Here is a 52,133-nt window from a genome sequence, read left to right on the forward strand (position 1 = left end):
TCCGCCAAGGCGCGCTCCAAACGCTCGTGCACGCAGGGACGGGGAAACGGATGATCCGCTTCGCTGGTTCCTGCCGCGGTTTCACTACTGACCCCCAGATTGATCCACTCCAGCCGGCGTTCCGGCAGATGCTTCAAGAAAAATGCCTCTAAATTACGGATGTACGTTCCGTTCTCCGTAATGCTGTCGCCAAAAAAGACGATCCGCTTACGGAGCGGCAACGCCAATAAGTCAGCGCTTTCAACTGTCACTGCAGCCAACCCCTTTCATAATAAGAGTTAAATGTGAAACCTAGCTCGAAACTTGCCAGGCGATTCCCCGGTCCAGCGCTTAAACTGCCGGCTGAAATGCGCGATATCCTTGTAACCGAGACGCATGGAGACGGCTTCCACCGAGAGTTCCGGCTCCATCAACAGGAGCTTGGCCTTCTTCAGCTTTAGCGCCGATAAGTACTGGCGCGGCGACATCCCGTAGACGCTGCGGAAAATCCGGTTGCAGGAGGACGCGCTATAGCCGAGTCCGGCGGTAACCGCCGCAACGGTTTCGCGTGTCCGATCCCCATCGACCCCGTCGCCATCGCCGTCGCCGCCGATACCCTCGCCCGTTATCGCGTTTACAGCCTCCGACTCGTCAACGCTGCGTTCCAAGCCGGCGGCAATCTCTGCCGCGATCCGGTTCATCCGGCTGCCCGGAGCGCCGACTTCCCGTTCTGCCAGCCCTTCACTCAGGCCGGCGAACAGCTCGAACACCGCGGACAAAGCCCGCATCTTGTCCGCCAGCTTAGCGCCCGCCCCGTGCGAGGTCAACGCGATCAGCTTATCCAGGCTTGGCCGGATGATCTCGGCCAGCGGGCTGTCCGCCGCATGCAAGAGCTCCTCGCCGCGGCACAGCAGCTCGCGAAGCACGGGTTCGTCGACATTAAAATGCAGACAATAATACGTCATCGACTCCGTCCCCAGCGTCCGGCTTTCGTGCACGTCCTCGGGGCGCAGCAGCAGGAAATCGCCGGGCTGCTGTACGTACCGTTTGCCGCCCACGATCATCTCCTGACTGCCCGCCAGCAGCAGGTTCACTTCGAACAGCGGATGGCTGTGCCGCGGGTACGACCACGCGCTCGTCACCGTCCGCAGATGCGCGGCAAAGAGCTTAAACGTCGAATCCATATCCGGCAGCATATATTCCGTAACCTGATGCTCTCTAACCACCCTCGTCCCTCCGTTTCGCTGCTTTTGGTCCCCTCCTCGCCGTCTTTGAACGTTTTGGATAAATCAATCGACGGTTTGGATATGGGCGTTCCCCCAAAGCCTTGATATAATCAAACTAGCACAACCGCAACCAATTGAACAGGAGGTAATCAACTTGGGTAAAAATATATTTTTTAACGCGAATCACTCCCCGATGGGAGCCTTCGCCAGCTTTACGTTAGGACATCCCGGCCAAAGCGGCGGATTCGACCTCGAACTGGGCAGCCCGCCTAAGCAGAACATTTACATCGGCTTGCAGGACGACGGGCAAGACCATTACCGGGCCCTGCCGTTCTTCGGCGAAGGTCTGGATGAGCGGGACCGTTATACGACGGAAGAGAGCGGCGACGAGTCCAGCGAGCAGCATTCCGTTCAGAAAAAAGAAAGCGGTCTCATCGAACCGTTCGGCCGCAGCGAGATTGTCCGCCGATTCGGTGCGGCGATCGACGAATGGCAAGCCGGCGATTTGACGTTCCGCCTGATCTCGCCGTTTGAAGGCGTGCCCGACCCTGAGACGGCGACCGAAGATCAGCTGCGCTTCGCGCTCATGCCGGCCGTGCTGGCCGAAATCACGGTCGACAACACGCGGGGAACCTCGGCCCGGAAAGCCTTCTTCGGTTTGCAGAACATCGATCCGTTCAGCGCAATCCGACGCTTGGAGGATGTGACCGACGGCCGGATCTGCGGCGTCGGCCAGGGCCGCCATACCGCGATTGCAGCGAACGACCCGCGGATTAGAAGCGCCGGATTCTTCAAGATGGAATCCATCCTGAAGCCAAAGGTTCCGGAGAACCTCCGTTTTGGTCTCGGGCCAGTGGGCGCGCTGCTCATGGATACCCCCGCCGGCGAGAAAGCTACCTACCGCTTTGCGCTCTGTTTCTATCGCGCCGGTTACGTCACCACCGGGATGGACGCGTCCTACTATTACACGCGGTATTTCGCCAATATCGAGGACGTAGCCGATTATGCGCTGGCTGAGTTCGACCGTAAGCTGGAGGTTGCGCAGAAAGCCGAGACGCTTGTCTACGACTCGAAGTTGACCGAGGACCAGAAGTTTATGCTCGCGCACGCGATCCGCAGCTATTACGGTTCCACCGAGCTGCTGGAGCAGGACGGCAAGCCGCTTTGGGTCGTGAACGAAGGCGAATACCGGATGATGAATACGTTCGATTTGCTGGTCGACCAGTTGTTTTTTGAGCTGAAAATGAACCCGTGGACGGTCAAAAACGAGCTGGATCTCTACACCAGCCGCTACAGTTATCGGGACACGGTACGTCTTCCCGGAGATGCGACCGAATATCCCGGCGGCATCAGCTTCACGCACGACATGGGCGTTGCCAACACGTTCTCCCGACCGGGCTATTCGGTTTACGAGCTGCATGCGATTGACGATTGTTTCTCCCATATGACCCATGAGCAGCTCGTCAACTGGGTATTGAGCGCCACGGTTTACGTCCAGCAAACGAATGACCGCGAATGGCTGGATCGCAACCTGCCGATCCTGGAGCAATGTCTGGAAAGTATGGTGAATCGCGATCATCCGGACCCAGCTAAACGGACCGGCGTCATGGGCCTTGACAGCTCCCGCACGATGGGCGGTGCCGAAATCACCACTTACGACAGCTTGGATGTCTCGCTGGGTCAAGCGCGGAACAACATCTATTTGGCTGGCAAGAGCTGGGCAGCTTACGTCGCGATGGAAAAGCTACTGCGAGCAAACGGTCGCGAGGCGGCGGCCGAACTGGCCGGACGGCAAGCCGATCGGTGTGCCGGGACGATCACCGCGCATCTGCTGCCAGGCGGCTACATTCCGGCGGTCATCCAGGAAAATAACGACTCCAAGATTATCCCGGCGATCGAGGGTCTGATCTTCCCGCTGTACACTGGATGCGAAGAAGCGCTGGATCCGAACGGCCGGTTCGGCGAATATATTCGGGCATTATCCACGCACCTGAACACGGTGTTGCAACCCGGTATCTGCCTGTTCGAAGACGGTGGGTGGAAGCTGTCCTCGACGAGCAACAATTCCTGGCTCAGCAAAATTTATCTGTGTCAATTCATCGCCCGCCAGATCCTAGGCCTGGCCTGGGATGAACGGGGCCAAGCGGCCGACGCCGCGCATGTCGCCTGGCTGACCTCCGAGAAGAACGCCTTCTGGAGCTGGAGCGATCAGATGATGGCCGGCGTAATCTGCGGCAGCCGGTATTATCCGCGCGGCGTGACGGCGATTTTATGGCTGGACGAGAACTAAACGATCACGGCCAAGCGAGCTGAATAAAGCGAAAAAAAGCGAGGTTTTCCGAACCCAGTTAAGGGCGGAAACCTCGCTTCTTTTTATAAGCGAAAGGTTATTGCTTGGCTCCCTGGCGGGAGATCAGGAACAACGTGCCCCAAATCAGAACGAATCCGCACACCTGGGCGGGCGTAATCATCTGCTGGAAGGCAATCCAGTTGATTAGAACCCCGACCATTGGGAAGCTGAGTTCGGCTAATGTGGCGACCGAAGCCTTCGTTGTCGTCAGCCCCTTGTAGTATACAAGCAGGCTGAGCAGTCCCGGCAGCAGCGCTTGTCCCAGCATGTTGAGCGAAAGCGCGGCAATTTGTGAGGTACCGGCAGGCAGGTTCCAGGCGGCCCCTTCGTTCCAGGTGATGGCCAGCAGCAGCGGCAGCGCCAATACAAACCGCAGCGACGTCACCGTCTCATACTTCATATGCCCAACCATCATCCGGCCCATCACGGTGGATCCGCCCCACAACGCGGCCGCGCCCAGCGACAGCAAGCTGCCCACCTGCACGAAGTCGCTCCAATGCCCGATCGGCATCGTAAATCCGAAGGTCAGTAAATACGTTCCGAGCAGCGCAATGACCAAGAAGCCGAAGAAGAACCGAGGCAGCTTCTCCTTGAGCAGCAATCCGGCCAACAGGATGGCAAACAGCGGTTGCATCTTCTGCAGCAGCAGCACAGCGTTCAGATCGCCGTTCGACAGCGCCATCGTAAACAGAATCGTGGCGATGGCGGAACCGCCCCAGGAAATGAAGAGCAGCGCGCCCCCTTGCTTCCAGCCCAGCCCTTTCAGCTCGGTGCGGTTGTTCCATAAGACAGGTATGGCAATGAGCGCGATAATAAGGTGCTCAATGAGTACAATTTGGGCCGACGTCAGCGACTCCAGCAGGATGACTCGAAATAACGGGTCAACGCCCCACAGCGCCGCCCCCAAAACAACGAGCCAAAATCCGCTTCGCGATTTGCGTGCCTCTGCCTTCGCAGACGATTGCTGAACCTGGCCGGATGTGCCCGTAAGCGCCCCCGCGCCCGCGCCAGCCTGAATCCCGAGTCCGCCGCTAACATTTGCTTTTTCCATGGTGTTTGTCCCCTTCTTGAATAGAGGGTCTAAGTAGAAAACCCCCGCATCGACCTTCGTAAAGGTTTGCGGGGGCTGACCAAATAAGCCTGTCAGGAACCGTACCGGTCCCTGGATCAAACTATAGCTTTATTGATCTTCTCCCATCCGGACTTTACCGTCGGCCTTGGAATTACACCAAGTCAGTCGCGTGCGGCCGAAGCCACAAGCGAGTCGCGGGCTGCAGTTTCTGCAATCAGAAACCTCACCGCCGGTTAGGAATTTCACCTTACCCCGAAGATCTCTATTCATTTAAATTTTGATTACTTAACTTGTTTATATCATAACGCAGGATTTTCGGGAACTCTGTTACAAAAATCACAAAGTCCTCTCACGTCCGAAAAATTAGGTTCTACCCTCTTTTGACCACATCGAAGTTGTTCTCGATCAGCAGCCAATTTTGCGGAAAACTCAAGCCCAGCTTCCAATAGCTCATCCCGCGCAGCCCCAGCTCCTTGATCAGATTAAACTTGGCTTGGATTGAGCGGGCATCCTCAAACCATACTTCATGTTCCCGTCCTTCCCCATCCCAATAATGATAAAACGGAGCCTGATCCCGGTCGCTGTATTGAATCGCGACGCCGTGGCGCGCCGCAATTTGGATCGCTTGCTGGGGACTAACCGCCCGCGCGACGCTTCCTTGCACGAAAGGCAGCGTCCAATCGTAGCCATACAGATTTTGCCCCATCATGATTTTGGAGCCGGGCATTTCGGTCAACGCGTATTCGATCACACGACGGACCGGACCGATCGGGGATACCGCCTGGGCTGGTCCCCCGCTGTAGCCCCACTCATAGGTCATGATCACAACGAAGTCGGCGATTTCCCCGTGCGCCCGATAATCATGCGCTTCATACCACAGCCCCTGTTGGCCGGCGCTTGTCTTGGGCGCCAGAGCAGTGGACATCAGCCAACCCTGTTGCGCAAAACGCGCTTTGGCTTTTCGCAGAAAAGCGTTGTAGGCTTCCCGGTCGGCCGGCCGCAAGAACTCGAAATCGAAATGGATATCCCGAAAACCGTAATTGCTTGCCGTCGTAACGATATTGTCCAGAAAACGGTCCTGGATCGGGATATCGTTCAGCAAAATCCGGCCTAACTCATCGCTAAATTGATCGTTCTCCTGATTCGTGATCACCATCATCAGCACGACCCGGTTCGCCCGGGCGATTTCCGGAAACTGATTGAGCGGCGGCTCCTTGAGCGAACCATCCCGCTGCGCCTGAAAGCTAAATGGAGCCAGGTACGTCAGGTGCTGCGCCACTTCGCGCGCGCTTCGCTCCAGCGCTGGAGCAACCGTCCCCCCGCGCGGCTCAACGTAGGCGTTAAACTCGGCGCTTCTACGCGGGCGCGGCGGGATATATAACCGAAATCCGATCGACAGGGGTTGATCCGCGGCAATGGCGTTGACACGAGCCAGCTCTTGATAACTTAACCCAAATCGCTGCGCGATCGACCATAGGCTGTCCCCGGACCGAACCCAGTAATAGCTGCCGACAATCGGGATAACCAAGGTTTGTCCAACCACAAGCTGTTCCGGGTTCGGCAGTTCGTTGGCTTCGACGATATCCTCATAAGGTACGCCATAAGCATCCGCGATGCTGTACGTCGTTTGGCCCGGCTGGACAGGATGAATCTGCATCTGCTCCCCTCCTTCATATGGATCATGTTATCACCATCCTATGAAGGAGCCAGTTTGACCTATTCCCCGTCAGAACGCCGGAAGGGCAATCTCGTTGTAATTGTCTTCAAGGAATTTTTTGACTTCCGGACTGGAAATCGCCTTCGCCAGCTTCTGGATCGGTTCCGAATCCTGATTGTCCTGGCGGGCGACCAAGGTGATCGCAAAAGCCGATTCCACGGTTTCTGTCAGCAAAGCGTCTTTCTTCGGCGTAAGACCCAGCGGGCTGGCATAAGCCGGAGTCATCAGCACCAAATCGGCGTCATCCAACATCCGCGCCAGCATCAGTAGATCAACTTCTTCGAATTTGTAATTGTGGCTATTTTCTACGATATCACCCACGGTAGCATGGATGCCCACGCCTTCCTTCAGTTTGATCACGCCGGCCTTATCCAGCATATCTAGCGATCGTCCCCCGTTCGTCGCGTCGTTTGCGATCACGATGGTCGCGCCGTCCGGCAATTCTTCCATCGATTTATAGCGTTTGGAGTAAGCTCCGTACACGGCATGATAAACCGGCTGAACCGGGACGAGGTTGGCGTTTTTATTCTTATTGTATTCTTCCATCCAAGGCACGTGCTGGAAGAAGTTCGCATCGACTTCTTTGTTCGCTAGCGCGTCGTTAGGCTGAATATTGTCGGACAACACGACGATCTCCAAGTTGATACCTTCCTCTTTGAGCTGCGGTTTAATGAGTTCAAGGATGTCGGTCATCGGCTGAATCAAAGACGCGACCTTTAACGTTGTCATTTCCGTCGTCTCGGACTCGGCCGCGGCCGGTGCGCCTACGCCTGTCTCCGCATTCCCGGTGTTTGAAGCGTTCGAAGCGTTGCCATTATTGCCGCATGCGCTTAATACCAATATCAGCAGGACCAGCGTCATCATCCATTTACCTGTCTTTATCATGATTTCTCCCTCCGTTATTAGCGTTTATCCAACCAACGGGACAACGCATTTCCTATAAATTGAATTCCTTGCACCAGAACAATCATCAGCAGGATCACCGCGGCCATCAGCTCGGTTTCGAACCGCTGATAACCGTAGCGGATGGCAAAATCACCTACGCCGCCGCCGCCAACCACGCCCATCACCGTGGAATAAGAAATAAAGCTGATCGTCGAGGAAGTCAGACCCAACACCAGGCCGGACCGGGCTTCCACATATAGAAACTTCGCCACAATCTGAAGCTTCGACGCCCCCATGGACCGCGCCGATTCGATTACGCCTCGCGGCACCTCGAGTAGCGATTGCTCGACAAACCGCGCATAAATCGCAATCGCAACGACCGCAAGCGGGATGGAGGCCGCCAGCGTCCCGATCGCCGTACCGACGATGAGACGGGTGAGCGGAATCATAAACACCACCAGCAGCAGGAACGGAAAGGAACGAATGACATTAACCGCTCCGTTCAACAGGCCATACCCCAGGCGGTGTTCATAAAGCTGGCCTTTGCCGGTTAGATACAAGGCGGTTCCCGTCGGCAAACCGAGGAGAACGGCAGCGAGCAGCGCGATCCCAACCATGGCGAACGTCTCGCCGACCGCTTCGCCAATTTGGCTGCGATACTGGATGAAGTTGTCCCACATCAAGGTCATATCAAACACCCTCACACCTCCGTCCCGCCAAGCAACAATTCCCTGTAAGAAGCGCTGTAGCCTGCGATACCGGAGGTTCCGGCCTCCGCTTCGTTTCGTTCGAGCGTAAACGCATCGATCAACCGGCCGTCCCCCATCACCGAAACCCCTTGACAGATGCTGCGGACCACGTCCATCTCATGCGTGACGATCACGATCGTCACTCCCAGCGTCCGATGGATATGCAGCAGCACTTCCAGAATCTCCGCAGTCGTCTTCGGGTCCAGCGAGGAGGTCGGCTCGTCGCAGAGCAGGATGTCCGGCCGACTGGCCAACGCCCTGGCGATGGCCACTCGCTGCTTCTGCCCACCGCTGAGGGAAGCCGGGTATTGGCCGGCCTTGTCCTCCAGACCGACAAAACGCAGGCATTCCCGTACACGGTTAAGGCGCTCCCTCCGGTGCAAACCGGCAAGTTCCAACGGCACGGAAACATTGCCGCTGACCGTGCGATTATTCAGCAGATGAAACTGCTGAAAGATCATGCCGATCGAACGCCGCACTTCACGCCGCGTGGTCTCGGGGAGCGCAGTAAGCTCCTGGCCCAGTACCGTCACGGTTCCCTGATCCGGCAGCTCCAAGGCGTTCATCATTCGCAGCAGCGTCGATTTACCGGCTCCGCTGGGACCGATGATACCGTGGATGGTGCCTTGCGGAACCCGCAGGGATACATCGCGCACCGCCTCGAATCGTCCGTTCTGCAAGCTGTAGGTTTTGCTGACATGCTCCAAAGTGATGATAAGCGCCCCCCCTTTCGGGTTGCTTCTGTATTACTTATTTTAAAGTCCTGTTTCATCGAGCTTTCACCAGTTGATTATAGACTATTAATTGCGCTGTGTCACTAATTCTTATTGATTATTATAAAACCAAGGGCAATCCTTCCACGCAATCTTCGTAAACGTGCTGGGGGGAGAAAACAAATCTATGGGCGGGAAAATCAATACCATTGTTTGCCGGGAGATGTCGAACGGAAATAGGAGAGGGCTTGTCCTAGCTTGGCTTAGAAGCTAGTAATTACAGTAAGCAGGAAAGTGTTTTCAGAGAGTTGGGGGCTTCCAATCCTTGGGGTTTAGGCAAAAACCGCTTTCTGCGCATAGAGGTCAATCGTCCAAACATTCTGCCGAATAGACAATACACTAAGGTTGAATCAACATTATTGGAGGTGTAACGACTTAGATGGGAATGAACGAAAGCAAGCATTGCAAACCACGCAAGCACCGTAAACTTCGGAAACTGCACAAAGGCCACAAAATCCACAAACGCCACTTCCACCATGTAAAAGGAAAAAAGATTAAGATCATCAAAATCAAGGTAAAGCCAAACATTAAAGTGCAAGCCCCGCAAGGGCCGATGGGAATTCAAGGCGTCTCGGGTCAACAAGGCATTCCGGGCCCGCAGGGAGTTCCCGGTCCTGCCGGACCCGTCGGACCTATCGGACCCGTAGGGCCCGTAGGGCCGGTCGGACCCCAGGGATTGCGAGGTCTAACCGGCGAAACCGGACCGGCAGGACCGCAGGGCTTACCTGGACCGCAAGGACCCGCAGGGCCGGCAGGACCCGCTGGAGGGCCTCCTGGACCTCCCGGACCGGCAGGACCCGCAGGGCCGGCAGGGCCAGCAGGAGCAGTAGGACCCGCAGGGCCAACAGGACCCGCGGGACCCGCGGGAGGCATCTCCGACTTTTTAAGTATTTATCGCGTTGACCCCGGTCCTGGAACCGATACGGTGCCTGGCAATACCGCCATTACGTTCAACGGGCTCTTGGCAAACTCCGGCGGAGCGTTTATCTTCACGCCCCCATCCTCTACAGTAACCATCACGGAAGCAGGAGCGTATTTGGTCAACTTTACGGTCCACAATCAGGGAGATGCAGCTTTCAACCTGACCATTAATGGTGCTCCGATCACGCCGGCCCCATTTACCGGAAATGGCGGCGGCCCTACCTCGGCAGAGGTCATCGTTAGCATCCCGACCGTACCGGCAACCCTTCAAATCGTAAATGCAAGTGCCACACCTGTTCAGTTGCATAATCAGTTAAACTCGACCTTAACGATTTTGAAATTGGCATAATTCCTTTCGTTCCATCGATTATATCGGCCTGCCCTGGATTTGGCAGGTCTTTTTTCTATTATCGTATTCGGACCTCTTGCTGAATGTGCAGGGATATCGGTCCTATCAGCTATTGAACTACGAGACAGAGTTTCCTTATTGAGATAGGTAGGGTGAGTTCCAGGCCTATGAAACGCTCGGGCCTTCTGAGAAATGGCCCCCCCAAACCTCCTGCAGTACAGATCGAAACAATTCATCCAGCCTGTCGTGCAGCTTATCCTTGCTCCGGTTTCGGGATTCCAGCCCCGGAGCAAGCCTCTCAAAATAAGCCACGCGCTCGGTCAAATATTCGTCCAACCGGGGAAGGCGGGGCTCCGGTTCCGGTTTGGCCCTGCTTTTCTTACGCGTCAGTAGCAATCCGATCTCCTCCCGGAGCCCGCCGCCGCTTACGTCCGGCAGTGCCGCCTCGACGAGCTTCTCGATGTCCATCGGCGGCGGCGTTCCGCGGCGCTCGATCCAAGCGCAGGCCAGCAACGGCCGGAGGACGTAAAAGTAGGCCTTGGGCGCGGCCTTCTCGCCTCTCAGCTCTGTCCGCAGGTTGCGCTTCGCCATATGCAAATAATGGTGGATGGCCGCCTTGGCGGAGAAGGCGTGCGGCGTCAGGGCCTGCAGCCGTTCCGGAAACCGAAAGGCTTCGGCGTAGACGATCGGCGAAGCCAGCCACTCGAATAAGGCCGGATTGCCTTTGCCGAGCAGCGACAACGCCTTGCGCAGATCCCAACCGGCCAGGTCAAGACCGCCGGCGTTCCCCGGCTGAGCCGGCACGGAACCCTCCTCTCCAGAGTGGGCAACCTCCGTGCCGATGCCGATTAGGCGCTCGATGACGTCTCTTTTGTCCTTGATCGACAAATACCACTCCACCGGCCGCACGTAAATGAACCTCACGTCGTAATCGCTGGCGGCTGACGCGTACGCCCAGGCTCGGCTGCCCGCTTCGCAAGCGTATAAAATCCGCACCCGTTCCGTTTTCTCCACCTGCCGCAATTGGCTCAAGATCAACGATGGATTGTCTTCCGTATGCTCCATCCGCGCTATCTCCTTTCTCGCCCGACCTAGCCGGATCCCTCGCCTAGATCGCCGGCATCACATTGCCGCCGCTGACCGGGAGGTAAGCCCCCGTGATAAATCCGGCCAACTCCGAAGCCAGGAACGCAACCGCATTGGCGATATCCTGGTCTTCGCCTCGGCGTTTCAAAGGAACCCCTGCGATATAGGCCGCATCATTTCGATCCGCAAGTTCGCGGTCACGGTCGCTGATCGTCCAGCCTGGAGCTACCTGATTGACGGTGATCCCGTGTTCTCCTACCTCCTTAGCCAGGACGCGGTATACGCCGTCCATGCCTCTTTTTCCCGCCGTATAGGCCGATTGGTTAGGAAAATTCTGCATGGCGCATTCGGTATTGATCCCGATGAACCGCCCCGATCCTTTGCCGATCATCGCCGGAATAAACGCCTTGGCTAGAAACACGCTCTGCAGCACGCAAGATTCGAACTGGCTCACGTAATCCTCCGCCGGTTGTTCCAGAACCGAGGTCCAGTTATATTGCACAACCGCATTGGCTACCACGATATCCGGATCGCCTAGCTCCGCCGCCACCTTCGCTTGCATGGCTCTAATCTCCGCTTCCTTCGTAATGTCGCCCCGCACGGTGATGGCCGTTCCGCCGGCCGCGGTAATCTCCCGCTGTAATTCCTGCGCTTTGGCCTCATTATGGACATAGTGAATGGCCACCTTCGCTCCGCAAGCCGACAACGTCCTTGTCATGACCCGGCCCAATTGGCCGGTCGCTCCGGTAATGAGCGCAATTTTCCCCGATAGATCGATATGAAGCATCATTACGTTACCTCCTTGAACTTGGTGTCCCCCGCTTGGACCTTCATCGGGCATTACTCCCATTCTACCTTCCGGCTACTGGAAAAGCGAACCGCAAAAAGGCCCGGCAAAGGAGAAACCTCTCCTTGGCCAGGCCCTTTGCGGTCGTGAATGTAGGGCAGCGACAGATTACTGTGATTTGGCCGCAATCGAGAACACGACGGTCTTGGCGTTGTTATCGACCAGCACGCTCACCGAGAAATCCCCGACCGTTGCCTGCTTGTCGGCCAGCGGTCTGCCGGCTTCTACTTCAGCGCAAATCGCGTCAAACCAGCGGCGAAACGCGATAGCGTCGTAGGAAAACAGTTGATTGGCAAACAACTCGATCGATTCCGTGTTACGAGCTAAGGTTCCTTCCCGAAGCCGAACGGTGATGCCATAGGTGTTGTACGTCGGATCGAGCCAAATCGCCGCTTCCTCCGCCGCCGTCCCGCTGGAGGAGCCGCCCCCTCCTGCCGCCGTCGCCTGCTGCACTGCCGCCTTCTCCTTCTCGTCCTTGAACAGGCGCAGCGTTGTATCAAACAAATCGTAGTTGGTACCGCGCAGCTGACCGGCCTTCCGTAAGGTATCATAGGCATCCCACATCCGTTTGTCGGGGAAAGCGACGATTCTTTGCCCCCCACTGGCGGTTGGGACGAGCCGTTGCAGCTTTCCTTCCTCCGGTTGAATCGGGATTCGCTTGGTTTTGTCGGTCAAACGGTTAAGCAAGACCAGCGCCTCGGCCCGCGATACAGTTCGTCCGACACCGAAATTTCCGTCCGGGTATCCCTGCATGATCCCCTTGATCAACGATTCGGCGATAAACTTCTGCTGGCGGTCGCTTGCGCTGGTCAAATCCCCATAGGACGTAGCCACCGTCCTGCCAAACTGTTCATCCTCCAAAAATTCGGTTTCCTGCAGCGTGTAATAGATCACTTCCGCCACATTTTCCCGGGTCATCCCGGTTTGGAAATCGTTGTAACGGCTCTTGTTCAAAAAATTCAAATCGCTCGCCACATCGATATACGGCTTGGCCCAATAGCCCGTCATCGCCGGTTTGAAGTCGTAGTAACGATAATCCTGCTTCAGGATCGTTCGATTCTCTTCGCTCAGGGATTCGAGGAAAGACGCCCGCCAAGTGCGTTCCAGGTTCGGATGCTGCTCGCTGTAGGACAAGATCAACATCTTGATGAACTGATCCACCTGCACCGGTTCGTTAGGTCGGAAGGTCCCGTCCGGGTAACCGTTCAGAATTCCCTGTGTAACCATTGACTCGATTTCCTTCTGCGCCCAATGTCCGCGAATATCTTTAAAACCAGCGGGATCTCCGAATACAGCAGCTGCCCCCGCTGTAGACGGACCTATGAGTACATCCGCCGGCCCGTATCCCCCGGCTAAGCCGAATAACAAGACAGTCAGCAAGCAAAACGCCGCCCCTTGACGCCGTCTCCGTTTGAAGATGCGCTTCCAAATCTTTCTGATCATTACTACAGCCTCCCAAGTCTTGACACATGATGCGTTATGTACAGCACACGCAAATACGCTGCCACTACTCAGAAAACCATAATTCAGGCCGGATGTGAATAGGCCGAACGACAGCCGGAATTTCGGCATGGCCGCGCGGCTTCGCCTGCGCCAAACGAACCGGCAATAAGGCCCGGAGCAGGGCTCCGGGCCCGGGTAAACCTTAGATCCTCATTACTCGGATATGGTGCTTTTATCCTTCTCGCCGGATTTCTCGTAAGCCTGGAGGATCGAATCAAGCAAACCCGGAAAGCGGTATTCCAAATCTTCCTCCCGCACCGACATAAACCGCTGCGTGCCTTGGATGCGGGTAAACACGACACCGGCTTCCCGCAGCGCCCGGACATGATGCGACAACGTCGATTTGGCGATCGGAACCTCGAAATAGTTGCACGGCCGTTCGCCGCTGCGGCGCATTTCAGCCACGACACTGAGCCGAATGGGATCACTCAAAGCGTACAGCACAGAAGACAACTGAATGTCGTCCCGGTCAGGATGATACAGAACTTTCATTAGGAAAACTCCTTTATAATAAAAATTCGTGGTGAATTTATATTTCCCTAATTGCATCATAAGCCAAGGCATGCTATATTTCAATTGTTCGATAATATTCGAACATTAAAACAAAGAAAGAGTGGGTGAAATCAATACCATGCGTACCGCCTCCACCGAAACCATCCATCCCGTGACGCCGGCGAATCCGCCTTCCGCGATTAGAGAGGGATTGATAACGGCGTTGCTCTCCATTGCCGTCGTGTTAGTTATCATGAATACGGCGATGTTTAACCTGGCGTTGCCGGACGTCACCGAAGACTTCCGCTTGTCGGCTGCCGTCACATCCCTGATCGTCACCGGCTACTCGATCATGTTCGCCATCTCTTCCATCACGTTCAGCCGGCTTTCCGATTTCCTGCCGATTCGGCGCTTGCTGGCGATTGGACTTACGACGCTGGGAATCGCCGCCATAGCCGGGTTGTTTAGCCCGAGCTTCTGGGTTCTTCTTGCGGTCCGTGTCGTTCAGGCCTCTGGAGCTGGAGCGGTTGTCTCTCTATCCTTGGTTACCTTATCCCGTTACGTGCCCATCGAGCGGCGCGGCAAAGCGATGGCTTTGATTATGTCGGCCGTATCGTTGGGTCTTGGCCTTGGCCCTGTCGCCGGCGGCGCGATTGTCGAATACTTCGGCTGGAGATACTTGTTTGTCGTCACGGCGTTAACCTTGTTGCTGGTGCCGCTCTTTCTACGGCACATTCCAAGAGAACAACCGGTTCGCGGCGCATTCGACACCCTCGGCGCGATATTCGTAGCCGTCGGCACGACCGGGTTGCTGCTATTTTTGACGGAGCATTCCTGGGTGGCGCTGGCGTTTGGCGTTGCTGCGCTGGCCCTGTTCGTCTGGCGGATTCGCACCACCTCCGATCCGTTCGTCTCGCCTGCGTTGTTTCGCAACGGGTCGTACCTGGCTTTGTCGATCGTCGGCATCGCTTCGTATTTGTGCAGCTTCGCCACATTGTTCCTACTGCCGCAAATCTTGGTGCACCGCTTCGGATTAACCGCTAGCCATGCCGGGCTAATCATCTTCCCGGGCTCGATCTTGGCGATGGTAGCTTCTCGCAAAGTCGGCTCCGTCATCGACCGTCACGGCAACGGCGCGATCTTGCGGTATGTTCCGCTGCTCGTGCTGAGCTCCATGGTCCTATTCGCCTTGTTCAGCGGGCAATCCTGGCTAGCCATCCTATTCATTTATATGCTGATTAGCTTAGGTTTTACAATGCTCTCGAGCAGCGTATCGAACGAAATTCCCCGTATTCTGCCGGCATCCCAGGTGGGTTCAGGGATGGGGCTCTTCCAGTTGCTGCAGTTTTTCAGCGGGGCGTTTAGCGTCGCTATGGCCTCCAGCGCTATGGAATGGCAGCACGGTCTATCGTTATCCGCCGCTTACTCCAACATTTTCTGGGGTCTGATGGTGATGGCGTTGCTCGCTCTCGGTTCGTCATTCGTCTATTTGCGTAGCGTTGCTGTACAAGGAAGCCCACGGCAAGGTCCCTCTGTTGAACTGTAACCCGGTTGAGCATAGCGAAACCCCTGGAGCACGTTCGGAACGTATGGCGTCCGACGCCACCCCAGGGGTCTTGCTGTTCCCGGCCATCCGGGGATTTATTCGGCTTCCCGTAATCTAGCCACAATCGTGGCATGCGACAACCTGCGGTAAGAAGCTAGTGTCACGATCAATGCCATCAAGATGAGCAGTGTAATCAGGCTTGCGATCGGTAAAGGACTCATCCGGAAATCCGTAAACGCCATACCGTCCGCAATCCCTTTGGCAACCAGGTACGTCAAGCCCATCCCTGCCGTGCCCACGATCAAGCTGGTAAGCAATACGCTGTAGAGGCCTTCCAATACAAGCATCGCTCTTAATTGACTCCGGGTCATGCCAATGCTCTCTAAAATAGCGAATTCGCCTCGTCTTGACCACATGCCTGTGATCACCGTATTGATGTAATTGAGGATTCCGATCAGGCCAATCACTAAGCTCAAGCTGTAGCCGATCATTTGAAAAATCCGAATAAACCCTTGCATCTCCTTCTTATAATCCTCCCGTGATTTGACGACTAGGCTGGGATGGGATGCCGTAAAGGATTTCACCGCCGATTCGACTTCACCAAGTTTAGCAGGATCGACGTGAAGGGTCACAGACAATAGAATCGGGTCTTTCACTGACTTTACGAACTCATCCGCCGGCCAAAACACCTTAAAACCTCCAACGGTGTAGTATTGGGTTCCCGCCGCATATAGCGCATCCGAACCTAACACCGCCATCACCTTGTAACTCTTGTTCATCCCGTCGAACCGGATGGATTCGCCTGGCTGATAATAACGAGCATATTGATCGGACCCCAGCATCGCTTCCGTTACAAGCACATAATCACCGGTGTCGAACTTGTTCCGGTCAAACGTCCCAGCGACAATATCCTTCGGATCGATCACCTTGTACCACCCCGGATCGAGTCCATGGAACTGCAGATCGACAGCCTTATTTTCCTTAATCCAGGCAATCGGAGACTCCTCGGGGGTTTCCGCCGTCGATAGAGGCTCAATCACACGCTGAATCTTCTCGTTCAGTGGAAACGAAGCCTTGCGGAAATATACTTTGTCCATGCTAGCGACCCCGTCGATTTGCTTTAACTTCTGCGAGAACTCCTCCGTTAACGCAGCGTCATCCGGAGCAGGAACATCTCCCCGCCCGCCGACGTCTTCCTTAATCACGAAATCCCCCGTAATAAAACTGTTCAAATATTTATTGACGCTGAACGAAGAAATAACGGTGAAGATGACACTGAACAAGATGATGCTTAATGACAAAGAGGCCAGCATGAGCAGCAGTTTCCTTTTGGATCGGAACAAATTGGCGAAGGCCATACGCGAGAGCTTCGCCCCATACGACGAACGTTTCAGCTTTCGGCCCAGACTCCGGTTCTCGTTCCCGGCGATACCGGAAAATTTCACCGCTTCGACCGGGGAAATTCGCGACGCGGTGCGACCTGGTTTGCTGGCAGCGATCCGTACCGTCAGATAGGCAAAGAGCGCCGCCCCGATAAAGATCAAAGGGTTGCCAGAGCTCACCGTCTCCTCCGCCACTTCGCTGGAGAATCCGCTCATCAGCGGCATCAGACCTACACCGATTCCGTACCCCAACGCCAAACCAATGGGAAGGCCCACCAGATAAAGACGATTCGCTTGCATGGAAACGACGCGTTTCAATTGACGTGGTGTTGTTCCGATCGTCTTCAAGAGACCATAAAACTTGATATCCCGTACCACGGAGATATGAAAAATATTGTAAATTAACAGATATCCGCTGATCATAATGATCAGAATGAGCACAAGAAACGGAATGACATTGGCCGGATCTTCCTCTAGGCCAACGCTGCTATACGCCCAATTTACCCCGTACGGGGCATCCACTCCGGTATCTGACAGCACCTTTTGCAGCTTCTTCTCAATGCCGAAGGAATGATCGAACATCACGTCCAGCCGAATCGTATTGACGTAACTGCCCGTTTTCCGGGTCTGCATCGGATCGATCCGGGATAGATGCTGTTGGACGAAAGCCTCCGAGACGAACGCCATCCCTGCCATCGATAAATTCCGGTCTGCTGGAAAAAAACCCGACACCACAAACTCCTTCGTAACCGCTTGCCCATCAATATCCAGATCCAGCTTCACCTTGGCCCCGAGTTCATGGGGCACTCCGAGCAAATCCAGCACCCAGGTACTCGTTGCGACCCCATTCTCCTCGGTTGGCAAACTGCCTTTCTCGAATCGGATGAAGCTGTGCTTCGCCTCGTTCTCGTCGATTTGATCGATTTCCAGCGCCGTACCGCGAAATACGTCGCTCGTCGCACGGCCAACCAGTACGGATTGGCCATACTCTTTGATCGACGGGTGCTGCCGGATCTTCTCCGCCTCTGCGGGAGTCAAGTATTTAAAGCTGCCGTGATAGTCGCCGCCGGCCGTCTTCATTTTGGTCAACTGCATCGATTCGTTGATACTGAACGCCATCGTAAACACCGAAGTGAGCAGCAGCGTCGTCAGGATGATGGCACTGACGATCATTGCGTTACGCGGCAGATTTGCCTTCAAGCTTCGGTTGACGATGGTTGTGATTCCTGTTCGTTTATTCGTGGTCATTCGACGCCCCCGCCCCTCTTCCGGCACGGTTGGAGCGGCTGACGATTTGGCCGTCCTCGATCCGCACGATTCGATCCGCGGTGAGCGCGATCTCTTCATTGTGCGTAATCATCACGATCGTCTGGTGGAATCGTTCGCTCATCTGCTTCAGCAGAACCATCACTTCCTGGCTTGTTTTACTGTCCAGGTTGCCGGTCGGCTCGTCCGCCAAAACAATGGAAGGCTTGGTGGCCAGCGCCCGGGCAATCGCCACCCGTTGCTGCTGTCCGCCAGACAGATTCGCTGGCAAATGGTACATCTTATCGGACAGCCCAAGCGCACCGATCACCTGCTCCACATGCTCCCGATCTACGCGAGCCCCGTCCAACTCGATGGGCAACACGATATTTTCGTATACATTCAAGATGGGAATCAGATTGTAGCTTTGAAATACAAAGCCGACTGAACGTCGCCGAAAAATCGTCATCTTCTCGTCATTCATGGCATAAATATCGTTTCCGTCCACATGCACCTTGCCTTCGGTGGGACGGTCCAACCCGCCCAACAGGTGGAGCAGCGTGCTTTTTCCGCTGCCGCTTGTGCCAACGATCGCAACGAATTCGCCTTTATCCACGCTTAGCGTGATCCCATTCAGCGCCTGGACGGCGTTAGACCCTAGGCCATACGTTTTCTTCAACTCTTCAACTTGCAGGATCGGCATACCGGTTTCTACCTCCCAACAAAAAATCCTGTACCTTATTCGTACAGGACTTACTGTAGCAAACGAATCTTTCGTTCGGATGTCCGAAAAATAACAAGATCGACATAATCCATCACTTTCACTTATAGGCTAGGTAAAAATAAAGAGAATACCGAACCCTCGCCTAGCTTGGACGACACCTTAAGGTACCCGCCCTGCGCCGCGATAATCTCCCGTGCCAGATACAGGCCGATTCCGACGCCTTCCTGCTGGGCCGCTTGCTTGCTACGATAGAAACGCTTGAAGATATCGTTCCATTCTTCCTCCGCGATCCCCATGCCCTGATCAGCAACATCGATGCGGACGAACATTTCGCCCGCCAGCGCCGAAATATGCAGGCCGCTCCCAGCGGCGCTGTATTTGACTGCATTTTCCAGCAGGTTAAACAACGCTTCGCCCGTCCATTTCGGATCGTGCCTTGCCGAGATAACCGGGTCACAGTTAATTGCGATTTGGATCCCTTTGCGCTCTGCGGTTGCATAAACCTGAGAGACCGCTTGCGTAATCGTTGGAATCAGCGGCGATACGATGGTTTGCAGAGCGATCATCCCCGCCTCGAGCCGGGACATTTTGACCAAGGACCCGATCAGCCAATCCAGCTTGGCGGCCTGCGCCTTGATCTGAGCCGCATACTGGCGGGCCTCTTCACCCAAATTCGGGACTTCTCCCAGCAGTTCCCCGTATAGCATAATGCCGGATAGCGGCGTTTTCGTTTGATGTGAAATATCGGAGAGAAGCGTCTGAAGATGGCCCCGCTCCGCTTCGACCTCCTCTTCGCGCGCCCGGGCCAGCTCGACATAACGGATCACCTTGTTCTCGAGCGCGGAAAGCTCCGTCTCTTCATAACCGGTGAGCCGCTGTTGACCCGCGATCGCGGTATCCACGATCTCATATGCTGCACGGATGGCGTTTGCGGACCTGGCCCGCAACGTCCAGGCGAATGAACCGGCTATGAGGAGCAACGCCGCCGCGAAAACGATGGGGATCCAAATCGGCGGGGTAAACACTTCCCCCGCCCATACCCAGGAAGCCAGCGGATAGCCCAGCACGAACAAGACAAACAGCGCACCGTAGGCTACGTAAACCCAATCGAAGGCCAACCCATTCCGGCGCGGTGAACCGGTCAGTCCATCCGTCCGCAGAGGAATGTGACGTGCTGCGAACTTGGCAAGTCCGTGCTCTCCGTTAGTCGCTCCATCGGTTGTCATGTCTGCACCCCCGCATCGGCCCAAAGGTATCCCAAGCCGTAAACCGTCTTGATATATTGGGGCGCAGCGGGATCCTCCTCGATTTTAGTCCGCAATCGCTTGATCGTGACGGTCAGCGCATTTTCATCCACAAATTCGGAATCTTGCCCCCATACGAGATAAATCAACTGCTCCCGGGGCAGGACTTGTCCCCGGTGGTTCACGAGCGCTTTCAGCAGCTTTTGTTCCGTCACACTAAGCGAGATGGCTGCGCCTTCCTTGCGGTAATCCATTTTGCCAAAGTCAAACGCGAGAGAACCGATGTTCACTTTATCCTCGCGACTGGGGTCGCAGCGCCGAAGCACAGCCATCACCCGAGACCGCAGCACCATTAGGCTGAACGGTTTCGTGATGTAGTCATCCCCTCCCATCTCGAAGCCCATCACAATATCGGACTCCATATCGTTCGCGGTCAGGAAGATGACCGGCACCCGAGAAGCTTCCCTAAGCTTGGCGCAAAAGTCCAGGCCGCTTCCGTCCGGCAGCCTGACGTCGAGCAGCACCAGATCGATCCCGCCGGCCGCAAACCTTTCTTCCGCCCCCGCCAGATCATAGGCTTGCTCCACGGCGACTCCGTCCCTCGCCAATGTCAATGCGATCCCTTTGTTTAAGCCCACATCATCTTCAACAATCAGAATGCTCGTCATGATTCCGTACTTCCTTTCCTTCCGGTCATTCCTACAAGCAAATTATACATGAACGTAACCTCGGATAAATCGTTTAACTATGACATAGATCCAACAGAAAGCGCCGCAACCCGATTTGCAGGCCGCGGCGCTTGGATTTAGAAAGACAGGTGACATTTTACTTCTTACGACTCCGCAGCTCCTTCATAATTTTGCGACCGGTTGGCGTTTGTGCCAGCCCGCCTTGCGCGGTTTCGCGGTGGCGGCTGGGCATCGCCGACCCGACCTCCAGCATCACGTCGATGACTTCGTCCGATGGGATTGCGCTGCGTACGCCGGCCAACGCCATATCGGCGGCTGCCAGTGCGTTTACCGCGCCGAAGCCGTTGCGTACGATGCAGGGAATCTCCACCAACCCGCCGACGGGATCGCAGATCAAGCCCAGCGTGTTCTTGAGCGCGAGGCCGACAGCGTGCACCGCCTGCTCCGGCGTCCCACCGCGCAACTCGACCATCGCCCCGGCTGCCATTCCGATCGCCGAACCAATTTCGGCTTGGCAGCCGCCTTCCGCGCCGGAAATAAACGAGTTGTTGGCGATCACGTAGCCGATGGCCCCGGCGCTGAACAACCCGCGCACGAGGTGCTCATCTTCCCAGCCGAAGCGCTCCTGGGCGCTGACGAACACGCCCGGGATGATGCCGCAGGAGCCCGCCGTCGGCGTAGCGACGATCCGCCCCATCGAGGCGTTAACCTCCGACACCGCCAGCGCATAGGCCATGGCCTGGCAAGCGATGTCGCCGACGGAGGCCTCACCACGGCTTCGATAGGTCTCGACTCGTTTGGCGTCGCCGCCCGTCAGACCGCTTGTGGAGACGATGTCCTCCGTCAGCCCCTTGCGTACCGCCGATTTCATGATTTGATAGTATTCGCCCATGGCGGCCAGGATCTCGGCCTCCGATTGCCCGCTCTCCGCCGCCTGATCCTGGATCATGATGCCGGATATCGTCTGGGATTCCCGCTCGCACAACCCCACCAGTTCCCGCAAATTTCTAAAACGCATCCTGCCCACTCCTTTCTTATCTCGTCAGATCGATATAAGCAACCTGGTTGACATGCTCCAGCGACTCAATCGCCTTCATCAGTTCCGATGGGATCGGCGAGTCGGCTTCCACCACGGTCAATGCTTCGCCGGTACGTCCTTTCCGATCGGTAATGATGTAGCCGATATTCACGTACTCCCGGCTGAACAAGGCGGTAATGCCCGCCAGAACTCCTTGGCGATCGGCATGGGATACGACCAGGGTCGGCAGCTCGCCCGAGCTCTTCACCTCAAAACCGTCGATGCTGCGGATGACGATCGTCCCACCCCCGATGGAAGCGCCCGTCACCTCCGTATGCCGGCCGTCTTGGCCGGTTAGTTTTATTTTTACCGTATTCGGATGAGCTCCCGGCTGTACTCCTGTGGTAAAGGACACCTCGACCCCTTGCTCTTCGGCGTCCTGCAGCGAATGACGAATTCGCTCGTCGTCCGTGCGGTAATCGAGGATGCCGCCAACAACGGCCAAATCGGTACCGTGTCCGCTGTACGTTTCGGCAAAAGAGCCGTAGAAGCAAATCGCCGCTTCCGCCGGCACGCTTCCAAACAGCTGACGGGCAAATCGTCCAATCCTCACCGCCCCGGCCGTATGTGAGCTGGAGGGCCCGATCATCGCGGGACCGATAATGGAGAACACGTTTTTGAATCGCATGGATTAATCTCTCCCTTGTTTACATTCAAGATGACCAAGCCGCCTATCACGAAAAAGAGACAGAACAAAAAGGCCGCTGCCCTTCTGCTCTGTCCCCGTTACCTGAAAGTTTAATGTTCCCGGAGAACCATTGGCCCGGGATCCATGTACCTCTTGGGTGGCTGATCGCTCTCTCCAGAGTGGCGTCCGATCATGGTCCTTGTACCTGAGAGATTCGGTTGCCGATTGCAGGACCGGCCCTTTGCTCCTTCGGTGCCGCTCCTCGGCTTACCCTAGCGGTACGCCCAGCGGACTCTCCCATCATCCTCATTCGCCTGTATGAATTGTATTAATGTAAAACGAAGTTAGCAAGATGTCAAGATAACTCACATAACGTTGCGTATTTCGTCAATCTATTTTAGTCATATTTTCCTATTTTTATGTGAAAATATGGTTATTTTTCATATGCAACCACTTGTATCCTTAATTTTACAGATATATACTATCCCCAACAACTCCAGATTTTACCTTATTTTATGAATTGTTGAAAATAAGGTGCACTCCGCGTCAACTTTCCTTCACATCAGGATCACTTGGATTTCCGTTACGCCTCTCACTCCGCATCCGGCTTCAACTACAACTTCTCATCCACCATGGTGTACCCGCATTTGCATCAACCACTTTGATGAAGGAGGTGATGAACAAAGGGACGTTTGCTCTTGCTTGATCCGTTTTCAGGCATAACGTGTCCGGACCTTGCTGAACGTTGCTCCGGGCGGCCGCCAAAGGATGTCTGCTGCACTTAAAACCTCATAAAGGGAGTGAAGAAGTTGATAAGTCTCAAGAGATTTCGCACATCTTTCTCGCTTGGCATGTCGATCCTTCTAGCGTTGACCCTCGTTCCCGCAGCCTCTGCCGACAGCAGTGGAGTTTCGGGAAAAACCAGCCTGAAATCGACCGCGCCTCACGTGGCTGAAGCCAAAATCGACGCCAAATTGCAGACTCAGTTTAAGCAGGACGACTTCGTCACCTACCTTGTCAAACTCAAAGAACAAACCGATACGGCCTCGGTCGCCAAACTGGCTCTCCAGAAAGCCACGCTGGAGAAAGCCACACCTTCCGCCGCGAAGCTTTCCGCTCGAACCTCCGTCGTCAGCGCGCTTCGCGAAACCGCCTCCCGCAGCCAATTCGCATTGGAGGATTACTTGCAGAAAGCCCAGCAATCCGGAGACGTAAAAGACTACCAAAGCTACTTTATCGTAAATGCCATGGCGGTGACAAGTACAAAAGAGGTACTGGAGCAAATCGCCCTTTTTCCTGAAGTGGAGAAGATCCTTCCGAATGAAGAGCGTCACTTGCAAAAGGTCGAAATCCATAAAGAATCGGCAATGCAACCTGCCGTAGAGGCACCATCCGTAAAACCGGCTGACGGTAAGTCGTCACCGCTGGACGGTGCAAGCAAGGACCCCTCCACCGTCACGCCTAGCAGCGTCGAATGGAATATCGCTCAAGTCAATGCCCCCGAGGTTTGGAACATGGGCATCGACGGGACAGGCATCGTCGTCGCCAACCTCGATACCGGCGTCGAGCTGAACCACCCGGCCTTGAGAAGCAAATGGCGTGGATTTGATGCCTCGGGCAATATCGTCGACCCCGAGCTTAGCTGGTATGATCCGCATAGCCATGCTTCACTGCCGACGGATGGCCACGGCCACGGCACGCACACCATGGGAACGATGGTCGGTTCGGAGCCGGACGGCTCGAATCAGATTGGGGTCGCGCCGGGAGCCAAATGGATCGCGGTCCGCATCTTTAACCCCTCCACCACGGACGCGATCATCCTCGATGGCGGCCAGTGGCTGCTGGCCCCGGTGGATGCCGAAGGAAATCTCCATCCGGAGCTCGCTCCCGATGTCGTCAACAACTCCTGGGGCGGCGGACCTGGCATCGACGAATGGTTCCGCCCGATCGTGCAGGCTTGGCGAAGCGCGCAGATTTTCCCCGAGTTTTCGGCGGGCAACGTTGATGAATTCAACCCGGGCGGCCCCGGTTCCGTAGCCGCACCGGCCAACTATCCCGAGGCATTCGCCACCGGCGCCACGGACATTAGCGGGAATTTGGCCGACTTCTCGTTGCGGGGCCCCTCGCCTTACGATGAAGTTAAACCGGAGGTTTCCGCACCGGGCGTGAACATCCGCTCCTCCGTTCCAGGCGGAGTCTATGAGGGCGGCTGGGACGGCACCTCGATGGCAGGTCCGCATACGACGGCGATCGCCGCGCTGCTGCTGCAGGCGAACCACTCCCTCACGGTAGACCAACTGGAGGATATCCTGACCAGCACGGCCACGCCTCGGACGGATAGCGAATATCCCACCTCGCCCAACAATGGGTACGGGAGCGGGATCGTCAATGCGCTGGACGCCGTCGGCTCCGTCCTGCAAGGGGTCGGAACCGTCTCCGGGCGCGTAGTCACCTCCGGAGAGGACCTGGACGAGCCAACCTTGGAACATGCGCCGCCTACTTTAGTATATGAAGGCTTCGACGCGACGCTTTCCGCACGCGTCAGCGACGATGTCGCCGTCACATCGGTCGAGTTTTACGCCAAGGAAGCAGGAACCAGCCATTATTTATACCTTCCGGCCAAACGGGTTTCCGGAAACGAGAAGGACGGTGTATATGAAGCCACCGTACCCGCCTTCCTAATCGGGACGGCTGGACTTGAATATTACATTCGGGTGAACGACTTCGGCAACAACGGGTTTGACAGCAAGCCGTACGCCGTCACGGTGTCGGCCGGCATCGCGCCCGGGTATCTCCAGGATTTCGAGACGGAGACCACCGGGTTCCAGTCTGGCGGTACCGGGAACACCTGGGCCTGGGGAACGCCGGTTAGCGGACCGGGCAGTGCCTATTCCGGCGACAAGGTGTATGCCAGCAATTTGACCGGAAGTTACGCCTCCGGCGCCGATTCTTATCTGCTGACACCGCCGATCGATTTAACGGATAGTCCGCGTGGGGCGCTGCTTTCTTTTAAACATTGGTATGACCTGGAAGCAGGGCGCGATTTCGGCACGGTGTACATCGCTTCCTTGGATTCCGACTACGCCTTCGTACCGCTGGCGGAATTCACCGGCACGAGCGGGGGCTGGAAAACGCAATACCTGGACCTGCGCGACTATGCCGGTCAGCAGATTTACTTGCAGTTCGGACTGAGCAGCGACGGCTCCGTGCAGAAGGCTGGCTGGTACTTGGACGACCTGTCCCTGCAAACACCTGACGCCATCGCACCTGCGGCACCGACCGATCTGACCGGCTCCGTCAACTTTGCCGGAAGCGCCGAATTGTCCTGGTCCCCGTCTGTCGATGAAGACGTGAAGTTGTACACCGTCTATCGCTCGACCACTTCGGGATCCGGTTATGCGGCCATCGGAACTACCTCGCAAACGGAATTTACCGATACGGCAACCGAGACCGATCATACCTACTATTACGTGGTTACCGCTACGGATTACAGCGACAATGAAAGCGCCAAGTCCAATGAGCTGGAGCTGGCGGTCGTGCGTCCGGCGACGGTATTCAGCGACAACTTCGACGGCAGCAGCGACAATGGTTGGACGCACAGCGGGACGAGGGACGAATGGGAACGCGGCACTCCTGCAGAACCTGGACCGGCCAGCGCGGTCTCGACGCCAAACGTCTGGGGGACCGACCTCGACAACAACTATGAGAATGGAGCAAGCGCCTCCCTCGTCTCTCCGACGATCGATTTGAGCGCCATCAATAATGCCACGCTGCTGTTTGATCAGTGGTTCGAAATCGAAACCAATTACGATAACGGCTATGTGGAGATCAGCTCCGACGGCGGGAACACGTGGAACGAGCTGGGCAAATTTTCGCACAGCACCAACGGCAAGCAATGGAGCTCGGTTTATTACAATCTCGATGCTTACGCCGGAGAACAAGTCAATGTGCGGTTCCGATTAACGACGGACGGCAGCGTCGTGAAAGCCGGCTGGTATATCGACAACGTTCAGGTGCTTAGCGCGAATACGCCGGAATCTCTGGTCACAAAAAACGTGCTTGGCGAAGCAGGCACGAAAACGGACAAGGTGGTGAAATCCGGACCTGCCTTTAAACTGACCCGTATGAGCAAGACCGAATACGAACAGCTCGTGAAGTCCGCGAAGCCTGCCGGAGACATCGGCATTAGCAGCTTGCCGGCCAGTGCTACCGTAACGGTGCTGGAAACCGGACGTTCGGTGAAAACCGATCCCGCCACCGGACGGTACAGCTTGAACCATGTCGCCGGAGATTATACGCTGAAAGCGGAAGCCTACGGATATTATCCGCAAACGGCGAATGTTACCGTTGCCGATCAGACAAATGCCAAAGTGAACTTTCATCTGCAGCCGATTCCGAAAGGAACCCTCGGCGGGACGATTACCGACGAACGCACCGGAGAGCCGATTTCTGGCGCTACAATCATGGTGCTTGAAGACGCGACGATCGCCCCTCAAACGACTGGAGCCGACGGCAGCTTCTCGTTCGAGGTGCTGGAAGGGACCTATACGTTGTCGGTCAGAGCGGCCGACTATTACGGGAATACGCGAACCGTTACGGTACCGCCGAACGGAACGGCCGACGGCTCGTTAGCCCTCAAGCCTTTCGTGGGCTTGCCGGGCGAAATCGCCTACGATGATGGCACGGCGGAGAATGCCTGGGCCTTCAACGCGGCCAACAATGCGTGGGCTGTACGCATGACGCCGGACGCCGGCGCGGCGCAAGTCACCGGCGCGTCGATCCGATTCTGGAACACCGAATGGCCGGTTCCTGGCGGAACTGCCTTCCAATATGCCGTTTATGATGCATCGGGACCGGGCGGGGCACCGGGGCGGCAATTAGCCGGTCCTTATGACGGCACCGCGCTGCGCAACGACCAATGGACCGTGCTCGAATTGCCGGAGCCGGTCACCGTCGAAGGCGACTTCTATATCGTGTATATACAAACCTTGGCCGGAACGAGCGCTCCGGGAGTAGCCACCGACGAAACCAGCCCGAACGCCCATCGCAGCTGGAATCGGATCAGCGGAACATGGGCCTTGACGGACGAAGAAGAAGGCAATTACATGATTCGCGCCACCGTGCGCTATCCGGTCAACGCGCCGATGATTACGTCTCCGTCGGACGGGGCTTACACGAATCAATCCACCTTCACCGTCACCGGAACTTCGCCGGCCAACAATGCCGACGTTAAAGTCTACAACGGCACGGAGCTCGCGGGAGAAACCACGGTCGAGAACGGACAATTCAGCCTGCCGATCGAACTTCACGATGGAGCCAACGCCTTGTCCGCCGAAGTGATCATGAACGGGAAAACAACCGACCGTTCTCTGCCAGTCACGATTACGCTGGACACCACCGTTCCAGATCTGGATGTCGTTTCGCCGGCAGATGGCTTCCGCACCAATTCGGAGGTGCTGAATGTGACGGGTTCGGCGCTCGATGAGTTCCTGAGCAAGCTGACCGTGAACGGACAAGAGGTACCGCTGGAAGGCGGCGGCGCATTTGCGTACCGCTTGCTGATCAATGCGGGAGAGAATCTGGTTACCGTTACTGCTTCGGACCTCGCTGGGAACGAAACGACGGTCACCCGGACCGTCTACGTGGATACCGAGCTGCCGGAGATCGCCAATCTGTCGCCGGCAGAGGACGTCCATCTGACAGCGGGAGAAGCGTTGACGGTATCCTTCGACAGCGTCCCGGGACTTGCGGCTTCGTTCCGCATCGAATTGCCGCTGTCGTTATCCGGCGGCACGAGCAGCGGTATTCCACTCACGGAAACGACGCCGGGACATTATGAGGGAACGTATACGACGCCCGCATCGCTTGTCCTGGAAGGCGGCCTGATCGTGGTGACGGTTCGGGACACGGCAGGGAACCTCGGCGACTTCCAGGCACCGGGCCGCTTGTTCGTTAGCGCGCCGGGCGAAGATCCCGGGGAAGATCCTGGGGAGGAACCTGGAAACACCCCGAACGTTCCGCCGGTAGCCGTGATCGATGCCGTAGAGCGTGCGGCCAAGAATAAGCAGATCGACTTTGACGGATCGGCCTCTTCGGACGCCGACGGCCATATCGTCCGCTATAGCTGGTCGTTCAGCGACGGCGGCACGGAGCTCGGCCCCAAAGTCAATCACCGTTTCTCCGCCGCCGGGGGTTACACCGTCACCTTGACGGTGACCGATGACGACGGCGCCGTAAGCACGGTGGTTCACAAAATCGTGATCCGGTAACTTTCGGACTCAAAGCAAATCAGCCCCAAGCGGTTTACGCCGCTTGGGGCTGATTTTTTTAACTAGGAAGGTATATTGACCTGCTCTTTCCAATTCTCTCGCTCAGGATCAACAGCCAGTTCATGCAGGCGCCCTTTGGCCTCCATCAATTTTTCACGAAACCCTTCACTTTCCCATACGGTAGACAATGACGTCCCTCCCTGGTTTTTAGCGTAAGGTCCATTCTCGCTCGCTGTAGATTTGGATACACCCTTCCGAAAGACTTTTCAAAAAGCGGCTTCTCACGCTTTGCATCAACAGCTCCATTTCGACTTCCGAACGTGCAGGTTTTAAAGAAACCGAAGTCCGGATGATCTCCGTTTGCTTCCGTCGGCTTGCCGAGCGAATCATTTCCGATATGTCCACCTGTCGCATCATCCATCCCGCCTTGTTCGCCGCTTCATCTGATAAGTTACCTATTAGCCTATCGCACATCAAAAAACAACCACACCGGCGTTAGGAAGCCGAGAAGCTGCGGATCACCTCTTCAAACGCCGGCTCGGCCATGTCAACGTCATCGATGTCGCCCCAATCGCTAAGCACCCGGATGATCTCCATCGTCCCGATCTCATGCCGGTTCGCTTCGACAACTACGGTGTCTTCCTCGGTGCCCGTCACCCGAAACGGCAGTCTCCCCGCCTCCGCCTCCTCCGGTACCCGGAACGGTCCGCGGAACTTGACGCGAATCACCGTCGGCAAGCCGATCTGTTCCCGCAGTGCCGGGATCGTGCCGTCATAGGTCAGCCTGCCTTGATCGATGACCATCACGCGGTTGCAGAGTTGCTCGATGTCGTCCATGTCGTGGGTCGTGAGCAGGATCGTTTTGCCGAAATCGCGGTTGAGCTTCAGCAAAAACTGCCGGATATTCCGCTTGGCATGCACATCCAGGCCGATCGTCGGCTCGTCCAGGAACAGCAGTTCCGGGTCATGCAGCATTGCCGCCGCGATGTCAGCCCGCATCCGTTGACCCAGGGACAGCTTGCGGACCGGGGTTAACCAGAACTCGTGCAGATCCAGCAACTCACCGAATTGGTCCAGGCGCTGCGCCTTCTCGGCACTGCTGACGCCATACATCTCCGCGAGAATATCGTAGGAATCCTTCACCGGTAAATCCCACCACAGCTGGCTGCGCTGCCCGAAAACCACGCCTAGTTGACGCACGGCCTGCCGCCGATCCCGGTGCGGGTTGACGCCGCCGACCCTCACCTCCCCGGAGGTCGGGTGCAGAATACCGGTGAGCATTTTAATCGTCGTCGATTTGCCCGCCCCGTTAGGCCCGATATATCCGACGAACTCCCCGCGCTCGACCTGGAAGCTGATCCCGCACACCGCCTCCTTCAACCGATATTCCCGCGAAAACAACGTGCGGAGTCCGGAAAATCTCCCTTCGCGTACGACAGGCGTCTTGAAATCCTTCGTTAAGTTATGAACTTCAATCATCTTCGTCCCCCTCCCCTTAGCTTCCCGTACTCTGGTACTTCGTGATGCCAAAACGCCAAAACCGCAGGCTGGCGAATAAGCAGATGGCCGCTATACCAGCCGTTGCCGCGAGCACCCACGGTCCCAAGTCGCCGCGCAACAGGTACAACGACGGCACGTAGTTGACGAATCCGACCGGAATGGCGAACAACAGCAGCGAAGACATCCATTTCGGATACAAGGTCAGCGGATATTGCGCCGCAGTGCGGGCCGCATCTTCCGTTATGTTCTGCAGCTCGACGATCCGGGTGGTCCAGAAGCCCAGCGTAGCAGTAGCCAGCCCGATCGAGAACAGGATGACCGCCCCCGTCAGGATGATGAACAACGTCGCGATCCCAGCGGTCCAACCGACTTGTCCGCTACGCATCATCGCTCCGAGCGCCCAGCTCAGAATGAACCCGCCCTGCAGCAGCTCGGCGGGCATCAGCCGGAACTTCTGCGGCATTAACGCGAACAGTACCGGAATCGGCCGGGTAAGCAACTGGTCGAGCTCACCGCCGACGAGGTATTTTTCCAGATGGTGCACTTCGTCGGCAAACGTGCGGTAGATCGTCTTTGATAATGTCATCACCGCGAACAGGTACCCAATCTCGTACACCGACCACCCTCGGATCGCGCCGAACCGGTCCAACACGATCGCGACCATCAGAAATTCGGAGATTTGAACCAACGCAGCCAGCAAGGTGCCGACAACAAAGTTGAATTTGTATTGCATTCGGCTGCGGATGGTGGTGCGAACGAGCAGCCCGTAGAGTCTTAGCCAGGAGCGTAATTTTGCTGGGTTCATCCTCCTTGCACCTCCACCTTTCGCCGCATCAGCCGGGTAGCCAAGAGGCATAGCAACGTCATCAAGGCGCACCAAAATACCGTTCCCCATAACGCGAAGACGCTACCGTTTCCAAGATATAACGTTGTCGGTACATACAGCAAATAAGGGTACGGCGTAAGCCAAGCAAAGGATTCGAGCCAGCCGGGGAGCCATTCCAGCGGTATAAAGAAGCCGGCGAGCAAATTGACCAGCGCGTGATGCCCCCAATACAACCAGGACGACTCGGTGGTCCATAAAGCGCTGATCCCGATGAGATAATTGATGCAAATGGATAAGTAGGAGGCTCCAAGCAAGCCGGCGACGGTGAACAGTACGGCGATTCCATCGCCCGGAACCGGTAAGGAGAAGACGAAAAAATACAGGAGATAAATCGGGATGGATTTGTACACGAGCTGGTAGGCGATTTGCCCCCATTCCTTGGACATCATGTGGGTGAACAGGTGAATGGGCCGCATCAGATCCAGGGCAATTTGCCCGGTCCTGACGGATTGCGGAATACCAAGGCCGTTCGTGATGAAGCTGGTGACCCAGAGGGCGGACTGCGTAAAGGCGATGTAAGCGACCATGCCTTGCGTTCCGTAGGTTCCCAGCGAGTGGTCCCGGCCCAGCCCGATCCAGATGCACGCGTACATGAAGCCGAACATGGCGCTTGCGATATTATGCACCAGGTGGGCTCCGCGGTACTGCACATTGCGGGCGTAGGCTTTGGAAGCCAGGGTGAAATAAAGCCCAGGGTTAAACATCTGACACCTCCGATAAGCATGTTTAGAGCGAATAGAATCGCTCTCCCGGACGGATATCCCGTCCACTTCAGTCAAGGCGAATATAAGAAAGAAGGCCACTAGCATACCGCAATAATTCGAGTGTGGCAAGGAAATTTTTCCTGCCGGTATCATTCTCTCCTTGCCCACCACAATCCTGGATGCAAGATGACACCCAGCCAAGAACAGGCAACGAATATATGCGAAAATTCGAATAGAATGGAACGTTTCTGGCAATTTCAACGAAATGTAGATGAAATTTCATATACATTCTCGCCTCATCAGGTCTTAGGCACAGAATCTGTATGAAAAATCGAATAGAATGAATCATTTTTGCCGCCGTCCGCATTATGTATATGAAAAAACGAACACATTTCAACGCAAATAACCCCAGCCTATCCTCACAGTAGGCTGGGGTTATCCGTAAACAACAACGCTACGCTTCGCGGATCCGGTACAGCAGGCTGTCGAAGTCGCCGCGCAGCGGGAGCTCCAGCCCGATTTGCATCAGGCTCCGGCCGCTTCGGGTGCCGGGCAGCCCTTCGATCGCGTAGGATTTGTCCGGGATGAGCCCTTGCAGGCGCAAACGCGGCAGACGATCGCCAAGTCGTTGCGAATGCAGGAACGCCAGCAGCACGCTTTCCCCGCGACTTTCGTCCACGTACTGGACCGCGGTTACGCCCAGGTGACCCAGCGAATCCAGCCGATACTGGTCGCCGAACTGCACCAGCGGACGGATCGCTTTGTGTTGCCGGACGAATCCGGCCGCCTCTTCGAGCTCCGCATCGCTCCAATGATTCAGGTTCGCGCCGATGCCCAGCGTCCCCATCATCGCGCTGTGGAACCGGTACGGCAGCGACAGAACGCGGCGGTTCATCCCGGTGGGCGACTCGGTCACCCAGCAGGTCATCATCTTCGGCGCGTACACATAGGAGAAGCCCTCCTGGATGCTCAGCCGATCAAACGCATCGGTGTTATCGCTCGGCCAGGCCTGGTCGGCATAACGGAAGATGCCAAGATCGATCCGCGAGCCCCCGCCGGCACAGGTCTCGAATTCCACGTGCGGAAAGCGGCGGCGCAGCTCGGCCCAGATCTCATACAGGCTCTGCACATGGCGAATCCAGATCTCCTTCTGGCGGTTCAGCGGATGGTCCTTCATCCCCGGCTCGGTCACCGTCCGGTTCATGTCCCATTTGATGAACTTGATCTGATGCTGACTAAGCAGGTCGGTCATGAACTCCAGGATATAGCTTTTCACCTCCGGCTTGGAGATGTTTAAGAGTAGCTGATTGCGCAGCTCCGTCCGGCCTCGAGTCGGAAAATGATACACCCAATCCGGATGGCTCCGGTACAAGTCGCTGTCCGGATTCACCGCTTCGGGCTCCACCCAGATCCCGAACTCCATGCCAAGTTCATGCACCCGTTCGATCAGTTCGCCAAGCCCGTTCGGGAACTTCTCCCGGTTGACGACCCAATCGCCGAGTCCGGCGCGGTCGTGGTTACGCGCCCCGAACCAGCCGTCGTCAACGACGAACAACTCGACGCCCAGCTTGGCCGCGCGCTCCGCCAGGGCCATTTGGTCCTGCGCGTTCACATCGAAATACGTCGCTTCCCAAGAGTTGTACAGCACCTTGCGCGGCTCTCGGCTCGGCAACACATCATCGTGTTGATAGCGGTGCAACTGCCGGCTCATCCCGCCGAACCCGGCGGTGCTGTAACCACCGATGAATGCAGGTGCCTCGAACGATTCGCCGGGGCCAAGCTGCCACGTGCTGTCGAAGTCGTGGATGCCGCCGGTCACGCGAACGTGACCAAACGCGGTTTGTTCAGCGACGATCTTCCAGTTACCGCTCCACGCCAGTGCCCCAAACCAGACGTCGCCTCGTTCCTCCGTCGCCGTCCCATCCTCGACGGCAAACCATGGATTGGCATGGCCGTCGGTAAAGCCGCGCCGCGATTCCAGCACCTTTTTTCCCTCGGATAGGAAGGTACGACGCAGTTGAAATTCGCCTGCCCATTTACCGGTAACATGCGTGAACCGGTAGTCCCGTAACACCGGCATCGTCCAGGCCGCCGACTGGATCGTCTCCAGCAGCACCGGCGCGTCGCCTAAATTCACGAAGCTAACAGTTCGTTCCAGCACGTCGTGCTCGGAAATCGCCGCGTAGCTCAAACGGACCTCCAACGGGTACACTTCGTCCCGAAACGTGAGGGTCAGCGTTTCTTTCCCGCTCTGCCGATCCACCAGATACCCGGTATATTGCGGACAGAAATCACGCACCCCGTCGGGCCAAGTCACTTTCAGCGACGGCTCGACATACCCGACGCCGCCCCAGAAGCTGTACTCCTCCGCTTCCCGTTCGATTTCCGCGTCGAAGGAGCTGTGCCCCCGCGTCCCGAGCAGCGGCAACGCCTCCGACGGATCAATAGGCGCTCCCCAGTACAAATGCTGGAGCCGCCCCTTCTCGTTTAAGCCAAACACATAGGAGCTGCCATTCGTTTGTAAGGCGAATAATCGGTTTAGTTCATCTACCCAAATAGCCATGTTCTGATCACCGTCCGCTGAGTTTAAGTATTTTGGCTTCCGCCGGCTCCAGGTCAACGACCAATTCGCCTATGGTTTCCTGCTCCGTGCCTTCCCACAAATCGACCACCTGATATCGCGTGTTCGGATCAAGCCCCGCCCGCGACAGAGATACGGTCTTCCGTGCTGCTGTCGTCCCGTCAAAGTTAAACACCGCGATATACAGCGCTTCGCCGGGAGCATCCGACACGAACACATCGGCCGCCCGGTCGCCGAACCCCCACTCCAACGGCCGGAAAGTTCGTCCCATGCGCGCCACGTCCATCACCGCGCGGTTGCCGAGCCAGGCTCTGGCGCGCTCCGCCGCCCCTTCCTTGCGGAAGTCGTCGCCAAGCAGCAGTAACGTTCCGGCGAGGGTCGCCGCTGTCAACCGGCTCCGCCCTTCCTGGTAGCCTGTTGCTTCCTGGTTAAAGCTTTTGTACAGCACCGTGTGGTCCGGGTCGTTGAAACGATAAAGCGAATCGTTCATCCACCAGCCATAGGTCAGCGAATTCAGCAAATATTCGGTATCGCCGATTTGTCCGAACACGTCGCAGGAAATGCGGCGGCTGTGAGCAAAGGCGTACGGAAAGAGCGGCGCGATCGACAGATTGATGAAGAACGGCCGTCCCGCCGCCTCCGGCGACAGCTTCGCTGCCAAATAAGATAAGCCGTGGCGGTATGCGGCGATTCCGGTCGTGATGGCCGGGTCATCATGCTTCCCTTCCAGCGCCCCATGCGCCATGAAGTCCAGCTTGATGTATTCGAAGCCTTCGCGGATCACCTTCTCCGTAAACCAGTCGATGCGCCGCAAAGCCCCGGGATGTGTCGGATCGATCGCCAGACCGCCGGCGATGTCCGCCACGATCTCCCCCTCCGCATCGCGGAGCAGAATCTCGCCATAGGTATACTTGCCGTCCGTACCCTCCACTTCGCGGCCGAATTGCTCCGGTCCGCCCCAGAATGCAAAGGGCGTCCAATACGTGCCCGGCTTGTGCCCGTTTGCCCGCACCCGTCGCAACGCATCGGCCATTTCCTCCGCCGTCAGCCGGTCCCAGAACGCATCGAAATTGATGTAAAGCGCACCGTCGCTCTCAAACCCCAAAGGCTGTACCTCGCGTTTCAAAAAATCACTCGTCGATACATACAACTCGTAATCCAACGTGCTCATCGCCGCCGACCAGCTGTTCCAGCCAAAAGGCACGCCGCCCTCCCATTTCAGCGGTGGTTCGACCGCCGCGTTGGCTCGGCCGTACGCCTCCAACCCCTCGCGGTAGTCGTCGTAATACCCCGCGAATACGAGCGGGGATGCGACCCGGGGGCCGTGAACATAACCGTGCGGCTGCGTATCGCGCGTCATCTCGCTTGTCGCCCCGGCATACAGCTCGAAGTCGTCCAGCTTGTCAGGTTGTTCGCTTCGAATTCGGATGCCGGTCTTCCACACGTCATGGGATACTGAACCGGTCACGAACCCCTGTCGGCTCCCCGGATAGAAGAGCACTGCCGCTTCGTAGCTTTCCGTCTCCCAAGGCAGCGCCTTGGCGATGTAGCGTACCCATTTATCGTTGTCGTAAGGGATGCGAAGGGCATGCAGCTGGTCCTCCCCGAATAGCCCGTTACCAGAGTCTTTTTCGATCTCCAGCTTAGCGGACTTCATCACCGCAATCCGGTTCAGCTTCATATCGTCCTCGCCGACCACAACGACCCGGATCAAAAAGAACGGCTGCTGCTCATAAAGATAAAAATGTTGTTCTACCTCCGGCAATCCGGGTTTTTCATGCCGAACCACAACCTGAACTCCTTGGCCGAAACGATCGTTCAGCTCCTTCGGCTCCCCGTACGCCTGATGGCTCTCGTACATGCCGGTATGGTATTCCCGGCCTTGCCACCGGAATGCGCTATGGATCCCGCTCCAGCTACATGCGCCGCAGCAGCTAAACGCGAATTCGCCTACTGCCAGATCAAAGGTTAATTGGGCGAGCCCGTTCTCCAAACGCAATTGCGTATCCGAATCCGCCGCAAAGCGGACTTTTGCCGAGATCGATCCATCCATGGTCATCCAACTCCACTCCTTCTCCGCCTATTCGCCCTCATTATAAGATCGAACTCCAGAGGGTTCTATAGAGCGATGTTCCGATCGATAACGGGAAATGACTTTTTTGGGATCACCGGTAATCCCGGTATTCCTGAGGCGTGCAGCCGACCAGCTTCTTAAACAAGTACGTAAAATACGCCGAGGTCTGGATGCCTACGCGATCGGCCACCTCGTAAACCTTGATGCTCGGGTCGCACAGCAGTTCTTTCGCTTGCCGAATGCGGGTTTCCTGGACGTATTCCGAAATCGTCTTGCCCATTTCCTTCTTGAACAACACGCTCAAATAGCTGGCGTTCAAATTGAACCGCTCGCCAAGCTGTTTAACCGTCCAGTTGTCCTGCACCCGTTCGTCGATAAACGCGGCTACCTTCCGGATCAAATGGCGCTGCTGGTTCATCCGTTCCTGCGCCTCCACCGTCATATACCGATCCACGCACTCCATCAGAAATTCGATGATTTGTTCCGCGCTGCTGCAATCCAGCATTTGGCGCCAAAGCACGATATTCGTTTCCTGGTCTGCCTCGCCGCCCCGCCGAAGCGTTCGGATCAACTCGCTGAGGAAGCTCATGCCGATGGCCTGTACGTAGGAAAAAGAAGGCTGTCCTGACAGCAGGTCAATTACCCGGTTCATCTTTTCCCGGACGGCGGCAGCATCTCCCCCCTCCATTTGCCGGATGGCTTCCGGAATCCACTGCTCCCGTAGACGGTAATCATCGAACGCGCCGGCATCCGGCGTTTCTCCTCTCACGATTTGCCCATCCGCAATCAAGCGAGCCTGGGCCATACGGAACCTGATCTCCTTATAGCGATCGGGAAGTTCCTTCCAGTGGCTTACCGTCGGACTGCAGCCTATCGTTACGGTCGAGTCATGCTGCTCCTGCAAAATAACCTGAACGAACCTCAGCTGCTTCTCGATCCGCGCTTTGTCCTCTGCCGACGGGTCCAGCTGTAAAGCGGCGATTTCATCGGGAGACGTTTGCGCCAGCCAAACTGAACCGAACCCGGACAAGGCGACGTCGACCGTCTGGCGGAACAAGGCCGACAGCACGACCCGCTCCTCGGCCCGTTGTTTCAACGACAAGAAATGGTCCAGACTGAACACAAACAGGCGTAATTCACGAACCGCCGAAGGCAGCTCCATCAAGCCGTCCCAGGAAGCTTCCATATCTTCCCCGGGGACAAGTCCAGCCAGCAGATCGCTGAGGACGCGTTCCCGGACCAGGCGCTGGCTGCCGGACACTTTTCGCTTCAAATCCTCAGTCTGCTCGGCCAGCCTGCGCATGTTCTCCAGCGTTTCCCGCATCGTCGTTAAACGGTTTGACACTTCTTCCAGCTTCAATGGCTTGAGCACGTACCCTTGCGCCCCGACATGGATGGCGTCCTGTACGAACTCGAATTCGTTGTATCCGCTGATCATCAGCACTTGAAGCCGGGGAAGCAGCTCTTTCGCCCGGGCAACCAGCTCGATGCCGTTCATGCCGGGCATGGCGACGTCGGAAATCAGGACGTCAAATGCCGTTTGGCGAATCGCGTCCAAGGCCTCCTCGCCCGATTCTCCCGTCTGCGGCTCCTCATACCCGAGCTCCCGCCACTGGATGTAGCGCACCAAACCCTGAATGTTCGATGGCTCGTCATCCACGATCAGTACCTTCAGCAATTCCATGTCTTCTCAGCCCCTTCTTCGGATGATGGGCGGCTCGGTACATGCCGGAAACCGGATCGTTGCCCGCGTCCAGTCTCCCGCCTCACTGTCCAGCTTCAATGCCGCTTCCTCGCCAAAATATAACGCCAATCGCTCCCGGATGTTCGCCGTCCCGAACCCGTTCCCGCTGCCAAGGTAAGTCCCTGCCTCCAACGCGGCCAGCACCTCCGGCGCGATTCCTTGGCCGTTATCGACCACCGACATGGCAACGCTGTCGCCGTTCCGCCATACGGCGATGCGAATTGCCCCATCCCCTCTTCGTGTTATGGCCCCATGTGCGTAACAGTTCTCTACGATCGGTTGAAGCAAGGTTTTTAGCGTATACAAGGAGAGTACCTGCTCCTCGATGTCCCATTCGAGCCGGACCCGCTCCGGATACCGCAGCTGCTGTACCTCCAGATATGCCTTCACATGCTCCAATTCCTCGCGAATCGGAATCACCGCGACCTGGTTGTTTAACGTCTGTCGGTAGAAGGTACTCAACGCGTCAATGATACGGACCTGCTCTTCGTCTTGCGCGTCCAGCGCACGCCAGCGGAGCAGACTCAAGGAATTGTAGATAAAATGCGGATTGATCTGCGCCTGCATCGCCTTAAAGGCTTGCTCCCTCTCCAGCAAACTCGAGGTTCGGATGTCTTCAACCAAACCTCCGAGCCGCTCCGACATGGAATTGAACATCAGCTCCAGATCGCCAAGTTCATCCTGTACCTTGTTACGGATCGTTACGTCGAATTCGCCGCGCGATAGATCGTACATCCGATGCCCCAGCCGTCGGATACGCCGGACGACGTTATTGATAATCGTCGTAATCAGGAACATGGAGAGCACCAGCAGGAGGATCGCCGTCCCGGCGATCAACGCCAACAGGGTGATGCTCCTGCCGTCCATATACTTCATCTGCGTTAAGGCGACGACATACCAACCGGAGGTGAGAGGTTCAAGCGTTACGAGCTGTTTAGTCCCGGTCAGGTCATAAACGGCGGCCGCGGCCGGATCTTCCTTGTCGATCTCTCCACTCCTCCTGCCCTCGATCCCATCGTCCCCCTCCGGCCAGCCCGACGCCAGAACGCGACGGCCAATCTTGTCCTGTTCGGTCGTGGCCAATATGCGTTTTTCGTCATCCACAATGTACAAACTTCCGTCCTCGGCAAAAGGGTGCTTCAGCAAATTGCCGAACACAACGTTATAGTCCAGCAAGATATACACCATGCCAAGCGGCTCCCCAGCGCTGTTTAAAATTTTGCTCGTCAACACGATCCGGCCGGGATGTTCCGGCGCCGTGCTCCAGAACAGGAGCGTAGAGGAAGCCATCGTCTTCTCGTACCAGTCCCATTCGTCCAGTCCGGACAGAAGCCGATGCTGCGGCCGCCACAAGAGCCGTCCGTCCTCCACCAAGGTATCGTTGGTATGATAAATGCGAAAATCTATGATCCCCGGCAAATACTTACTCGTCAGCATGAAATTGCGATCCAGATAATCGACGGTATCAATAATCTGTGTCATGTCCGCATATTCCCGCCCAAGCCGGGCGATCAGCTCACTATCGGTCGCCGTGCGAATCGCCAGCAGGTCGTAGCTTTTCTTGCTGTAATCAACGTTGATTGCGGTCTGCTTGATCGATTCGTCAACGGTCGCCACGTAATTTTCGTGAAAGCTGCGCACAACCACTCCCATTGTGATGCCGCCGAGGATCAAGCTGGGCACCAGCAAAATCAGGCCGTACATAACGAAGATTTTCCTTCGGAGGTTCATCCCCCGGGTAAAGCGGATTACGCGGTTCTCCAGCCATACTCTCACGCTTGCTGCTCCTTCCCCTTATATCAAGAGTGGACCTTTTACTTTGCCGCTGCTTACACGAATTCAGAGAAGTAACGACCTCTTTGGGCCGGGCGGAGAAATAACTGCATGTAGGCAGTTATTATTCAGAACCCTCATAACAGCAAAAACAGGGCTGCCCCCGATCCTTGTAAAGATCGGGGCAACCTTGTTTCAGAGCGGTCGACACCGCTGCATAACGCCTGGTGTTAGCCGTTTTGTTCCTCGGCCTTCAGCTGTTCCTGCCATTCGGTCTTCAGCTCGCTCCAGTGAGCACGTTTCTCCAACGCGGCCTGGAACTCGTTCCATGCCTCTTCGAAAGCGGCTTCGTCCTTGGCCATGATCAGCTTGGCTTTATATTCGGTTTTGACGGCATCCAGCTCCGGCAAATATTTCTCCCATAAGCCTCCCGCCTTCGCTTTGACCCGGTCATACGGCTCCGCGACGCGGATCGTGCCCATTTTGCCGATTTTCTCGGTGAAATCGATCGTCTTCAGACGGCCCTTTGGCTCGGTCAAATTGTAGTTCCACCACGGGTACCATTCGTTGCTGTAGGAGGAAGTCATATATAGTTCTGGCGTGGTGCTGACCTTCTTCGCCTGATCTCCCGAGTCGTGCAGGGTCTGGTATTCTGCGTCCGTGTACTCCCACTTGCCCAGCGGACCGTCAACCCAGTCCCAGAACACGCCGGCCGGACCTTCGTTAACCACTTGCTGCTGCTCCGGTTTCGGCTGCAGGGTGTAATCGAAGAACTTGAGGATGGCGTCCAGGTTTTTCGTCTTTTTGCTAATGTAGACGTCATTTCCCGGGAACGGATTGATAATCTGGTTATACCCGAGCTGGCTTACGCCCTCGACCTGAGGATACGGAATCGTCTCATAATACCAGGCCGGCTCCGTCGGACCGTCGAGGACTTCCCACAGCTGGGCGTCCATATTAAAGAAACCGCCGGTATTCATCGCAATGCGCCCGGTTTTGTTTTTTTCCTTGTAGCGTTCCTTCTTGTCGGTCATCACTTCATGGTCCAGGAGACCTTCGCGGTACATCCGGTTCATCCATTGATAAGCCGCCTTGTACTGCGGGTCGTCGTAGATAAAGACGTACTCGCCGCCTTTCTTCTCCACAGGGATGACGCCGCCGGCCGCTGTCGTGGTCACGCCGAAGGTGCTCAGGATGACGTTCTCGTCGCTGGCCTCAGACAGGAAGCTAAGCGGGATCAGCTTGTTGCCGTTCGCATCCTCTTGCTCGGCAGCGAGCTTCAAATATTTCTCCACGCCGTCCAGCGTTTTTAGATCGTCCATCGTCATGCCGGTCTTCTCCAGGACATCAGTGCGAACGAACCAGCCACCGGAGGCCCACCCCGGCCATGGATCTTCCGGATGCTGGTCAAACCAGGTCGGAATCGACCAAATATGGCCCTCCTCATCCTTCATGGGCTCCAGATATTCCTTCGGAATCGAGGCAAGCCCTGGATATTTGTCCGGCATGTCGAAGTATTGCTCCAGAGGCAGGATCGTATTGGAGCGGATCATGGCGTTATCGACAATATCACCGCGGCCGAAGATCGCCGCATCCTCGAAGCCGCCCGTGTTCAGCTTCAGGTTAAGCGCCGTCATGGCATCGCCCTGCGTTGATTCCAACTGAAGATCGATGAACGGCTCATGCTCGCGCCAGTAATTTTGCACCATGCTGTTGTTGTTGATCATGGCGGTCCAGCCGAGCCATAGCTTAAAAGTCGAGGTGTCTTCGCTTGTTGCGGCATTCCCGCCTTCGGAGCTGTTGGTTTCTGCGCCGCCTCCGTTTCCCCCGCCGCCGGAACAAGCTGCCAAGGCAATCATGAACGCCGCAAGCGTGGCTGCCATCCATCTTCGAATCCAAGTTTTCCGTGAATTCAACATCGTTTCCCCCTTCATTTTTTGATTCAACGTGTGAGATTTCATCCAGTTGCTTGCTTCTGCCGATCCCTGATGTTTATGAGGTAACATCACCCCTTGACGGAGCCGATGAGTACTCCTTTAACGAAATACTTCTGCAAAAACGGATAAACGCAAAGGATCGGAATCGCGCTGACCATCACGGTCGCCATCTTGATCGACATCAGCGTCACGTTGGACAGCTGGGTGCCGCGGGCAAGCGATTCGATGTTGTTGTTCGAGCCTAGCACCGTCGAGATATTTTGTGCCGACAATAGCTGCTGGAGGAAGGTTTGCACCGGAATCAGGTTTTGGTCCGTGACGAAAAACGCCCCTGCAAACCAGTCGTTCCAATGGCCGACGGCCGTAAACAAGGCGAGTGCGGCCAACATCGGCTTCGATAACGGCAAGATGACCGACAACAGCACGCGGATCGGATTAGCTCCGTCAATCTCCGCGGATTCCACAAGCGCGGCCGGAATACCCTGAATGAACTTCAGCATGACGAACATGTTCCAGGCTGAAAACGCCCCGGGGACGATATAGACCCAAAACGTGTTTAGCAAATGCAGCTCGTTCAGCTGGATGTAAAACGGGATCAACCCGCCGCTGAACAACATCGTGATCAGCACATAGGTCAACAGGACGCCCCGAAGCGGCATTCGCTCGTAGGACAGTCCAAATGCGGCAAGCAGCGTCACTAACAGTCCGGCCAACGTACCGATAAGGGTTCGGGTGACCGTGATCAGGTAGGCATGCCGAATGACGACGTTGCCCAATACGATCTCGTAATTCGCCCAGGTGAACTGCCTAGGCCACAGATACACCCCGCCTTTGGCTGCGTCGCTGCCAACGTTGAGCGAAATCGACAGCATATACATGAAGGGGTAGATGACCGAAGCGCACAGGAGCAGCATCAGGAAGACGATGACGGCTTGGCTGATTTTTTCGCCCTTGGAAGTTTGCATCGTTTACCACAGCCCCTCTCCGTTAGCTTTTCTGGACAGCTGGTTCGTGCCGATCACCAGGATCAGGCTTAGCAAAGAGGATAACATCCCGACGGCGGTCGCCATCCCGAAATACCCCTGCTGCAAGCCGCTTCGCAAAATGTACGTATCCAGCACGTCCGCGACCGGCTGGTTGGCCGGATTCATCAGCGGGTAGATCTGATCCATCCCAACGGCGATCAAGCTTGGCATGCTGAGGATCAGCACGATCGAAATGGTGGGCATCATTCCCGGCAGCGTAATGTGCCGCATCTGCGCCCATTTCCCCGCTCCCTCCACCTTGGCCGCCTCATACAGCTGCGGATCGATGGTCGTAATGGCGGCCAAGTATAGAATCGTGTTCCATCCGACTTCTTTCCATAAACTGCTTGTGACGATCATCGGGCGGAACCACTGCGTCGATCCCAGGAAGAAGACCGGGTCGCCGCCCAGGTTCGCGATCAGCTGGTTCACCAGTCCGCCATCCAGCGTCAGGAAGGACTGCAAAATGTACGCAACGACGATCCAGGAGAAAAAATGCGGCAAATAGCTGACGGATTGGACGAATCGCTTGAAGCCGTTATGCCGCAGCTCGTTGATCAACAGCGCCAGCAGGATGGGCGCCGGAAACCCGAACACGAATTTCAGGACGGCGATGTACACCGTGTTCCGCACCACCAGCCAAAATTGATCGTCCTGCAGAAACGCAAAATTCTCTAGCCCCACCCAAGGGCTGTTCCATATCGTCGTGCCGATTTGAAACTCCTTAAACGCCACCTGGATGCCCGCCATCGGCACATAGCTGAACAGGAACAGTAAGACGACAGCGGGCAGAACCATAAGATACTGCCAGCGGTATTTTGCAAGTTTGGTAAGCACCGTATCACCTCTTGGGGTTCATTATAAGTCCACCATGTAAGCGGAACCATATAACAACGGTTGGATTTCTGTCGTTCTGATTGGAAGGTGGAGCGACTTAGTCATCATGTAGTTCCCCAAACCCAAAGGCACGATTTTTGTGGATAGACGAAGGCGCGTAAGGTGCAAATAGTGTGGAAGAAATGCGTTGTGATGCTTCGGTGTGAATGGTGCCATTGTGTGCGGTCGATGCGGGTAATACGAGCCAATGTTGCAATTCCTGCAACATTTTGGGCTCACCTGGAGCCCTAAGGCGTAAAATGTTGCATTTAGTGCAACATTTCATGGCAATTTGGGCCTTCTGCTCCAAAAATGCTGAACTTTATGCAGCATTTTAACTAGAACGCCCGTGGTCCCGATTAGAATGTTGCACAAACTGCAACATTTGCGCTTGTCGCAGGTTTGTGGCGGGGGTGGCAGGGGTGGAGGGGGTACGTAGGCACCTACTTCCCAAAAAAACGCGAGCCCGCGGAGGACCCCATCGTCCCCCGCGACTCGCGTCGCTCTGCCCTACTGCTCTATTCCCACAATTTCATGCGCTCTTCGTAGTTCTTGTTGTAGACTTCCTCCAGTTTCGGCAAGCCGGCGGCATCCACCTGCTTCATCATGGTGTCGTACAAGGCGACCAACTCCTGCTCGCTTGGAGCCAGGGCCATCTTCAGGAAGAACTCGTTAATCGTTTCGTTAACCTTCGTCTCCATGATCGCTTCCGGCGTACCGCCGGCCGGGCCAAGGCTATCGTAAGGAGCCGTGTCGAACGACGTGTCCGCGAGGTTCTTGATCGCGAGGTCGGTCGTCGGATCGTTCATGCCGCGGCCGATCAGGTCATACGGCGTACCGTCGGAGCCCGGTCCGTTCTTGATCGTCCAGGTCCATTTGCGGATCCCGGTCGTGCGGGAAGCTTCCGCCCAATCCTTCTTGAAGGCGTCCAATACTTCCTGATGCGGCACATGCTTGCCGTCCTTCATGTCCCAATGCTCGCCTTCCACGCCCCACATCATCAAATATTGCCCTTCTTCGCTGGCGAGAAAATCAAGGAACTTGATCGTGCGTACCGGATCCTTGTTCGTTTTGCTGATAGTGATGCCGTCCCAACCGAGCGAACTCTTTGGCCCGTAAGACGTTTGGTCCGGTCCAACGCCCGGCGCCAGCACTTTATATTGGTAGAACTGTCTCTCCTCCGCCTTAGCCGGGTCCGGGGCATCCGCCTTCAGCAAACCATTGGATGTCCCTACGTTCCAGCCCGCGTCGGCTGTGGCGAAGATATTCCCTGCCCCCAGCTTCTGCTCATATTGCTTCGTCTTCATCGTCACCCACTCTTTGTCGAGCAAACCTTGACGATACAGGGAATTCATATATTTCATCATGTCCAGGTACCGTGGATCGCGGATATCCTTCAGCAGCTTGCCGTCTTTCTCGTAAAACGGCATAATGCCAAACATCCCTTTGAACGTCCCGGTCACGCCGCTCATGTTCTCGCCGTTCAGCGTCATCGGGATGGTTTCCTTGCCGTCGATCGTCGGGTATTTCTCCTTAAACGCCTTCAGCAGGTTCTCGAACTCTTCAGCCGTAAACGGCTCGCCGTTGTTCACCTTATCTCCGACGCCCAGCTCCTTCATCAAATCCATCCGCATCAGGAAGCCGAACACCGGATACTGCTCCAGCCCGTACCAGTTGGCCAAATAGTAGTTCTTCCCGTCCATGCTGCGCGTCTTCTTCAGCGTATCTCCGTACATCTTCTTGATGTTCGGTCCGTACTTCTCGATCAAGTCATCCAACGGAATAACGGCTCCCGAGGAAATATACTTGTTCATGATGTCGCTGCCGCGGCTCATCAACACGATGTCCGGCAAGTCGTTACTCGCCAGCATCAGGTTAAGCTTCTCCGCCGGATTCCCGGTCGGCTGTTGGATCTCTACCGTCACGCCGGTTTTTTCTGTAATCGCTTTCGCTACCGGGTTTGTAAAAGGATCCCCCGTGTTCTGGTCAAACAACGTTAACGTGATCGGCGACTTATCATCCGCCGGTGCCTCCCCGTTCGTTCCTCCGTTCGCCGCGGGCGAATTCCCCCCGGCCGACGGGGCGTTCCCGGACCCGCAGCCTGCAAGCAGGGCGAGGATCATCATAGAGGATACCATGAATAGCAGCTTCTTCTTCATTCGCGTAAACCCCTCTCTTGTGCTTTTGCGCTTGGACCTCAAGCTCACCTCAATTGTAAAAAGCGCCACCCTGTTTATCCATAACGCAATGTTACTATTCATAGTGGAAAACGACTTTCATCGATTTGGCCGGTATTTAGCCCACGCTTAGCCCATATTCAGCCGGGTTTCCAAGTCGGACGCGTTCGGATTCAGCGGCAGGCGGATCGTGACATTCGTCCCGATTCCGAGCCGGCTGAAGATTTCCACGCCATAGTGTTCTCCATAGGCCAGCTTGATTCGGTCGTCTACGTTTTTGATTCCATAGCCGGATTGATTGCTGGCTTTGCTGAACGCTTCCTCCAGCCGCTCGCGGGTCATCCCCTGCCCATCGTCGATCACCTGCAGCAGGAGATCGTCACCCTCCCCCTTCAGCTTAACGATGATGTGGATGCCGGCTTCGTTCCAAATCGCATGGTTGATGCAGTTCTCGATAAACGGCTGCAGGATCAGCTTGATGACCGTCCGGTTAAACAACGACTCGTCCAGATCATAATGCATGTGCAGCATCCCGCGGAACCGAATCTCCTGGATCGAAACGTAATTTTTGACCAGTTGGATTTCCTGTTCCAAGAGGACCACCCTTTTCCCTTTGTTCAGCGAGATCCGATAATACTTCGACAAATGGCTGACCATTTGGTAGACCTGCGTGCTGCCCTCCTTCAAGGCGAGCGAGGAAATCGAAGACAATGTGTTATACAGAAAATGCGGGTTAATCTGTGCCTGCAGCGTCGTCAACTCCGAATCCTTCACGGCGATTTCCTTGACGTACACCTCGTCGATCAGCTCCTGGATTCGGGTGGTCATCTTCTGAAAAGCGTACGACAGCTGCCCGATTTCATCGTTGCCCATCGGTTTGCGTTTGACCTGGAAATTCCCCCGCTCCACCTTGCGAATTTGCTGCAGCAGCACCTCGATCCGCTTCGTAATCACCTTGGCCGTAAAGAAAATCAGCAGCGCAGCCACCGCAATCACGGTTACGGAAATCCAGACAATCCGCTTCGTCGCCTTATTCGTATTGGCCAACAACTCGTCATAAGGAACGGTAATGACCGTCGTCCAACCATTACTTAGCTTCTTGTACGTAAAAAAGCGTTCCTGACCGTCGATCCGCGTGTCAAACTTTCCGCCGGACAGCGTCAGATCGGCTTGAATCGGATAGACGTCAAACAACTGTCGCCCCTTCATCGCGGTATCTCCGGAGCTGATGACGCGTCCGTCGCTGTCGATGATGTAGACGCTCTTATTGACGTTTTCTTTTTCGATCAGGGAATAGATTTCCTTGTCGTCGATGTTAATCGTCAGGATACCGTAAGGATGCATCAAGCTGAAGTAACTGAGTGAGCGAGCAAGCGTAACGTAGGACGCCCCTGTCTGCGGATCGTCGATATGAGTGTATACCGGGCTCCCCGCCGCATTCAGCGCTTGTTGCTTCACCGTGTCCGGCAGCTCCTCGGTGTATTTGATGTACTGCTTATCGGAATATAACGTCTTGTTATCGATGTAAATCGTGATGCCTTGAATATTGGCGTTGGAGATCAACATGGAAGACATCGTACGATTGATATACTGGAACGCATCCAGATAATAAAAAGCTTGTTCGTAATCATTGGACAAAAAATTCCGCAGCTGCGCGTCCATATAAAGAATATTCGTCAGTTGCTCATAGTACCCCAGCCGGTTTTCGAGATTCGTATTAATCTGATTCAGCGTGCCGCTTAACGAAGCATATGTCTGCTCGGTGATCGTGTCCCGCGTGGAGGTATAGGAATAATAAATGAGCACGGAGCACGGAATGAAGGATACGAGCAGGAAAATAATAAACAGCTTGTTGCGCAGCCGCAAATTGGCGAACCAATGCTGCCTGAACAAAGAGATCCGCCGCATGACGGGGCTTCTGCCGTCCGTCTCCCTATAGATTTTTTCGATATTCATTGGGCGTGACTCCTTGGTTTTTCAGGAATAAGGATATGAAATAGGACGTGCTCTCATAGCCGATTTTCTGGGCAATATCCTGCACTTTCAGCGACGGATCGGCTAACATCTCCTTGGATTTCTCCAAGCGGATCCGCGTCAGGTAATCATGGATCGTCATACCGGTTTTATCCCGGAAAATGGACCGCAAATAGTTCGGCGACAGATAAACCTGGCTGGATAAGCTTTGAATCGTGATCGGCTCGTGAAACGTCTGGTCGATGATCTGGCAAACTTGTTGCACAAGCCTCGCGTTTTTGTCCGTGGATCGCTCCATCAGCAGCTCCAGATAATGCGCGGCTGCCCGCCGGATGGCTGCCTCTATTTCCTCCAGCGTCTGGCAATCGTAAATGGATTGGTAGAGGGTTGCGCGCTTGACCGGTTCAGCGTAGCCTTGCAGGCTGGGGCTGTGAAGCCGTTCCTCCAGGCGGGCCAGCAGATCAATCCCCCACTCGTACACGAGCGGCTTGTCGATCCGCAGCTGACGCACATTCGTGAGAAATTCGCCCAGAACTCCTTCTGCATCTTCGCCTCGGAGCTGCTGCAGCGCCTCCATCCACTCCTGCTCAGGGAAGGGGGGCAGCGTGTCATAGGGATACCCCGATTTGACATCCCCGGCATAAATGATCTGTCCCGGCCCAAGATAGAACCTTTCGTCTCGCAGGTTACGCGCCCGCTCATACAGCCGGGAGATGCCGGCAGGCCCGGTCTCTTCACTGTCAATGGCCAGCGTCACCGACAGCCCCAGCAATCCCCGAATCGTCTGTTGCAGGGTGCCCCACTGCTCATGCGAAACCCCCGGCTGGCTTCCGGGCTCAGCCTCGATAAAGATCGCAAGCTCGCCTTCTTGAAGTGCGGCGACCACGGCGTCCTTGCGAACGGCGTGGAAATACTCCTCCGCCACCTCCGGCAGGCGGGAAATTGCCGCTTCCCCCGTGCCAGACGTCTCCCCGCCGGTGAAGCGGTCTACGCTGCAGAGCGCCAGCGTGTAGGTACCGGCGACTTCCCGCCGTTCCAGCTTGCCGAGCGCGGCGGCGAGCTGCAACCGCCGTACGGCGTCTTTTTCATGGAGCAGTTCCTTCAACAGTTTAGCTTTGGTCATCTGGATCGATTTATATTTTAAACGCACTTCTTCACACTTCTGCTTCACTCGCCCCATCACCCCGGTGATCTCCTCCAGGTCCAGCGGCTTAAGCAAATAGCCAACCGCGCCGACGTGCAATGCGGATTTGACATAATTGAACTCGTCATGACCGGTCAAAAAAACGATCTGCATCCAGTCGTAGTATTCGCTGACCCACTTTGCCAGCTCCAGGCCGTCCATCAGCGGCATCTGTACGTCCGTCAGCACGATGTCGGGTTGAATGGCATGGATTTTCTCCTGAGCGTCCTTCCCGTTGATGCCGACACCGGCCACGTAAATCCCCATATCCTCCCAACGGATGAAGTCCCGCATCATCTCCAATTCCAATTCCTCGTCGTCCACCAGAAAAATGCTGTACATGTCCGCAAGCCCCCTTCTTATGCAGCCTTTCCGAATCTAATAACCGTAAGGGTTAGGCAGTTCCTTGAACTGCCTCCTCTTTGATTATAGCGCTTACATGCAGGCGAACTGAATCCTCCTTTCGCATGAAAGTTATTTTCAAGCATGATTCGATACATTGCTTTATCGACATTGAATTTTCGGGGGTCTTATAATTTTTTTAAGCCGTAAAGCTGAATGCCACGACTAAGAAACCAATGCGAGGTGCCGCTATGCAAACCGACTTGAATCTACGCGAAGGTACGGAACTGAAAATTCCGCGCCGCAAATTATGGCCCGTCTTTAAACAGCAAAAATATCTGTTCCTCTTGATGCTGCCGGCGCTCATCTGGGCGATCCTGTTCGCCTATACTCCCATGGCCGGATTGTATATGTCGTTCGTCAACTACCAGCCCACGCTCGGCCGATTCTGGTACAGCCTGTTCCACAGCGAATTCGTTGGGCTGCAGTGGTTCCGTTACTTTTTCAATAACGGCGATTTCCTGATCATCCTGCGCAACACTTTGGCTTCGACGTTGATCACTCTTCTGTTCTCGTTTCCGATGCCGATCCTGATCGCGCTGGCGATTAACGAAATCAAAAACGTCCAATTCAAAAAAATCGTGCAGACGTCATCGTATTTGCCGTATTTCATCTCCTGGGTCATCGCGGCCAACATTATCGTGACGTTGCTGTCCTCGGACGGGGCGGTGAACGCGCTATTGAAGTTTTTTCACATCACGAATGAGAGCATCTTGTTCCTGCAGAACGGCAAGTATTTCTGGTGGATCGTCGCGCTGGGCAACACGTGGAAGGATATGGGCTACAGCTCGATTATGTACTTGGCAGCCATCTCTTCAATCAACCCTGAATTGTATGAGGCGGCGAAGGTGGATGGGGCTAACCGGTTTAAGCAGATTCGTTTTATCACGCTCCCGCATCTGAAGCCCACGATCGTCATTCTGCTGATTCTAGCTATGGGCGGCATTCTGAACGCCGGGTTCGACCAGCACTTCCTGCTGGGGAACGATCTGACGAAGGACTACTCGGACGTGCTCTCGACTTACTCGTTCCGCTACGGGATCCAGAACGGCATGTTCTCGTACGCTGCCGCCGTGGGTATGTTCAGTTCGGTTGTCGCCTTTATCATCGTGGTGATCGTCAACAAGATCGCGAAAAAAATCAACGGCCAGTCCTTGTTCTAAACCTGGCATGGAGGAAACGGCATGAAAAACCATAAAACGATTACCGAGCATCTGTTTGACACTGCTCTATACCTGTTCCTGTCGGGCATCTTTCTCGTCACGTTCTATCCATTCTGGAACATTCTCATCATCTCGCTGAACGACGCCACGGACTCGCTGCGAGGTAACCTGTATTTCTGGCCGCGGGAGTTTACGTTCGCCAGCTACGTCACGATTTTCCGAAACCCGGAAATCTGGAGCGCGCTGCAGGTGACGGCACTGCGGACGGTGATCGGGACCGCGGTGTCGATCATCTGTATCTCCATGCTGGCCTACACCTTAAGCAAACGTTATTTGCTCGGCTGGAAGTATTTCTCGTTTTTCTTCGTATTTACGATGTATTTCGGCGGCGGCCTGATTCCGACGTATATGGTCATCAAGGCGCTGGGGTTAATCGATTCGTTCTGGGTGTTTATCTTCCCGGGCTTGATCGGCGTGTTCCTGATGATCCTCGTGCGGACCTTCATCGAGCAGCTCCCCGGCGAAATTGAGGAATCGGCCAAAATTGACGGCGCGAACGACCTGCAGATCTTCGTCCGCATCGTTCTCCCGCTGTGCGTGCCCGTGCTGGCGACGATCGGCTTGTTCCTGGCCATCGGCCATTGGAATTCCTGGTACGATTCCTACATCTATACGTATAAACCGGAGCTTAAGACACTGCAGGCGGTCCTGGTTAAAATCCTGAACCAATTCCAGACCGGCGCGATGATGACCGATGCCCAGCAGATGGCGCAAAACGCTAAACGCATCCCGGTATCCAGCGAAAGCATCCGGATGGCGGTCACGATGGTCGCGACCCTTCCAATCATCATGGTGTACCCGTTTGTGCAAAAGTACTTCGTCAAAGGAATCATGATGGGTGCGATCAAAAGTTAATGTGTGGGAATGAAGAAAACCCGTCGCGGCAAATGCCGGACGGGTTATTTGTTGTGGGGGGAAACTGCGTGCATGTGTGCATGCGCGCTTACGTGCGTATGCTTGCTTGCTGGTAACTCGCGAGTGTGAGCGGGCGGACGTTCCTCCACCCGTCGCCGAAGGGGCAAAATGTTGCATTTTGTGCATCATTTTGCGCTCGCTGGGCGGGTTGAGGGGGAATTGTTGCATTTTATGCAACATTTCTGGCCCCAGTCGCCGTGATGCGGTGGGAATGTTGCAGTTTTGGCAACATTTCAGCCGTTTCGGCGGTTATGCCCGCGAAAATGTTGCACTTTTCACAACATTTCTATAAAGCCCCCTAATCACTTTGGACACTTTCAGGCTAAACAATATACAATAAATATAGCTGGAGGTAGTCCGTATGAGAGTTCAGCACAGCAAGTTCGACGAATTAAGAATACAGGT

Annotated in this window: 37 protein-coding genes and 2 riboswitches (1 of these 39 cut by a window edge); of the genes, 6 read left to right on the forward strand and 31 right to left on the reverse strand. The window is 55.7% G+C overall.

Features of this window, described 5'->3' with window-relative positions; translation table 11 throughout:
* Together KJS42_RS16710 and KJS42_RS16715 are read right to left on the reverse strand one after the other, a co-directional pair.
* Window positions 1-251, reverse strand: partial view of an SGNH/GDSL hydrolase family protein gene (locus tag KJS42_RS16710; RefSeq protein WP_213623511.1) — the start only. The gene continues 1,441 nt to the left of window position 1, outside the view; 251 of the gene's 1,692 nt are visible here — the first part of the coding sequence; its start codon is at window positions 249-251; the stop codon falls past the left edge of the window.
* Between the two features lie 27 nt (window positions 252-278).
* A complete protein-coding gene (locus KJS42_RS16715; RefSeq protein WP_213623512.1) occupies window positions 279-1,205 on the reverse strand; it encodes an AraC family transcriptional regulator in 927 nt (308 codons plus the stop codon).
* A gap of 154 nt (window positions 1,206-1,359) precedes the next feature.
* Here KJS42_RS16715 and KJS42_RS16720 point away from each other — a divergent pair, with 154 nt between their 5' ends.
* On the forward strand, window positions 1,360-3,495 hold the full coding sequence (locus tag KJS42_RS16720) for a glycoside hydrolase family 52 protein (RefSeq protein ID WP_213623513.1): 2,136 nt from the start codon (window positions 1,360-1,362) through the stop codon (window positions 3,493-3,495).
* Between the two features lie 97 nt (window positions 3,496-3,592).
* Here KJS42_RS16720 and KJS42_RS16725 read toward each other — a convergent pair whose 3' ends face one another.
* From KJS42_RS16725 to KJS42_RS16745, 5 genes are all read right to left on the reverse strand, one after another.
* Window positions 3,593-4,606, reverse strand: coding sequence for a DMT family transporter (locus KJS42_RS16725; protein WP_155606380.1), 1,014 nt, complete (start codon window positions 4,604-4,606; stop codon window positions 3,593-3,595).
* Window positions 4,607-4,737: 131 nt separating this feature from the next.
* Window positions 4,738-4,891, reverse strand: a riboswitch (FMN riboswitch).
* Window positions 4,892-4,997: 106 nt separating this feature from the next.
* Window positions 4,998-6,284 (reverse strand): glycoside hydrolase family 18 protein, encoded by a 1,287-nt coding sequence (locus KJS42_RS16730; protein ID WP_193415598.1) that lies wholly within the window; start codon window positions 6,282-6,284, stop codon window positions 4,998-5,000.
* A gap of 69 nt (window positions 6,285-6,353) precedes the next feature.
* Window positions 6,354-7,229 carry a MetQ/NlpA family ABC transporter substrate-binding protein gene (locus KJS42_RS16735; RefSeq protein ID WP_213623514.1) on the reverse strand — a complete coding sequence of 292 codons (876 nt, stop codon included), beginning with the start codon at window positions 7,227-7,229 and terminating at the stop codon, window positions 6,354-6,356.
* A gap of 17 nt (window positions 7,230-7,246) precedes the next feature.
* Complete coding sequence (locus KJS42_RS16740; RefSeq protein WP_193415858.1) at window positions 7,247-7,918, reverse strand: methionine ABC transporter permease; 672 nt, start codon at window positions 7,916-7,918, stop codon at window positions 7,247-7,249.
* 11 nt (window positions 7,919-7,929) lie between these two features.
* Entirely contained in the window at window positions 7,930-8,694 is a 765-nt protein-coding gene (locus tag KJS42_RS16745; protein ID WP_213623542.1) for a methionine ABC transporter ATP-binding protein, read from the reverse strand.
* A gap of 436 nt (window positions 8,695-9,130) precedes the next feature.
* On the opposite strand from KJS42_RS16745, the gene KJS42_RS23305 reads away from it, so the two are divergent.
* Window positions 9,131-10,021, forward strand: a complete 891-nt coding sequence (locus KJS42_RS23305) for a collagen-like protein (protein ID WP_280516412.1) — start codon at window positions 9,131-9,133, stop codon at window positions 10,019-10,021.
* A 165-nt stretch (window positions 10,022-10,186) separates the two neighbouring features.
* On the opposite strand, the gene KJS42_RS16755 is transcribed toward KJS42_RS23305, so the two are convergent.
* From KJS42_RS16755 to KJS42_RS16770, 4 genes are all read right to left on the reverse strand, one after another.
* Window positions 10,187-11,086, reverse strand: a complete 900-nt coding sequence (locus KJS42_RS16755) for a nucleotidyltransferase domain-containing protein (RefSeq protein ID WP_213623515.1) — start codon at window positions 11,084-11,086, stop codon at window positions 10,187-10,189.
* A gap of 43 nt (window positions 11,087-11,129) precedes the next feature.
* A complete protein-coding gene (locus tag KJS42_RS16760) occupies window positions 11,130-11,894 on the reverse strand; it encodes an SDR family NAD(P)-dependent oxidoreductase (RefSeq protein WP_213623544.1) in 765 nt (254 codons plus the stop codon).
* 168 nt (window positions 11,895-12,062) lie between these two features.
* Complete coding sequence (locus KJS42_RS16765) at window positions 12,063-13,397, reverse strand: S-layer homology domain-containing protein (RefSeq protein ID WP_193415602.1); 1,335 nt, start codon at window positions 13,395-13,397, stop codon at window positions 12,063-12,065.
* 213 nt (window positions 13,398-13,610) lie between these two features.
* On the reverse strand, window positions 13,611-13,949 hold the full coding sequence (locus tag KJS42_RS16770; protein ID WP_155606375.1) for an ArsR/SmtB family transcription factor: 339 nt from the start codon (window positions 13,947-13,949) through the stop codon (window positions 13,611-13,613).
* A gap of 139 nt (window positions 13,950-14,088) precedes the next feature.
* On the opposite strand from KJS42_RS16770, the gene KJS42_RS16775 reads away from it, so the two are divergent.
* The gene (locus KJS42_RS16775) at window positions 14,089-15,495 is read left to right on the forward strand and encodes an MFS transporter (RefSeq protein WP_213623516.1); all 1,407 of its coding nucleotides are present in this window, start codon (window positions 14,089-14,091) and stop codon (window positions 15,493-15,495) included.
* 95 nt (window positions 15,496-15,590) lie between these two features.
* On the opposite strand, the gene KJS42_RS16780 is transcribed toward KJS42_RS16775, so the two are convergent.
* The 6 genes from KJS42_RS16780 to sdaAB all read right to left on the reverse strand — a co-directional run bounded on the left by KJS42_RS16780 (window position 15,591) and on the right by sdaAB (window position 22,485).
* Window positions 15,591-18,125: an ABC transporter permease gene (locus KJS42_RS16780; RefSeq protein ID WP_213623517.1), complete on the reverse strand. Its 2,535-nt coding sequence runs from the start codon at window positions 18,123-18,125 to the stop codon at window positions 15,591-15,593.
* Complete coding sequence (locus KJS42_RS16785; RefSeq protein WP_155606372.1) at window positions 18,112-18,825, reverse strand: ABC transporter ATP-binding protein; 714 nt, start codon at window positions 18,823-18,825, stop codon at window positions 18,112-18,114. Before KJS42_RS16785 ends, KJS42_RS16780 begins: the two co-directional genes overlap by 14 nt.
* A 122-nt stretch (window positions 18,826-18,947) precedes the next feature.
* A complete protein-coding gene (locus KJS42_RS16790) occupies window positions 18,948-20,072 on the reverse strand; it encodes a sensor histidine kinase (RefSeq protein WP_213623518.1) in 1,125 nt (374 codons plus the stop codon).
* Entirely contained in the window at window positions 20,069-20,758 is a 690-nt protein-coding gene (locus KJS42_RS16795) for a response regulator transcription factor (protein ID WP_155606370.1), read from the reverse strand. Before KJS42_RS16795 ends, KJS42_RS16790 begins: the two co-directional genes overlap by 4 nt.
* Before the next feature lie 157 nt (window positions 20,759-20,915).
* Window positions 20,916-21,797 carry an L-serine ammonia-lyase, iron-sulfur-dependent, subunit alpha gene (gene sdaAA / locus KJS42_RS16800; protein ID WP_155606369.1) on the reverse strand — a complete coding sequence of 294 codons (882 nt, stop codon included), beginning with the start codon at window positions 21,795-21,797 and terminating at the stop codon, window positions 20,916-20,918.
* Window positions 21,798-21,813: 16 nt separating this feature from the next.
* Window positions 21,814-22,485 carry an L-serine ammonia-lyase, iron-sulfur-dependent subunit beta gene (gene sdaAB / locus KJS42_RS16805; protein WP_213623519.1) on the reverse strand — a complete coding sequence of 224 codons (672 nt, stop codon included), beginning with the start codon at window positions 22,483-22,485 and terminating at the stop codon, window positions 21,814-21,816.
* A 183-nt stretch (window positions 22,486-22,668) separates the two neighbouring features.
* A riboswitch (glycine riboswitch) is annotated at window positions 22,669-22,795 on the reverse strand.
* Window positions 22,796-23,294: 499 nt separating this feature from the next.
* Here sdaAB and KJS42_RS16810 point away from each other — a divergent pair.
* Window positions 23,295-28,754 carry a S8 family serine peptidase gene (locus KJS42_RS16810; RefSeq protein ID WP_213623520.1) on the forward strand — a complete coding sequence of 1,820 codons (5,460 nt, stop codon included), beginning with the start codon at window positions 23,295-23,297 and terminating at the stop codon, window positions 28,752-28,754.
* A gap of 62 nt (window positions 28,755-28,816) precedes the next feature.
* On the opposite strand, the gene KJS42_RS23310 is transcribed toward KJS42_RS16810, so the two are convergent.
* From KJS42_RS23310 to KJS42_RS16875, 14 genes are all read right to left on the reverse strand, one after another.
* Window positions 28,817-28,942, reverse strand: coding sequence for a hypothetical protein (locus KJS42_RS23310; protein ID WP_272491392.1), 126 nt, complete (start codon window positions 28,940-28,942; stop codon window positions 28,817-28,819).
* 307 nt (window positions 28,943-29,249) lie between these two features.
* A complete protein-coding gene (locus KJS42_RS16815; protein WP_155606365.1) occupies window positions 29,250-30,233 on the reverse strand; it encodes an ABC transporter ATP-binding protein in 984 nt (327 codons plus the stop codon).
* A gap of 16 nt (window positions 30,234-30,249) precedes the next feature.
* Entirely contained in the window at window positions 30,250-31,059 is an 810-nt protein-coding gene (locus tag KJS42_RS16820) for an ABC transporter permease (RefSeq protein ID WP_193415609.1), read from the reverse strand.
* The gene (locus tag KJS42_RS16825; protein WP_213623521.1) at window positions 31,056-31,844 is read right to left on the reverse strand and encodes an ABC transporter permease; all 789 of its coding nucleotides are present in this window, start codon (window positions 31,842-31,844) and stop codon (window positions 31,056-31,058) included. Before KJS42_RS16825 ends, KJS42_RS16820 begins: the two co-directional genes overlap by 4 nt.
* Before the next feature lie 454 nt (window positions 31,845-32,298).
* A complete protein-coding gene (locus tag KJS42_RS16830; protein WP_213623522.1) occupies window positions 32,299-34,407 on the reverse strand; it encodes an alpha-galactosidase in 2,109 nt (702 codons plus the stop codon).
* 7 nt (window positions 34,408-34,414) lie between these two features.
* Window positions 34,415-36,484, reverse strand: coding sequence for an alpha-galactosidase (locus KJS42_RS16835; protein WP_213623523.1), 2,070 nt, complete (start codon window positions 36,482-36,484; stop codon window positions 34,415-34,417).
* Window positions 36,485-36,590: 106 nt separating this feature from the next.
* Window positions 36,591-38,183: a response regulator gene (locus KJS42_RS16840; RefSeq protein WP_213623524.1), complete on the reverse strand. Its 1,593-nt coding sequence runs from the start codon at window positions 38,181-38,183 to the stop codon at window positions 36,591-36,593.
* Between the two features lie 6 nt (window positions 38,184-38,189).
* Window positions 38,190-40,019 (reverse strand): cache domain-containing sensor histidine kinase, encoded by a 1,830-nt coding sequence (locus tag KJS42_RS16845; RefSeq protein WP_244868527.1) that lies wholly within the window; start codon window positions 40,017-40,019, stop codon window positions 38,190-38,192.
* A gap of 227 nt (window positions 40,020-40,246) precedes the next feature.
* Entirely contained in the window at window positions 40,247-41,932 is a 1,686-nt protein-coding gene (locus KJS42_RS16850; protein WP_483311282.1) for a type 2 periplasmic-binding domain-containing protein, read from the reverse strand.
* Between the two features lie 89 nt (window positions 41,933-42,021).
* Window positions 42,022-42,918 carry a carbohydrate ABC transporter permease gene (locus KJS42_RS16855; RefSeq protein ID WP_213623526.1) on the reverse strand — a complete coding sequence of 299 codons (897 nt, stop codon included), beginning with the start codon at window positions 42,916-42,918 and terminating at the stop codon, window positions 42,022-42,024.
* A gap of 3 nt (window positions 42,919-42,921) precedes the next feature.
* Window positions 42,922-43,815, reverse strand: a complete 894-nt coding sequence (locus tag KJS42_RS16860) for an ABC transporter permease (RefSeq protein WP_244868528.1) — start codon at window positions 43,813-43,815, stop codon at window positions 42,922-42,924.
* Window positions 43,816-44,372: 557 nt separating this feature from the next.
* On the reverse strand, window positions 44,373-46,013 hold the full coding sequence (locus tag KJS42_RS16865) for an ABC transporter substrate-binding protein (protein ID WP_445259974.1): 1,641 nt from the start codon (window positions 46,011-46,013) through the stop codon (window positions 44,373-44,375).
* A 147-nt stretch (window positions 46,014-46,160) separates the two neighbouring features.
* Window positions 46,161-47,987, reverse strand: coding sequence for a sensor histidine kinase (locus tag KJS42_RS16870; RefSeq protein WP_155606358.1), 1,827 nt, complete (start codon window positions 47,985-47,987; stop codon window positions 46,161-46,163).
* Window positions 47,965-49,530 (reverse strand): response regulator, encoded by a 1,566-nt coding sequence (locus KJS42_RS16875; RefSeq protein WP_213623527.1) that lies wholly within the window; start codon window positions 49,528-49,530, stop codon window positions 47,965-47,967. Before KJS42_RS16875 ends, KJS42_RS16870 begins: the two co-directional genes overlap by 23 nt.
* A gap of 251 nt (window positions 49,531-49,781) precedes the next feature.
* On the opposite strand from KJS42_RS16875, the gene KJS42_RS16880 reads away from it, so the two are divergent.
* Both KJS42_RS16880 and KJS42_RS16885 read left to right on the forward strand, forming a co-directional pair.
* Complete coding sequence (locus KJS42_RS16880) at window positions 49,782-50,753, forward strand: ABC transporter permease (RefSeq protein WP_155606356.1); 972 nt, start codon at window positions 49,782-49,784, stop codon at window positions 50,751-50,753.
* A 21-nt stretch (window positions 50,754-50,774) separates the two neighbouring features.
* Window positions 50,775-51,668, forward strand: coding sequence for a carbohydrate ABC transporter permease (locus KJS42_RS16885; protein WP_155606355.1), 894 nt, complete (start codon window positions 50,775-50,777; stop codon window positions 51,666-51,668).
* Window positions 51,669-52,133: the final 465 nt, after the last annotated feature.

It is taken from the genome of Paenibacillus sp. J53TS2 (genome assembly GCF_018403305.1).
Lineage (GTDB): Bacteria > Bacillota > Bacilli > Paenibacillales > Paenibacillaceae > Fontibacillus > Fontibacillus rhizolycopersici.

Excerpts from the sequence above, each read along its gene's own strand:
- KJS42_RS16725 (WP_155606380.1), bottom strand. The coding sequence starts at position 4,606 with ATGGAAAAAGCAAATGTTAGCGGCGGACTCGGGATTCAGGCTGGCGCG.
- KJS42_RS16730 (WP_193415598.1), bottom strand. The coding sequence starts at position 6,284 with ATGCAGATTCATCCTGTCCAGCCGGGCCAAACGACGTACAGCATCGCG.
- KJS42_RS16735 (WP_213623514.1), bottom strand. The coding sequence starts at position 7,229 with ATGATAAAGACAGGTAAATGGATGATGACGCTGGTCCTGCTGATATTG.
- KJS42_RS16740 (WP_193415858.1), bottom strand. The coding sequence starts at position 7,918 with ATGACCTTGATGTGGGACAACTTCATCCAGTATCGCAGCCAAATTGGC.
- KJS42_RS23305 (WP_280516412.1), top strand. The coding sequence starts at position 9,131 with ATGGGAATGAACGAAAGCAAGCATTGCAAACCACGCAAGCACCGTAAA.
- KJS42_RS16755 (WP_213623515.1), bottom strand. The coding sequence starts at position 11,086 with ATGGAGCATACGGAAGACAATCCATCGTTGATCTTGAGCCAATTGCGG.
- KJS42_RS16760 (WP_213623544.1), bottom strand. The coding sequence starts at position 11,894 with ATGCTTCATATCGATCTATCGGGGAAAATTGCGCTCATTACCGGAGCG.
- KJS42_RS16765 (WP_193415602.1), bottom strand. The coding sequence starts at position 13,397 with ATGATCAGAAAGATTTGGAAGCGCATCTTCAAACGGAGACGGCGTCAA.
- KJS42_RS16770 (WP_155606375.1), bottom strand. The coding sequence starts at position 13,949 with ATGAAAGTTCTGTATCATCCTGACCGGGACGACATTCAGTTGTCTTCT.
- KJS42_RS16775 (WP_213623516.1), top strand. The coding sequence starts at position 14,089 with ATGCGTACCGCCTCCACCGAAACCATCCATCCCGTGACGCCGGCGAAT.
- KJS42_RS16780 (WP_213623517.1), bottom strand. The coding sequence starts at position 18,125 with ATGACCACGAATAAACGAACAGGAATCACAACCATCGTCAACCGAAGC.
- KJS42_RS16785 (WP_155606372.1), bottom strand. The coding sequence starts at position 18,825 with ATGCCGATCCTGCAAGTTGAAGAGTTGAAGAAAACGTATGGCCTAGGG.
- KJS42_RS16790 (WP_213623518.1), bottom strand. The coding sequence starts at position 20,072 with ATGACAACCGATGGAGCGACTAACGGAGAGCACGGACTTGCCAAGTTC.
- KJS42_RS16795 (WP_155606370.1), bottom strand. The coding sequence starts at position 20,758 with ATGACGAGCATTCTGATTGTTGAAGATGATGTGGGCTTAAACAAAGGG.
- sdaAA (WP_155606369.1), bottom strand. The coding sequence starts at position 21,797 with ATGCGTTTTAGAAATTTGCGGGAACTGGTGGGGTTGTGCGAGCGGGAA.
- sdaAB (WP_213623519.1), bottom strand. The coding sequence starts at position 22,485 with ATGCGATTCAAAAACGTGTTCTCCATTATCGGTCCCGCGATGATCGGG.
- KJS42_RS16815 (WP_155606365.1), bottom strand. The coding sequence starts at position 30,233 with ATGATTGAAGTTCATAACTTAACGAAGGATTTCAAGACGCCTGTCGTA.
- KJS42_RS16820 (WP_193415609.1), bottom strand. The coding sequence starts at position 31,059 with ATGAACCCAGCAAAATTACGCTCCTGGCTAAGACTCTACGGGCTGCTC.
- KJS42_RS16825 (WP_213623521.1), bottom strand. The coding sequence starts at position 31,844 with ATGTTTAACCCTGGGCTTTATTTCACCCTGGCTTCCAAAGCCTACGCC.
- KJS42_RS16830 (WP_213623522.1), bottom strand. The coding sequence starts at position 34,407 with ATGGCTATTTGGGTAGATGAACTAAACCGATTATTCGCCTTACAAACG.
- KJS42_RS16835 (WP_213623523.1), bottom strand. The coding sequence starts at position 36,484 with ATGACCATGGATGGATCGATCTCGGCAAAAGTCCGCTTTGCGGCGGAT.
- KJS42_RS16840 (WP_213623524.1), bottom strand. The coding sequence starts at position 38,183 with ATGGAATTGCTGAAGGTACTGATCGTGGATGACGAGCCATCGAACATT.
- KJS42_RS16855 (WP_213623526.1), bottom strand. The coding sequence starts at position 42,918 with ATGCAAACTTCCAAGGGCGAAAAAATCAGCCAAGCCGTCATCGTCTTC.
- KJS42_RS16865 (WP_445259974.1), bottom strand. The coding sequence starts at position 46,013 with ATGAAGAAGAAGCTGCTATTCATGGTATCCTCTATGATGATCCTCGCC.
- KJS42_RS16870 (WP_155606358.1), bottom strand. The coding sequence starts at position 47,987 with ATGAATATCGAAAAAATCTATAGGGAGACGGACGGCAGAAGCCCCGTC.
- KJS42_RS16875 (WP_213623527.1), bottom strand. The coding sequence starts at position 49,530 with ATGTACAGCATTTTTCTGGTGGACGACGAGGAATTGGAATTGGAGATG.
- KJS42_RS16880 (WP_155606356.1), top strand. The coding sequence starts at position 49,782 with ATGCAAACCGACTTGAATCTACGCGAAGGTACGGAACTGAAAATTCCG.
- KJS42_RS16885 (WP_155606355.1), top strand. The coding sequence starts at position 50,775 with ATGAAAAACCATAAAACGATTACCGAGCATCTGTTTGACACTGCTCTA.